Source organism: Candidatus Nanopelagicales bacterium, assembly GCA_041393815.1.
GTDB lineage: Bacteria > Actinomycetota > Actinomycetes > S36-B12 > JAWKJK01 > JAWKJK01.
In genome coordinates, this window is record JAWKJK010000007.1 from 1 (window position 1) to 56,664 (window position 56,664).

Here is a 56,664-nt window from a genome sequence, read left to right on the forward strand (position 1 = left end):
GTCCTGGGTGCCGACGTCCTGGGCGCGCTGGCCCGCATCGCCAGCCGGGGGATGATCGTGGCCCGGGGCGAGGACGTCCGCGTGACCGCTACGCGCTAGGAGCTCGCGTCGACGGTGATCGGCCTACTGCGGGATCGGCTCCGGTCGCCACCGTTCTGCCACAGATCGACGGTTTGCCACAGGTGATCCGAGACGTCAGGCGGATCCTGGAGGTACCCTGCGAACGCGTTTTCGCAGGTCAGAGCCCCGGCCTGGGGGAGCCGATCAAGATCGAATCGACCCAGACGCACTCGTAATGCGTAGGTCGTCGGTTCGATTCCGACAGGCGGCTCCACGTTCCCCGGGTCCGGGGGTCGGCGGGAACCTCGAGCGGCAATCGACATTCCTCGTCACCACGGACCCCAGGTCCAACGGCCCGCGTCGCCGGCTGCGCTCCGGAGGAGAATGCCGGGGGAGGCTCCGCATGGGGGGTGCCGGTCGAACCATCCTGGTGGTGATTGTCGCGGCCAGCCTGACAGGCTGTGCCGGAGGGACGGGCAGTGATGTCGTCGGGGCTCCACCCGACGATGCCACCGCGGTCGTGGGAGCCTCGACCTGCACGCTCACCGACGTCAGTGACGACGTCGTCGACGATGTCCGGGTCATCGTCGAGCGGTTCGAGTGCGAGGACACGATGTCCGACCCCCGAGTGACCGGGACCGAGACGTTGCTCAGCACGTCGCGGATCGAGCCGGGAGCGGACGCTGGCACCTGGAGCGCCCCGGACGCCGTGCTGACGACGGACGGCGGAACGTGGCGCGGGTGGGCGCAGGGCGTGGTCGACCTGACCGGGGTGCTCCCCTTCGCGGAGGGTGTCACCCCGTTCAACTACGGCGAGGCGCACTACGTGGGCGAGGGCGCATACCAGGGACTGGAGTACCACGTGTACGTCAGTGGATCGAACTCCGAGCTTGGCGTAGCGGGATGGATCACGTCGACCAACTGACGGCGCCGTCGGTATCGCGGGGCGTCTCCACGAGTTCCTCGTACGTCAGGAGCTGCTCGGCGGCGGTGCGACGTAGTCGAGGTCGAGCGTGTCGGTCTGGTCGCCCCAGGTGAGGGTCAGTCGCCAGCACCCCGGCTGGGGGAGGTCGAGGGTGCCGGGTCCCGGTCCTTCGGGTCGCTCGCGAAACACGACGTCCCCGGTCCCCGACAGGCGCGCCTCGATGCGCAGGGGTGTTGGTCCGGTCAGGGGCTCCCGTGGGACGAGGAGCACCTTGTTCTGCGGCGCGGGGTCCTGCGACGCCACCAGCGGCTGGCTGAAGGGGACGGCGACGATGCGGCCGGCATGACCGACGGCCCGGGGGACCTGGGCCCCGTCGCTGAAGCCGGTCATCGCCCACTCCGGCAGCGCCCCGACCCGGACGTCACTGCGGCAGTCCTCGGTGGCCGTCGGTTCCGAGCACCCGGCCAGACTGATCGCCACGGCCGCCGCGGTGACTCCGAGGAGCAGGGCCCGGCGACGCACGGCGTCACGCCAGACGGCACCGGTCCGCCGGCGGACCCGCGGGAAGCGCGCAGTTGTGAGCCGAGCGGTCGTCTCCCGGGCCGTACGTCGCGCGGAAGCGACTCGTCGGCTCACGTCTGCACCGAGGACCAGCCGGCGGCGTGCAGGCGCTCGAAGGCGTCGAGCAGCAGGTCGAGGGTGAACTCGAACTCCGACTGCTCGTCGCACGCGCCGGTCGGGTTGCGGGTGGCGGCGTCGAGGGCGATGGCCGTGACGTACGGGAAGGCCTGGGCCAGCTGCTGCATCACCTCGGGCGGGGGAGGCGCTTCCTCGCCGCCCGCCGCCGGTGAGGAGAACGCCTCCGGGCTGAACCCCCAGATCCGGTGGCCCAGGGCGTGCATCGCGTGGTGGGTGAGGTCCACCGAGAAGCCCGCGTCGATGAGGTCCCCGGCGAGGGTGTCCATGTGACGCAGCACGCTCGGCGTGCGGCGCGTCGCGCCCTCGATGGCGGGTCGCAACCACGGGTGGACGAGCAGGGCCTGCCGGGCGGCCAGGATCCGGGCCCGGACGGTGTCCCGCCAGTCCGTCCCCAGCGGCGGTGCTGCGTACCCGTCGATGACCGCGTCGAGCATCCCGGCGACCAGGTCGTCCTTGTCGGCGACGTGCTTGTACAGCGCCATCGGCACCACGCCGAGTCGCCCCGCCAACGCCCGCATGCTCACCGCGTCCAGGCCCTGCTCGTCGGCCAGCGCGACCGCCTCGGCGACGACCCGCGTGCGGTCCAGGGGCGTGCGGCGAGGAGAGCCAGCGGGCACGGCGGGCCTCCCCGGGGCTTGACGAGGTGTACAGCGTACGCCTAGCGTGCCCGGACACGGAGGTGTACGCCGTACACCTGATCCCGGGAGGACGCCATGACCCACGACCGCAAGCTCGCCCTCGTCGCCGGAGTGCTCTACCTGGCCACCTTCGTGACCTCGATGCCCGCCCTGGCGCTGAAGACGCCGTTCCTCGATTCCGGTGCGCATCCTCTGTGGGCGGCTTGGGGGTCGGTCCTCGAGGTGCTGCTGGCCGCTGCCTGCGTGGGCACTGCTGTCGTGCTCTACCCGGTCACCCGCCGCGGCAGCGAGCCGCTCGGGCTGGCGTTCGTGGCCTCGCGCACGATCGAGGCCGCTCTGATCCTGGTAGGGGTGCTGGCCGTGCTGTCGCTGCTGTCCCTGAGGAACGACGCCGTGGCGACAGCGACCGCGTCGGCCGCGCTCACCGAACTGCACACGTACGCGTTCCTGCTCGGTCCGGCGGTGATGTCGGCGACCAACGCCCTGCTGCTGGGCACGATGCTGTATCGCACCCGGCTCGTCCCGCGGGTGATCCCGGCGGTGGGCCTGGTCGGCGGGCCGCTCCTGCTGGTCTCGTCGGCCGGCGTCATGCTGGGCGCCTGGACCCAGATGACCGCGATCGGCACGGTCGCCGCGCTGCCCGTCGCGGCGTGGGAGTTCGCGCTCGGGATCTGGCTGGTGGCCAAGGGGTTTCGACCGGAGGCACTCGCGGCGCTGCCGTCACCGGTTCTCAGTCCAACTGCCGCGGCGTCGGGACCCGCGGTGCCCGAGCTCGACTCGGTCGTCGCCAGCTGACGTCAGCCGCAGCCGCAGGCTCCGCCGCAGCAGCCGCCGCCGGAGCCGCCCGGGGCCGGCTGCGGGCCGGGCCGGGTCCCCACGCCGACCGCGGAGATGCCGAGCAGTCGGACGGTGTCGTCGTGCCCCTCGGGGCAGGCCGCGGGTACGCCGGACTCGGCCATCGGCCGGACCACCGTGAACGTGTCGCCGCAGGCGCGGCAGCGGAACTCGTACGTCGGCATGCGCCGAGGGTAGGCGTCACGTGCCCGCGTCGCCGAGTCGGCCGTCCGCCCCGTCCCACCGAGACCGCTGCTACCGGTGCCGATGTGGGCCCGGAAGCAACTGGTTTCGGCGAAGGGGGAAGGGGGCACGCCGGCACGCGCGGGCGCCCTAGCCTGAGCCCGTGTCCTCTCGTCTCGCGGCGATCCTCGCGCTGGCCGGTCTCCTCGGCGGGCTGGTCTGCATGGGCCTCGCCGCGGTCCAGGACTTCCCGTTCGGTCTGGTGGCCCTCGGCCTTCTCGTCGTGGCTGTCTGGGTGGCCTGGGAAGGGCTGATCCGCACCGGCACCACCCGGTACGTCGCATGGTCGGTCGCCGCGCTCCTCGTGGTGGGCGCCGTCGGCTCGATCCTCGTCAACGGGATCCACGTGGTGGGCCTGACCGGGATTGCTGTCCTCGTCGCCGCGGTCGTCGTCAGCAAGCGCGCCTTCACCGTCCACCGCCGGCTGTCGCCGGCCGCACCGCCCACCAGGGCCGTCGTCGTCTACAACGTGAAGTCCGGCGGCGGCAAGGCGGTGAGCAACAACCTGGCCGAGGAGGCCCGCGCGCGCGGCATCACCCCGCGGGAGTTCCAGCCGGGCGAGGACTGGGAGCAGGTCGTCCGCGACCTGGTGGCCGACGGCGCCGACGGGCTGATGGCGGCGGGTGGCGACGGCACCCAGGCGCTGGTCGCCACCATCGCCGCCGAGCACGACCTGCCGTTCGCCTGCATTCCCGCGGGCACCCGCAACCACTTCGCGCTCGACCTCGGCGTGGACCGGGAGGACGTCGTGGGAGCGCTGGACGCGTTCGTCAACGGCGGGGAGAAGCGGGTCGACCTGGCGGAAGTCGGCGGGCGGGTGTTCGTCAACAACGTCTCCCTCGGCCTGTACGCCGAGGCGGTGCAGCGCGAGGGTTACCGCGAGGCGAAGATCCGCACCATCCTCGGCACCGTCCCCGAGGTCCTCGGGCCCGGCGGCGACAGCCCGCAGGAGCTGCGGTGGACCGACCAGGACGGCGAACACCGCTCGTCGGCGGCCGTGATCCTGGTGTCCAACAACGTGTACCGGCTCGGCCGGATGATCGGGTCGGGCACCCGGCCGACGATGTCCGCCGGCGTCCTCGGGGTGGCGGTGATCGGCGGGGAGACGGACACCGGACGCCGGTCGCTGCTGGAGCAGTCGACCGCGCAGGAGTTCACCGTCGACTCCGACGGCGACATCCCGCTCGGGGTGGACGGCGAGGCGTTGCGGATGTCCGCGCCGGTCACCTTCCGGATCCGTCCGGCCGCGCTGCGGGTGCGGATCGCGCCGCAGCACCCCGGTGCCTCCCCGTCGGCCGCCCAGCCGACGAGCATCGGCGACGCCCTCCGACGGCTGGCCCGGGTCGCCGGCGGCGCCGATCCCGACTCCCTCGGCTAGGCAGACGTCGGCTCGGCCGACCGTCGAAGCGGGATGTCGAGCCGCTGGGCCAGGTCGCGGTACGAGATGCCGAACGTTTCGACCACCCCCGCCCCGGCCGGCCCCAGCTCGAAGACGGCCAGGTCGGTATACAGCCGGTGGACGCAGCGGACCCCGGTCAGCGGATAGGTGCACTCGCGCACCAGCTTCGGGCGCCCGTCCTTCGTGAACAGCGTCATCATCACGAACACCTGACGGGCCCCGATGGCGAGGTCCATGGCACCTCCGACCGCGGGTATGTCGTCGGGGTCCCCGGTGTGCCAGTTCGCCAGATCACCCGTCGCGGAGACCTGGTAGGCACCGAGGACGCATACGTCGAGGTGGCCGCCGCGCATCATCGCGAACGAGTCGGCGTGGTGGAAGTACGAGGCCCCGGCGAGCTCGGTCACCGGCTGCTTGCCGGCGTTGACCAGGTCCGGGTCGATCTGGTGATCCGCTGCGGCAGGGCCCATCCCGAGCATGCCGTTCTCGGTGTGCAGGACCACTCCGGCGTCCGGGTCGAGGTGGTCGGCGACCAGGGTGGGCTGCCCGATGCCGAGGTTCACGTACGACCCGGGCGGGATGTCGCGGGCGATGCGGGCGGCGATCTCGTCGCGGCTCAGCGGGCCCCGGTCGACGTTCTCGACCGTCGGTGGCGTCATGCCCGTGCCCCACCGTGGTCGGGGACCACGACGACGCGGTCGACGAAGATGCCCGGGGTCACCACGGTCTCGGAATCGATCGCACCGGCGTCGACCACCCGGTTGACCTGCGCGACCGAGGTGGTGGCGGCGGTGGCCATCACCGGCCCGAAGTTGCGGGCGGTCTTGCGGTACACCAGGTTCCCGGCCCGGTCGGCGGTGTGCGCCTTGATCAGGGCCACGTCCCCCCGGAGCGGGTACTCCAGGACGTAGCCGCGCCCGTCGATCACGCGGGACTCCTTGCCCTCCGCCAGCGGGGTGCCCACACCGGTGGGGCAGAAGAAGGCGCCGATGCCCGCACCGGCGGCCCGCAGTCGCTCGGCGAGGGTGCCCTGGGGGACGAGCTCGAGCTCGATCCGCCCGGCCCGGTAGAGGTCGTCGAACACCCACGAGTCGTGCTGGCGCGGGAACGAGCACACCACCTTGCGCACCCGGCCGCGGGCGAGCAGCACCGCGATCCCGGTGTCGGCGTTCCCGGCGTTGTTCGACACCACCGTGAGGTCCGTCGCCCCCTGCCGGACGAGCGCGTCGATCAGCTCGAACGGCATCCCGGCCGCTCCGAAGCCGCCGATGAGCACGGTCGCGCCGTCCTCGACGCCGGCGACCGCCTCGTCCACGGTGTCGCACACCCGTGTCGTCACGCGCGATCCGCCGCCTCGTTCTCGAGCACGACCGCGAGCCCCTGGCCGACGCCGATGCAGATGGCTGCCACGCCCCAGCGGCCGCCGGAGTCCCGCAGGCGGTGCGCGAGCGTCCCCAGGATGCGACCGCCGGAGGCGCCCAGGGGGTGGCCGATGGCGATGGCGCCGCCCCACGCGTTGACGATGTCCGGGTCGATCGGCCAGGCGTCGAGGCAGGCGATCACCTGGACGGCGAACGCCTCGTTCAGCTCCACCGCGGACACGTCCGCCCAGCGGATGCCGGCTCGGGCGAGGGCCCGCTCGGCCGCCTCGACCGGCGCGATGCCGAACTGCTGCGGCGCCACGGCCGCGACGCCGCGCCCGGCGATCCGTGCCAGCGGGGCCAGCCCGAGGCGCCCGGCCGCGGACCCGGTGCCGAGCAGTACCGCCGAGGCCCCGTCGTTGAGCGGCGAGGCGTTGCCGGCCGTGATGGTCCCGTCGGCGCGGAAGACGGGCCGCAGCGCGGCCAGGGCCTCCGTCGTGCTGTCGTCGCGGATGGTCTCGTCGCGTGCCAGCTCCACGCCGGGCACGGGGACGACGAGGTCGTCGTACCGGCCCTCGGCCCAGGCCTGCGCGGCACGCCGATGGGACTCGGCGGCCACCCGGTCCTGGCGCTCCCGAGGGATCGCCAGGCTCTCGGCCAGCTGCTCGTTGGCCTCGCCCAGCGAGACCGTCCACTCCTTCGGCATCCGCTGGTTGACCAGGCGCCAGCCGAGCGTCGTCGACACCGCGGTCACATCCCCCGCCGGGAACCCCCGGGCGGGCTTCGGCAGCACCCAGGGGGCCCGGGTCATCGACTCCACCCCGCCGGCGACGGCGATCTCCGCGTCCCCCGACTCGAGCAGGCGGGACGCGGTCATGGCGGCGTCCAGGGACGAGCCGCACAGCCGGTTCACGGTCGTCGCCGGCACCGACACCGGCAGGCCGGCGAGCAGCACCGCCATCCGGCCCACGTTGCGGTTGTCCTCACCCGCCCCGTTCGCGTTGCCCCACACCACGTCCCCGATGTCCGCCGGGTCGAGGTCGGGTGCCGTGGCCAGGACACCGGTCAGCGCGGTCGCGGCCAGGTCGTCCGGGCGTACCCCCGCCAGGGCGCCGCCGAGCCGTCCGAAGGGGGTGCGCGTGGCGGCATAGACGTACGCGGAGGGCGCGGTGGTCACGAGCCGAGAGTAGGGGCGCTTGCCCACGCACCGGGTCGGCACGTCGTCGTTCCGTGTACGGGAACGAAGCGCCGCGACTCGGCCGGTCGCTGCCATGGTCGCAGCGGTCGCCGGTCAGGTCCGGCGGACCGACGACAGGCAGGTACGCCGATGCCCCAGCTGCGGGTGGTCCCGGAGGACGTCACCGTCGAGATGCTCGACGGCGAGACGGTCCTCGAGTGCCTCTACCGCCACGGCTACGCGTACCGGGTCGGCTGCCGCCGCGGCGGCTGCGGCGTCTGCAAGGTGGACCTCCTCGAGGGTGCGGTCGACTACTCGCGCCCCGTCGCGGACAAGGTCCTGCCCGCCGAGGAGCGCGCGGCCGGCACCTGCCTGTCCTGCCGTGCGGTGGCGCTCGGCGACCTGACGATCTCGCTGCGGGAGGACGTCCTGCGGCAGGTCAACCCCCTGATGGCCCTGTTCGCGAGTGCGCGCGGGGACTCGAACCAGGCCGTCGGAGGACGGCAGTAACGGAGGCGGTGCCGCGATGGGCGTCATGCGAATGGGCTACATGCACGTGCGGGTGACCGACCTGGCCGAGGCCAAGGAGCACTACGCGAACACGGTCGGCCTGTACCCGACCTTGGAGCAGGACGGCCGCGTCTACTTCAAGGGCTGGGACGAGTGGGACCACCACTCGGTCGTGATCGAGGAGGGCGGGGTCGGCTACGTCAAGTGCGGCTTCAAGTGCGAGACGCCGGACGACATCGCCGACATCGAGCGCCGGACCCTCGCGTACGGCTACCCGGTCGAGCGGATGACGGCGGGGGAGAACCCCGAGGTCGGTGACGGCATCCGGGTGACGCTGCCCAGTGGGCACCAGATCGAGTTCTACAGCCACATGACCCCGTGGGGCCTCGAGGTGGGCACCCACAACCCCGACGCGTTCCCCCGCCACATGGTCGGCATCGGCGCACCTCGCCTGGATCACGCGCTGCTGTGGGTCAACGACCCCGAGGGCATCGAGCGCTTCTTCATCGACTGCGTCGGGATGTACCCCACCGAGCGGGTCCGCACCAGCCTGGACGACGACGCGCACACGATCGCCACGTGGCTGACGGTCGGCGAGTCCAACCACGACATCGCCCTGCTCGAGGCGCCGGAGAACAAGATCCACCACTTCGCGTTCGAGATGCGGGGGTGGGACGACATCCTCAAGGCCGCCGACATCTTCGCCATGGACGGCACCCCGATCGACATCGGTCCGACGCGGCACGGGATCACGCGGGGCACGACGATCTACTTCTTCGATCCCTCCGGGAACCGGAACGAGACGTTCGCGGGCGGGTACCGCTGCTTCCGCGACCGCCCGGTCGTCACCTGGACGCCGGACCAGCTGGGGAAGGCGATCTTCTACCACGCCCGCGAGCTGAACGAGCGGTTCCTCACCGTCGCTACCTGACGGCCGGTCGCCTCCGCCGCGACGGCTTCCCGCATCCCGCGGGCGGGCCGAGCCGCAGAAGTGAGCCGAACGGTTGCTACCCGGCCCCGAGCCGCCCCGGTAGCGACCGTTCGGCTCACATCTATGCGGGTGGGGGGTCACGCGGATGCAGGGCGGGCCAGGACGAGGTCGACGGCCAGTCCCCACATGGTGAGCGGGCGCTGCTCGACCACCGTGAAGCCGTTGCGGCTCAGCCACCCCGAGGCATCGATCGGCCGGCAGTCCACGAACGACGGGAACCGGTCGTGCGCCCAGGCGTACAGCCGCTCCATCCCCGTGCTGCCGCCGTGGCTGGACATGCAGGCCACGCACAGCCGACCGCCGGGCTTCAGCACCCGGTGAACCTCCCCGAGCACCCGGGGGATCTCCTCGTCGCCGAACAGCTCCAGGGCGAAGCTCATGAACACCGCGTCGAACGACGCGTCGGCGTACGGCATCGCGGCCGCATCGCCCTGGCGGATGTCGACCAGGTCCGCGACGCCGTGCTTCTCGGCCCGCTTCGTCGCCTCGGCCACCATGCCGTCGGAGATGTCGATCCCGTACACCCGGCCGGATGGTCCGACCAGCTCGGCCAGCGCGACCAGGACCTGGCCGGCCCCGAACCCCGGCTCCAGGATGTGCTCGCCCGGCTGCGGCTTCAGCAGACCGTCGATCGCGTCCTCGACGAACCGTCGCTCGCTGCTGTCGGACAGCCAGCCGTAGACCTTGCTCATCCGGTCGTAGCTGGCCCGGGCGGTCTGCCCCTGGGTCCGGTCGACGTCCTCGGCCATCGGTGTCCTCGCGTGTCGCCACGCCGGAGGTACCGGCGTGTCGTGGTGGTCGTGCGTGCTGTGCCGCAGCCGTACGAACTGACGGTCCGGGATCGCTCCGCAGGCGTCAAGAGGAACGCCCGTGGGCGGGGCTGGAGTCCCGGACTGGTGACGGGTGTCGCTGCACTGTCCGACGCCACTAGAGTCGCCGGGGCGCGCCTGTCGGTACCGGCCCGCGCCTGGTCCCAAGGAGGCGACAGTGAGGGTCGGTTACGTCGTGCTGTACGTGGAGGACGCCGCGGCCTGCCGCGCCTTCTGGGTGGATCAGGTCGGGATGGTCGAGCGCCGCAGGGACGAGGTCGGCGGGTTCAGTGTGGTCGAGGTCGGTTTCGCCGACCAGGACTTCTCCTTCGAGTTGGTGCCGCTGGCGCTCATGAAGGACAACCCCGACGGCCTGGACCTGGCGACACCGTCGGTCGCATTCCGGGTCGCGGACCTCGACGTCGTGCACGATGCGCTGGTGGAGCGCGGGGTGCAGACGACGGCCGTGGGCGAGCACTCAGGCCGTCCCAGCTTCGCATTCGCGGACAACGAAGGCCGCTGGTTCGCCGTCACTCGCTGAACCGAACCCGGAGCGCCGTCCGGCACGGTCAGCCAGGGTGCGCTGGCCGGCCACCGTCACGTCCGACGGCCCGGCACGGCACGACGCCGATCGGTGTCGCCGGCTACGCGGTCGACGTCGTCTTCCGCCCGCGCCGGGCCGACCCGCCCGCCCGCGCGGCGAGTGCCAGCTCGCGCACCCGGGCGATGTCCTCGTCGCTGTAGACGCCGTTGACCCCGGAGATCGCGGCCAGCTTCATGCCGTGCTTGAGGCCGAGGCGGTAGATCTCCTTGACCTTCTCCCACTCGATGTTGCGGCCCACGGTGAAGGTCTCGTAGCGGCCCTCCAGCGCGAGCACGACCGTCTCGGCCAGGCACGCGTAGGCCACGCCCTTCGGCAGCCCGATGTTGCGCATGTGCACCTCGCCCGGCAGCTCGATCTCGCCGGACTCGATGACGAGCACGTCGGGCCGCTTCGCCACGTCCTCCGCGGACAGGTCCAGCGGCCGCGCCACGTCGGTGATCACGCAGCCGGGCTTGACCTCCATGATGTCCAGGACCCGCTTCCCGGCCCCGGAGGTCGCGGTCACGATCAGGTCCATGTGGCGCAGATGACCGTTCGGCGTGGCCGCGATGTGGATCTCGGCCCGGGGGTTCTCCCGCTCGATGTCGTGCTTGAGCGCCAACAGCTTCGCCGTCTCCGGTGACACCAGCCACAGCTCGTCGCTGGCCAGTGCCAGCAGCCGGGCGCACACCGACCCGATCGCGCCCGTGGCGCCCACCACCATCGCGGTGCCGCGGATCCGGCCGCGATCGTCGATGTCGGCGATACCGAGGCGCTCCAGCGCGTCGTGCGCGGCCCACAGGGCACCCGACGCGCTGTAGGAGTTGCCGGTCGTGATCGGCAGCGGTGCCTGCTTCGCCACCGTCACCCCCGCGTCACCGACCACCTTGGTGAACGCGCCGAGCCCCATCACCTGGGCGCCGAGCTTGCGGGCGGTGTCGGCGGCCTGCAGCAGCCGGGCGTAGGTGAACTCCGGGCTGTGCGCCATCAGCTCCTTCGGCGTCCCGCCCACCGTGATCAGCCAGCCCTCGGCCTCCGCGCCGGTCGGCGACTTGATCCCGGTCACGTGGCTGTAGACGAAGGGCGGCGCGTACGCCATCGCCTTCTCCACCGCGTCCATCACCGGCGACGGCGCCACCTTCGAGATCGTGCCGAGCGGCTCGACCTGGGCGAAGAACTTCTGCGAGAGCGGGTGGATGACGAAGGCGAACCGGCTCTTGCGCTTGGGTCCGTTGGGGTAGAGCAGCCGTGGCTCGAGCCCGGCCGCCACGATCATGTCGAGCAGGTCGTCGTTGGTGAGCTTCCCGCCGTGCGAGGCCAGCGCCATCATCATCGCCTCGAGCACAGCCGACCCGACCGTGACGCCGTCAAAGGGCTGCGGCGTGGTGTCCAGCACCATGTCGACGCCCCGGCTGCCCAGCTCGGCCAGCCGCTCGTCGGAGATCGCCGACGACACCAGCGTCTTCCCCGCCAGGTCCTCCAGGCCGAAGCCGATGAGCTCGTCGTACGTGGCCACCACGACGTCCGCGTCCCGCGCGGCCCGGCGCGCCATCGCGTTGCTGAGCCGGGTACCGGGTGCCTTGACCTTCTCCTGCACCACGCCGGGCAGGCGGCGCACGGGCCACAGCGCGGCTTGAGCGCCCAGGCCCAGGATCGGGTTCCACTCCAGCTTGGCGGGGACGTCGAACCGCAGCAGCGGGTCCGCGAACTCCAGGTTGGGGGTGTAGTCGCGCAGCAGTCGGGTGGTGCGGTCGTGGTTCAGGCCGCCGAGGACGACGGTGCGCGCGTTGTTGAAGAACCCGGGCAGCTCCGTCTGCACGTGCCGGATCGCCCACTCCTGCAGGACGTCGTGCAGGGTGTGCCCGTCGGTGACCGGGCTGACCCGGGCCGCGGCCATCACGTGCTCGATGGCGGCCAGCTCACCGTCGTACAGCCCGGCCGCGCGGGCCTCTCGGATACCGGTGACGGCGATCGCGTCCGCACGGCCGTCCCACTCCCGGACCAGCTCGGTGGCCGCGTCCACGTCACCGTCGGTGCCCAGTCGGATGATCCGGAAGTCGTTCTCCAGGAACCGCACCCGGGCGTCGTAGTCCCGGTCCGACCCGGCCAGGCTGACGTTCACCACGGTCGAGGGCTTGCTGCGCGACATCGGCTCTCCCTGAGTCACTTCTCTGCGTCGTACGGATGCGTCGTTCCTTGGGTCCCGGCTAGGCCATGGCGGCCGAGTCGATCTCCGGGTGCTCGATCATGAAGTCCAGCAGCGTCCCCGCGTACGACTCGAACGGCGGGCAGCTCAGGCCGGTGCCCTCGAGGTCCGCGGTGGTGTGCTCGGTGCCGTACGTCGTGGGGGAGGCGAAGTAGTCCAGCGACTCCGCGGGGATCCCCAGCAGCCACTCCAGGCCGGGGACCGAGTCGACCACGGTCCGGGTCAGTCCCAGTGGCAGCGGCGCCCACACGACCCGCTTCCCCAGGTGGCGCGCGAACGTGTCGACGAGGTGGCGCACGGTCGGCGGGTTGGGGTCGGTCAGCGCGTAGGTGCGGCCCAGCGAGCGGTCCAGGACCGACAACTCGTCCATCGCCCGGATGACGAAGTCGCGCGGGACCACCGACACCCGCACCTCGTCGATGCCGCCCACCGCCGGCACCAGCGCCACCGGGCCCTTCTGCCGGCGCAGGAACGCCGCCAGGAAGTACGGGCCGTCGTACTTCTGCGTCTCCCCGGTCTCGGAGTCGCCGACCACGATGCCGGGGCGGTAGACCGTGGCGGGCAAGCCCTCCGCCATCGCGGCCCGCACCAGCACCTCGGCCTCGTACTTGGTCGACTCGTAGTGGTTGAGGAACTCCTGCCCCTCCGCCAGGTCGTCCTCGCCGAACTCGCCCTCGTAGCGGCCGCTGACGTAGCAGGTGCTCACGTACTGCAGCCGCTCCAGCCCCGGGCAGGTGGCGCAGTAGTCCAGGACCACGGCGGTGCCGTCGACGTTGACCCGCTGCGCGATCTCCGCGGGGACGGACAGGTCGTAGACCGCGGCGAGGTGCCACACCTCGGTGACGTCGGCCGCGAGCTCCTCGCCGTCGCTGCCCAGGCCCAGGCCCGGGACGGTGATGTCCCCGACCAGCAGCGCCACCCGGCCGCGCACGTGCGGGTGCTCCGCCTCGATCTCCCGCAGCCGCTGCTCGGCCGCGGGGAGGTAGCGGTCCTGCACGACGCAGACCGCGTCCACGCCCTCGCGCCGGGCCAGCAGGCGCGGCAGCAGGGCGGAGCCGAGGAACCCGGGGAACCCCGTCATCAGCAGCGTGGGCACGCGCATCGCCTTCCCGTGCTCGACGGCCGGTGGCGACCCGCAGTGCACGACGGGAGGCGCCGCCGGCCGTGGTGGACGTCGACGTCGGACACGGTAGCGGCGGGCCGGACGCCCGGGATCGGGTCCGAGGCCCCTTCCGGGAGACCGAACGGCCCGATCCGTCGCCCGTGGCGGGGCGGGATCGGGCCGTCCGTGAGTCCGGGGCGAGCGCGCCGCCGATCACCGTGCCGTCGGTATCACTCCGGCTGTGCCGTCCAGCGCAGGTAGGACTTGATCTCCTCGACCTCGCCGAAGGTCTCGCGGGCCTCGTCGGTCGACATCTTCGGCGAGACGATCACGCGATCACCGGGGGTCCAGTCCACCGGCGTCGAGATCGGGAACCGGTCGGTGAGCTGGAGGGCGTCGATGACGCGGACGATCTCGTCGAAGTTGCGCCCGACCGACTTGGGGTAGGTCAGCGTGAGCCGGACCTTGTTCGCCGGGTCGATGATGAAGACCGAGCGCACCGTGTCGGTGTCGCCCTCCTCCGGGTGGATCATGTCGTAGAGGCTCGAGACGACCCGGTCGGGGTCGGCGATGATCGGGAAGTTCAGGTCGGTTCCGCCGACCTCGCCGATGTCGGGAGCCCAGCCGCGGTGGTCCTCGATCGGGTCGACCGAGACCGCGATCGCCTTGACCCCGCGGGCGTCGAACTCGCTCTTGAGCGCCGCGGTCCGGCCCAGCTCGGTGGTGCACACCGGCGTGTAGTCCGCGGGATGGCTGAACAGGACGGCCCAGGAGCCGTCCTTCCACTGGTGGAAGTCGATCTCGCCGTCGGTCGTCTCGGCGGTGAAGTTGGGGACGATGTCCCCGAGGCGCAGGCCCATGGGTGCTCTCCTGAGGTGCGGTCATCCGGAGTCCCGAACCTACCGGGAGTGCGGCAGGTGGGCCATCGCGCGGACTACCGTCGCCGCCGTGGACCTCTCGGCGCTGCCGCTGGTCGCGGTGCTGCGCTGGGACCTGGCGGTACGGGCACTGCTCGCCGTCCTACTGCCGGCCCTCATCGGCCTGGCGGTGCCGTGGCTCACGCACGCGGCGGTCCTCGCCGCGGTGGTCGCCGCGCTGGTGTCGCTGTCCAGCCTGGGGCCCGATCTGGGACAGCCGCGGTGGACCGCGCTGGCGGTCGTCGCCACCCCGGTGGCCGTGACGCTGGGAGCGTGGCTGGCCCCGACGGCGGGCGGCGGAGTGCTGCTGGTGCTCCTGCTCTTCGTGGTCCAAGGGGCGCTGACGCAGGCGGGTCTCGTCGGCCAGCTCGCCTGGTTCCCCGTCTCGTCCGCGGGCCTGGTGGCGGCGGCGCTGTCCCCGGGTCGCGCCAGCCTGCTCGCCGTGGCGGCGGCTGCGGCCGCCGGCGCGGCCTGGGCCGGGCTGCTCGTGCTCCTGGTGCCCCGGGTGGTGCGGGTCCCGCGGCTCGCCCTCCCCGAGGGGGCGCTCGCGGTGGACACCCCCCGGCTCCGGCGGATGGTGATGCGGCCGCACTGGCGGGACTGGACGTTCCCGCTGCTGCTGGGCGGCCTGTCGCGTGCGTCCTCGCGCTGGCGGTGGCAGGGGCGCTGGTGCTGCTGCGCAACGGCATGCTGTCCAAGGCGCTGCTCACGCCGCTGCCCGTGGTCTTCGCGGCTCGCGCCGCCGAGGGACCCGGCTCGGGGGCCCTGGGGCTACGGCTGGTCGAGTTCCTCGTCGGTGCCGGTGTCGGACTCGCGGCTGCGGTCGCCTCGGAATGGCTCGTGCAGCGGCTCGAACGGGATCGAGCGGGGGCAGGTGCCGCGCAGAACACCGCTCCGGCGGCCTGATCCTGCGGTCGCGGTCGCGGGTGGATCCCGGTTGCGGGCGTCGAACCAGTCCGGTTGACTCCGGCCACGCGGCTCACGGTGACCCGCGCACCGAGGAGGGCCCATGGACTGGAGCATCGGCAACCTGATCTGGATCGTCCTCGGTGGTGCGCTGATCGGCGTCCTCGCGGTCCTGATCGTGCCCGGCAAGCAGAACCTGCGCTGGTGGGCCGTCGTCATCGCCGGGATCGTCGGGATGCTCGTCGGCGACTGGCTGGCCGGCCTGCTCGGCGTCCAGGAGACGGCCGGGTTCGACTGGATCAGGCACGCCCTCCAGATCGTGGTTGCGGTTGTCGCAGTGGGCGGCACCGCCGCGGTGTTCGGCAGGCGCAGCAGCGTCTGAGCCCAGCCGACCGCGCCCGCGACGGCGCGCCCGTACGGCAGCATGGGACCCGTGCTGCGCTGCGACCTGCTCACCGGGACCGTGGCGATCGAGGTCGACCAGACCGGCAAGCCGGTGCCCACGGTCGTCCGGCAGCTGCCGGAGGGCCCCGCCGCCTGCCCGCTGTGCGGCATCGCCCGGCGTGACCTCGCCGGCGAGAATCCTTCGGCCGCTGGCGACGTGCTGCGGGCCGAGCTGGGGCCGCCCGGACGGGCGTACGCCGTCGACAACCGCTGGAAGCTGCTCGACGCGCCGCCGGACGGACGCGGCGCCCTGCCCGCCGCGCGCGGCGAGGAGGCCGACGGCGCCGGCACCGTGGAGCTCGTGCTGACCCCCGAGCACGCCACCTCGCTGGACGGGCTCGACCCCGCCGACGCGACCGCGCTGGTGACGCTGCTGCTGCGGCGGCAGGCGGACCTGTCCGAGCAGTACGGCTCGGCGCTGGCGTTCCTCAGCGTCGGAGTCCAGGCCGGCTCCTCGCTGCCGCACCTGCACGGCCAGGTTGCCGGCTTCTCCTGGCAGCCGCCCACCGGCGAGCCGGACCAGCCGGACTGCCCGGTCTGCCGCGACCTGCGGCGAGCCCGCGAGGCCGACCGGATCGTGGACGAGCGGGACGGCTGGACGCTGTACGTGCCGTGGGGGCCGGCGACCAGCGGCGAGCTGCGGGTGGCGCTGCACCCGGCGCCGGGGGAGCCGGGGTGCCAGGCCCGACCGTGGGAGCCCAGCCCCGAGGAGATGGGGCCGCTGTTCGCCGCGGCCCTCGTCGATGCACTGGTGCGGCTGGAGTCGTTGGGCTACCACTGGCCGTACCAGATCGTGTGGCACCCCGAACCGCACCCGCACGCGCACCTGCTGCCACGGCTCGACCTGGGCCTGATCTACCCCCGGTTCATCGGCGTCATGCCGGTGACGTTCGACCACACCTCGTACGCGCGCCGTCTCGCCGCCGCGCGGTCCGTGCGCTGACGGCGATCCCGCGGGCACAGCGAACGCCCAGCAGATCCACAGCGACTTCACAGCCGCCGAGCGGCCCCGGGGCGCCCGGACCGGCGGAGACTCGACGGGAGGGACCTCGCCCTCGGACTCTCGGGAGGAGGCCGGAATGGACCCGTCCGTGCTCGCCGTGTCGTTGGAGCAGCCCGCCACCTACCTGCACTGGGGCTGGGTGCAGATCTCGGTGCCCAACCTGGTCGTCATCCTCGTGATGCTGCTGCTGTTCGCCCTCGCGGTCCTCCTGCCGTTCCCCCAGGACAGGGGGCAGCGATGACCACCACCGACCCCCGCCCGCGCGCCGCGGACGCCGCCCCCGACGACGCCCCGCCGACCCCGACGTGGACCGGCCGGGTGCGTCGGAGGTGGATGGCGACGCTGCCCCCCGACCGGCTGCTGCCGGACCGCCAGCCGTCCTACGTCGCCTCGTGGATCTACGTCTTCGGCGTCGCCACGATCGCGGCGCTCCTGGTGATCCTGGTGTCCGGGCTCGTGCTGGCCTTCGCCGGTCCGGCCTGGTACCACACGTCGTCCCTCGGGCTGTTCACCAACAGCGTGCACTTCTGGAGCGTGCAGCTGTTCTTCGCCTTCATGGTCGTCCACCTCTGGGGCAAGTTCTGGATGGCCGCATGGCGCGGGCGTCGCGCGCTGACCTGGATCACCGGTGTCGTGGCGTTCCTCGTGTCGATCGCGACCGCCTTCACCGGCTATCTCATCCAGACCAACTTCGACTCCCAGTGGATCTCCTTCGAGGGCAAGGACGGTCTGAACGCCGTCGGGATCGGGGCGTTCTTCAACGTCACCAACCTCGGCCAGATGCTGCTGATCCATGCCTGCCTGCTGCCGTTCGTCGTCGGGGCGATCGCGGTGTGGCACGTCCTGCTGGTCCGACGTCGCGGCGTGGTCCCTCCCCTCGAGGCGGTCCCCCCACGTAGCGGCACCGACGGACCGAGTGACCGGGAGGAGGTGGCATGAGCGCGCTGGCACACGACCAGGTCGATGTCGCCGCGCAGGAGTGGCGCGGTCCCTGGCGGCGGTACGACATCGTCAAGGAGGGCGTCGTCGCGGTGGTCATCGTCAGCGTGCTGACGGTGGTCCTCGCGGGACTGTTCTCCTCCCCGGACCCCCCGGCCCTGACCTTCCGGGGCTGGGCGACCAGCAACCCGACCAACTTCTACGCCACGACGGTGTCCGAGCTCGCGGGCACCAGCGAGTCCGCCGGCTACGGGCCGCCGTACAACACCAACGGCGACGGGATCGCCCTCGGGCCACTGGCTCCGCAGCGGTGGTTCGGAGTCACCCACCCGGTGGACCCCGCGAACGACTTCGTCATCACCCCGCTCAGCAGCCAGCAGCAGCCGGACGCGGTGGCCTCGGCGCTGAGCGCGTGGCAGTCCGCCGGCCCGGACCAGCAGGCGGCGTGGGCCACGGCCTACGACGACGCGCTGCAGTCCACCGCGGACGACTCCGGCGCCGTCGACCCGAACGCGGTACCCGCCGGGGACTACGGACCGGTTCCCGCGCTGGCCAAGGGCCTGACGGACATGGCCTCGTCGGGCGCTCTGGACGGCGTCCTCATGGCCCGCGGCGGGGCGTACCAGACCGACTACACCGTGCCGATCTTGTTCCTCGGCGACGGGTCGTACCTGGATGACGCCGCGACGGCGGCGAACCTGCAGGGCAACACCTGGGGGATGATGAACGAGACCGGCAGCTTCCCCGGCCAGGCGTGGCTGTGGGGGTACTCGCTGTGGTACCAGCTGCCGCAGTTCAACTCCGACAACCCCGACGACTTCCTCACCACCAACGCCGACGCGATCATCTTCTCCATCATGGCGGCGCTCTCGCTCGGGCTGATGTTCCTGCCGTTCATTCCCGGCCTGCGCTCGATCCCTCGGTGGATCCCCGTGCACCGGCTGATCTGGAGGAACTACTACCGCCAGCAACGCGCTGGCTGACAGCGCGGTCCGTACGCTGCCGAACATGACGGACGACCTGGCTGCCCGCGTCGACGACTACGAGGCCGCGACGCGGCACGCGCTGGAGGTGCTCGGAGGAGTCGCACCCGACGACCTGGACCGGCGGCACCCGGACGGCTGGTCGGCCCGGCAGGTCGCGCACCACCTCGCGGACAGCGAGACCCAGTCGCACACGCGGCTGCGCCGCCTGCTGGCCGAGCCGCCGGGGTCGGTCATCCAGGGGTACGACGAGGCCGCGTGGGCGCGCAGCCCGCTGCTCGGGTACGCGGACCTGCCGGTGGCGGAGCCGCTCGCGGTGCTCGCGGCCGTCCGGGCGTCGTCGCTGGCGCTGCTGCGCCGGTTGTCCCCGGAGGACCTGTCCCGGTACGGGATGCACACGGAGTCCGGTCGCTACACGGTCGACGACTGGCTGCGCATCTACGCCGCGCACCCGGTCGAGCACGCCGACCAGGCCGCCCGGGCGCTGCGCGGGCTGGCCTGACCCCGCGGTCGTCCGGCTCACATCCGGGCTGGCTCAAGTCCGCGTCGCGGTCCTGCCGATGACGTCCCTGCGGCACCCGTACGGGAACGTCTCTCGGAGGCGGGCATGGACGACCGGATCTCGACCAGCGAGCCCAGCTTCACCTGCACGGCGGTGCGGCATCACCCTGGGGGGACCCTGGTGGCTGTGGCGAACGTCTCCTCGCTCGTCAGGCTGGCCGAGACCGCGGGGGCGGAGGTTGTGTCGACCTACGGCACGAGCTGCTGCCGCCGGGACACCGAGGCCGTCCACGAGCTGCTGGGCCTGCCGCTGCTGGACGACCGCGCGGTGGTACCGCTGACGCTCCTGCGGCAGCTGCAGGTCACGTTCGCCGACGCTGCGGCGTGCTCACCCGACCGGAACCTGGGGCGCCGCTTCGCCGCGGCCGCCCTGCTGGTGGACCAGGTCGTGGATCGGGCCGCCCGCGCCTGACGGTTCCTCCCGGCCGCGCGTGACGACGGACACACTCGGTTTGGCGGGTGGTTGAAGCGGTGACAACCACGGTGACCGCCACGCGACCCGCGTGAGCAGCGGTCCACCGACGAGAAGGAGCTGGTCACCGTGATCGGCGAACGGCTGAGGAGCCGCCTCCCGCACCCCCGCACCGAGAGCCCGGACCCGTTCGAGGCCACGCTGCGGATGTGGGACGACCTGCGGGCCGGTGCGACGACGCAGGCCGAGCGCGAGGAGATCGACGCGGTCTTCTCCCGCCAGGTCCCCTGATCCACCCTCGCTAGGCTCACGACCGGCCCCGCGCCACCCGGCGCGGGGCCGGTCTCGTCGTGAGGGGGCCGCGGGCGGATGGACCTGGCCACGGTGTCGGCGGCCGGCTGGGTCGCGCTGGCCCTGGGTGCGGTGCTGGTCGGGTTCTCCAAGACCGCGGTCGCCGGCGTCGGACTGCTGGCCGTGGCCACGTACGCCACCGTCCTGCCGGCCCGCGAGTCGACCGGCGTCCTGCTGCTCCTGCTCCTGGTGGGCGACCTGGTGGCGATCCGGGCGTACCGACGGCACGTCGACTGGGCCATCCTGATCCGGCTGATCCCCTCCGTCGCGGTGGGGATCGTCGTCGGGGTCGTGTTCGTCGGCCGGGTCGACGACACGCTGATGCGACGCACCATCGGCGGGGTGCTCCTGCTGCTCGTCGCCGTGCACCTGGTGCGCAAGTGGCTGGCCCGGCGCCGGACCCGTCGGGAGGCCGCGTCGGCGGGCGCAGGAGGGCCGGCGCCCGAGGAGGAGCCGGTCGAGCCCGGCGCGCCCCGCCGCGTCGTCACGGCCGGCGCGGGTGTCCTGGCCGGCTTCACCAGCATGGTGGCCAACGCCGGCGGCGGCGTGATGACCGTGTACCTGCTCGGCGCCGGGCTGCGCGTGATGGCGTTCCTCGGCACGGTGGCCTGGTTCTTCTTCGTCGTGAACCTCACCAAGGTGCCGTTCAGCATCGCGCTGGGCCTCATCTCGTCCCAGACCCTGGTCCTGCTCGTGCTGATGGCCCCCGCCGTCCTAGTGGGCGCCTTCGTCGGCCGGCGGGTGGTCCGCCACCTCGACGCGACGACGTTCGAATGGCTGGTCCTCGGCTTCACCGTCCTGGCCGCCCTCAACCTGCTCCGATGAGCCGGGAGATCGCGTACGCGTACCGGGCCTGCTCGGCTCGTGACTGCGCGAGGATGCGCCGGTGACCGCCGACGCGTTCGCGGGGACCCCGGACTCCGCCAAGACGTTCTTCGGGCAGCCGCGCGGCCTGGCCACGCTGTTCATGACCGAGATGTGGGAGCGCTTCTCCTTCTACGGGATGCGCGCCCTGCTCGTCCTCTACCTCACCGCGCCGCAGACCCAGGGCTACCCGCCCGGCCCGGGCCTGGGCTTCAGCGACGGTGACGCCGCGGCCATCTACGGCTCGTACAACGCCCTGGTCTACGTCCTCCCGCTCGCCGGCGGCTGGCTGGCGGACAAGATCTGGGGGGCCCGCCGTTCGGTCCTGGCCGGCGGCATCATCATCGCGGCCGGGCACTTCAGCATGGCGCTGCCCGCGGAGACGATGTTCTGGCTGGGCCTGCTGCTCATCGCCGGCGGGACGGGGCTGCTCAAGCCGAACATCTCCGCCATTGTCGGGCACCTCTACACCCCCGACGACACCCGCCGCGACGCCGGCTTCTCGATCTTCTACATGGGCATCAACCTCGGGGCCTTCCTCGCCCCGCTCGTGACCGGGTACCTGCAGATCAACTACGGGTGGCACTGGGGCTTCGCGGCGGCCGGCATCGGGATGTGCCTGGGCCTGGTCCAGTACGTCCTCGGCCGGAAGAACCTCGGTGATGCCGGGATGAAGCCGTCGGCGAAGGCCACGCCGGCCGAGCTGCGCAAGGCAGGCCGGATCGCTCTCATCTCCACCGCGGTCGTCGCCGCCGTGGCGGTCGTCGACGCGGTCCTCTTCGGCTGGGACGCGGCCGACGTCACGACGATGCTGACGGTCATCATCCTGGTGCTGCCGGTGATCTACTTCGTCCGGCTGATGCGGGCCCCGATGACGCCGGTGGAGCGTTCGCGGGTGAAGGCTTTCGCGGCCCTGTTCCTCGCCGCGGTGGTGTTCTGGGGAATCTACGACCAGGCCGGCAGCACGCTGTCGGTGTTCACCCAGCAGTGGATCGACCGGGACGTGTTCGGGTTCGAGGTGCCGACCGCCTGGTTCCAGTCGATCAACCCGATCTTCATCATCATGTTCGCGCCGGTCTTCGCGTGGATCTGGATGAAGCTGGCGAACCGGGCGCCGTCGCTGCCGCTGAAGTTCGCGATCGCGATGGTCGGCATCGGGCTGTCGTTCCTCATCATGCTGCCGCCGGCGGCCGCCGCCGACAACGGGCAGCAGTCCTCCGCGCTGTGGATCGTGACCGTCTACCTCATCCAGACCTGGGCCGAGCTGCTGCTGTCGCCGACCGGGCTGTCGGCCACCACCGAGCTGGCGCCCGCCGGGTACGGCAGCCAGATGCTGGCGCTGTGGTTCCTCGCGGTGGCGGTCGGTGACTCGATCGCCGGACAGGTGCTGCGGGCGCTGGACGATGCGGCGTACACGACGATCTTCGCGGTCTTCGGGATCGCGGCGGTGCTGGTGTCGCTGGTGATGTTCGCGCTGATCCGGCCCATCCGCCGCCTGATGTCCGGCATCCACTGACGCCTCCCCGGGCCCTGCAGCCCCCGCGCCCGGATCCCGTCCTCCCCCGCCCCCCGCGACGGAATGAGTCCGGGCGTTGCTTACGGCCCGGAACTGGCCCGGTAAGCGACGCCGGGACTCATTCGGCCGAGGTGGGGGGTGGCGGGTCGGAGTGCAGGCCGGGGTCCGGGGGACCGCTGCGGGCCCCGGTGAACGTCACCACCAGGCGGTCCCGCTCCGGCGAGCACGCGTAGACCCCCGCCCGGGTCGACCCCTCCACCCGGAACGGCGCGAGCCGGATCGTCCGCCACGGGTCCCCGGCCGCCCGCGCCCGCAGGGTCACCGCACCCTGCGCCCACGAGGCCCGGACCGTGACGACGCGGCCGGACCACTCCGGCACCGGGGCGAGCGACCAGTCCGACTCCCCGTGGGTGACGACCGCCCCGACATGGGGGACCCCGTCGGTGATCTCGACCCCCGCCTTCAGCCACGTCTGCGCGTCGGTCCGCAGCATCAGCCCGGCCTGGTCGTACAGGTGCGCGAAGTCGACCCGCAGGTCCACCTCCAGGGACCCTGACCCGGCGATCCCGGTCAGCAGTGCGTGCCCGGTGTCCCGGGTGAAGCCGTAGTAGGTGTCGCGCCAGAAGTCGCTGCCGCGCACCGTGGTCACCCGCAGCTCGTCCCCGTCGGCGCGCGCGTCGACGGGCGGGTTCAGCCACTCCCCGGCGTCCATCCAGCTCACGGTCGACCTCCTCGCGGGGCGCGGTCCCCGTCGACGTCCGATCCTGGCAAGGTCAGCCCGCGTCCGGGTCCGGAACGCCGACCGGGATGACGTAGTACGGCCGTTCGCCCTCGCCCAGCGCCAGGACGGCGGCCAGCGCGTCGTCGTCGAAGGCCCCGATCGTCACCGCGCCGAGCCCGAGCCCGGTGGCCTGCAGCAGCAGGTTCTGCGCCGCGTGGCCGACCTCGAGCAGGACGTAGCGCTCGGCCCGTTCACCGTACTTCTCCGCGGTCCGCGCGACGACTCCGGTCAGCACGAACGCGGCTGGGGCGTCCGCGACCGCGTCCTGGCCCACCGCCCTCGCGAGCGCCTGCTGAGCGCCGGACAGGCGCCAGGCCTGCGCCCGGTGCCCATCGGGGAGGTAGTGCAGTACCTCGTCACCGGCGACCACGTACGCCTCCAGCGGATAGATGCCGCCGGCCGAGGGCGCGGTACGGCCGCCCCAGTCCGCGGTGATGCCCTGCGCCGCCCAGAGCAGCTGCGCCACCTGGGCGCCCGTCAGCGGGGTGTCCGCGTACGACCGGACCGAGCGACGCTCGGTGAGCGCGTCGGTCAGGGGGACGTCGCCGTCGACGTCGGGGCCCGGGAGGGACCGGGTGACGGCCGAGGCCCGCGCGGTCGCCGCGGCGTCGACGTCCACCGCGGGGGCCGTCGTGCACGCGGCCAGCACCGCCGCGGCGAGCAGGACGGCTGCCGCGTACGGGAGCCTCACCCGACGGCGCACCCCACCATCGTGCGTGGCCGCCCGCGGTCAGCACAGGGTCCGGCGTCCCTGCGTTTCCGTCGGTGGTGCCGCGCGGGGGACACTGGCGGCGACGACGAGCGGGGAGCGCACGTGTACACCTGGATCTGGGAGCGGCTACCGGGCTCGACCCCCGTGCGCGCCGCGCTCGCCGGGCTGATCGCCCTCGCCGCGATCGCCCTGCTGGTCCTGGTCGTGTTCCCCCTCGTCCGGCCCGGTGACGGCTCGTTCGTCGACGGCAACGACCCCGCGGGCGCCGACCCCGAGCAGGTGGTCGAGCCCGATGGCGTCCGCCGCACCCCGGTGGCCACGACGCCGCCGGCGGGGCCGACGCCGGTGATCCCCGAGGACACCTCGGTCCCTCAGCAGTAGCGGGGGGTCAGCAGGTGTCGCTGCCGGAGTCGAGCACCTCGCCGTCGATCGAGACGTACTCCCAGTCGTACGAGCCGTCCTTGAGCGTCAGCTGGAGCACGCCGTGGGTGTCGAAGTTGACGTAGTCGCTGTCGACCGGGGTGAGCTTCTGCCGCCACGGGGCGTCGCCGACCTGCGGGTGGTAGTGGATCTGGCCCCCGGTCCCCACGACGAACTGGCGCGGCCCGGTGAGGTCGTTGCGGCCCTTCTCGTCCAGCCGCGGGAACCGCTCGTAGTCGGCCTCGTGGCCCGACAGCACCGCCGCCACTCGATGTCCCATCAGCGTCCTCCACAGCGCGAGCGTGCGCTGGTCCGGACCCATGATCCCGTTGGAGAACCGGGGGTGGTGCCAGTACGCCACGGTGCACATGCCCTCGTGCGCGGCCAGGTCCTCGGCCAGCCACTGCTGCTGCGGTGACCCCTCGCCGCAGCCGCCGACGACCGTGGTGCAGTTGGAGTTGAGCACGACGAAGTGCCAGGGGCCCTTGTCGTACGACCAGTACCCGCGCTCCTCACCGGCGTAGTCGCCGAAGTACGACCGGAACGTGTTGGCCTGGTAGACCTTGTACTCCTGGTTGCCCAGCGCCGGCCTGGTGATCTCCCGCAGCCGGCCCCAGGTCGGCCCGTACACCTCGTCGTAGCCGGCGGTGGTCGGCAGCTCGTACTGGTAGTCGCCGAGCCCGAGGAACAGGTCCGGCTCCAGCGACACGGCGAGGTCGGACACGTCGGCCTGCCGGCACCAGTCCTCGGTGCCCCGGCCGTCGTTGTACTCCGGGTCGGTGGGGTCGCAGGCCATGTCGCCGACCGCGACGACGCGGATCTCGGCGGGCTCCTCGCTGCGGCAAGAGCGCAGGAGCAGCAGCGCGGCGAGCACCAGCAGGACGCCGAGGACGATGGCGACGACGGTGCGGCCCCGTCGCGACGGCGGCGCCGCATGCCGCCCGGCGCTCTGCGCCGGGGCCGCCGGGGCCGCGCCCGGGCTCGGGTCGGTCACGAGGCCACCTCCTGCCCGCTTCGACGTGCAGAGCGAGATGGTCGTTTCCGGCCGGGAATCAGCCGAGATAGCGACCTTCTGACTCTGTCCGTGCCGGTGGGGAGTCCGCGGGCGCGGCGACGGGCGCGGCGGCGGCGCCACCAGGCCGCGAACAGCATCCACGCGCAGGCCAGGAACACCGCGACCGGCAGCAGCAGCAGCGCGTAGCGCGCCAGCCGGGCCGGGGCGTACACCATCGACCCGTCGGTGGCCCCCGCCGGCAGCGTCCAGCCGTTGGCCCAGCCCTGCACCATGAGGTGTTCGGGCTTCTCCGCGCCCGCGGGCAGCCCCTGCAGCTGCCAGCCGGGCGCGTACGTCTCGGCCAGCGTCAGCACCGACGGGTCCGGGCCGTCCACCTGGACCGGGTAGCGGGTCGGGTTCTCCTTGCGCCACTCCACCGTGGGCGCGGAGTCGACCGGTCCCTCGCGGATCAGGACCACATTGCTCGTCGACGCGACGGGAGTGAGCCGCACGTCGCGGTACTCGACGACCGACTGCTCCTTCTCCTCCAGGTCGCGCAGCCCGTAGAGGTACAGCCGGGTCTCCACCGCGTCCGGGTTCGGCTGCACCAGCAGCTGGTACGGCTGCCATTCCTCGGTCCACACCTGCGCCGGGATGGACTGGCAGCGGTCCGGGCCGCGCAGGAACAGGCACACCTTGGGGTTGCGCAGCGCCTCGCTGCGCGCCTCGTACGACATCTCGTACAGCGAGGTGTCGCCCATCTTCGGCGCGGTCGCCCCGACGCACGCCATGTGCACCCGAGCGCCCATCCGGTACGCCGGCTGGGGCTCGTCCTCCAGCACCTCCGCGAACAGCCCCGCCTGTTCCGGTGTCAGGTCGTCGTAGCGGAAGCAGTCCTGCAGGTCCTCGAACGGCGCGAGGATGCTGCCGCTCAGACCGCCGGTGACCGACAGCGTGTGCGTCCCGGCATCCAGCGTCACCCGGGTCTCCGGCACCTCCGGCGGGTAGACCGTGGTCTCCAGCACCGGGTCCAGCGCCTCGATGCGCAGGTCGCGGTACTCCGTCACCGTCCGCGGCAGCAGCCGCTGCCCGACGTCGGAGTGCAGGATGACCTGCATGCCCTCGGCGACGTCGTCGAGGGTCACCACCATCTCGTACGGGGTCCACTCGTCGCTGAGCACCGGCCGCGCCGCGAGCTCGCACCCGTCGGTGCCGACCTGCCACACGCAGATCTGCGGCCGCTTGCCCTCCAGCGAGCGGTACTCCAGCCGGATCCGGTACGTGCGGCCCGGCGCCGCGTCGCGCAGGACCACGCGCGTGCAGGCGGCATGGTCCTTGGCGGACAGCGTCACGACGATGCCCTCGAGGGTCTGCGTCAGGTCGCGGCGCAGCTGCAGCTCGCTGGCCGGCCGCGGCTCGTAGTTGTTGCAGTCGTAGACCTCCGAGAACTCCGTGGGGTCCGCCGGCTGGTCCGACGGGGCCCACGCCGTCAGCGGCGTGGCCGAGCCGATCACCAGGCTCGGCGGGGTGTCGCGCCCCCAGCCGTCCAGCGACGCCGTGCGGGTGCCGGCGGTCACGGCCACCACGTCGGTGGTCGGGACGGGCAGCTCCAGCGGCGGTCGCTTCGACACGACGTCACCGTCGATGCGCACCCGGGTCGGGTCGCTGAGCACCAGCGACGAGGTGGCCTCGTCCACGGTGGGGACCAGCGGCGGCGCGGTCCGGGACCGCTGGCCCAGCCGGTACGTGCCACCCTCGAGGGAGACCTCCTCGACCGGATCCCCCTCCGCCACAGCGGGAACCGGCCAGAACACGACATCCGAGGACACCTTGGGCGAGTCGTCGACGATGCGCGGTCCGGCGACCGGCTTGGGCGCGTCCTGGGCCAGGATCGCCTCGTCGGTGGGCATGGTGCCGATGACGCCGGCCCCGGCGTCCGGCTGGTAGGGCGTGTCCACCAGACGGCCGTACGTGCGCACCGTCGGGCTGGAGCCGTCGCCGACGTACCAGAGGTCGAGGCTGCCGGAGTACTCCTGCGTCATGCCCGGGACCTGGCTCAGCGCGGCGCCGAGGATCCGGTCGTCGGCGAAGGACCGGCCGGGCAGCCCGCGGACGAGGTCGTGCCGCACGATGACGCGGGACACCTGCATCGCGTCGAGCAGCCTCGGCACTGGCGCGAAGTCGCCGGACAGCAGCGCGGCCTCGACCGCGCGCACGTTGGAGTTGAAGCCGGGGACGTCGCCGAAGTAGCCGTCCGGCTTGGGCTGCACGACCGGATGTCGCAGCAGCAGGTTGGCGATGCTGTCGACGCCGAAGAAGCCCCAGGTCGTGGGCATCTGGTAGTAGTCGTCGAGCGGCAGGACCAGGACCTTGCCGGGGCGCGGGTCGCTGTCGATCCGCTCCGCCATCTCCCACCAGAAGTCCGGCACCCGTACGTGTGCGGACGGCTGCTGCGGGCGCTCGTCGGGCATGACGGTGCCGTTGTAGAGGGGGAACGGGTACGCCACCACGCCGACGACCGCGGCCAGCCCGGCGCCCAGGGAGATCCGCGACCACAGCGTGCGCCGCTCCCGGGCCCGCGCGACGAGCCCCTCCACGAACATGCCGATGAGCACGGCGAAGAACAGGATCAGCAGCTGGCCGAGCTTGCTCATCGGCTCGCGGAACAGCCAGAACCCGGGTGCGTGCAGGTACAGCCAGAGGTTGATCTGCTCCAGCGGCGGCATCAGGCCCTTCGCCAGGAACACGAACACGCTGGCCATGGCGGCGAGCACCAGCGCCACCCGACGGTTGCGGCGCAGCGCCAGCACGGGTGCCAGCAGCACGACGGTCGGCAGCAGGTAGCGGATCCAGATCCAGTACGGCTGGTCGAGAGATTCCGCGAACGGCAGGTACTGCGGTCGGAACCAGGCCCAGTTCGCGACCATCGTCAGGATGTTGGGGACGATGTTGTTGATCTGCGCCCAGGTCCAGTTGGTCGGGTCGGTGAAGTCGGCGTTGGCGACCGCGCCGCCGCCGCCGGTGAACCCCTGCGCCAGCGGGAGCAGCCACCACACGTTGAGCAGCAGCACCCACGGCGTGGCCTTGACGAACCACCACAGCAGCCGTCCCAGCGGCCGCCAGCCGAGGGCGAGCAGGGTGAGGACGGTGGTGCCCCCGACGGCCCAGGCGTACGCCAACACCAGCATCGGCGGGTTGAAGCCGAGGAACGACGTGGGTATGAGGACGAAGCCGGCGACCGGCGCGGGGATCCGCCGGCCCTGGGCCACGCGGATGGCCACGCCGGTCATCAGCGCGATCGTGCCGACGCTGATGATGTTCAGCGGGTTGGGCAGCCGGGTGAGGAAGAACCCGTTGAGGACGCCGAACGTGCCGGCGGCGATGATGCCGAGCTCGGACCGGACGAAGGCGCCGGCGGTGAACGCGGTCCCGAAGCCGACCAGGCCGTAGATGATGGTGTACCAGGACCACTGAGCGACGTACTCGTCGAATCCGAGCGCCTTCCAGAAGTCGATCAGCCAGAACTCCGCGCCGCGCGCGACGTTGTACGCCGCCGAGCCGGCGCCGGTGACCGAGTGGTTCCACGACCACACCGCCTCGGGCGCCCACCCGCGTCGGATGAACGGGCCCATGTCACCGGTGGAGATGAAGGTCCCGGTGCGGAACCACGTGCTGACCACGAACGAGGAGATGACGAGCACGATCAGGTACGGCCGGTTGACGCGGGCCCAGCCCAGGACGCCCCGCCAGGCCCGCGCCAGCAGACCGGGCCGCACCAGTGCGCGGCCCGCGGTCGTTGCGGAAGCGTTCACGGTGCTGTCCGGCGTAGCGTGCGGCTGTGTCCACCACGACAGTACGGCGCCGGGTGGCCGGAAGGTCGGCCACGCGCGCGCAGGTCCTCGACGCGTTGACGACCGCGCTGGACGGGGCCCGGGCGAGATGGGGCTGGCAGGGCGCCTCGGGTGCGCGGGACCGCTGGCTGGACGCGACCGACGCCAGCGACCTCGACGTCTGGTGTGACGCGACCTCGCGGGTCGCTGTCGACGCCGCGCTCGACGCCTGGCCGTCCGCCCGGGTGGCCGACGCGCGCGATCCCCGACGGCTGCAGCACGTCAGCCGCGCCGTGGAGACCGAGCACGGGCTTGCGGTGGTGGACACCACGTTCGGCGACCTGCGCGTGGGGCCGGTGCTGCTGCTGCCCGGCGACGAGGTACGGGCGACCGAGGGCCCCGCTCCGGTGCTCACCGGTGTCGCCGCCGCCGCCGACCTGCTGGTCCGGCCGCTGCTGCGCGGCCGCATCCCGGAGGAGTCGCGGGTCGACGAGGCCCGTCGGGCCTGGGCCGACGCGCCCGCCGGGGCGCGGGCCGACGCCACGGCGCTGTGGGCGCGCGAGCTGGGGGTCGGCCTGTCGACGCAGGTCGTGTCGGTTCTCGACGGCGCCCCGCCCCCCGGCGGCCTGGCCTCGTCCGCCCGCAAGCACCTGCTGCGTCGCACCGTGGCCCCGTCGGGCCTGCGGGCGGCCTGGGTGCAGCGGCACTCGGTGCTCCCCGCCGGCCGTGCCGCGGGACCGCTCGGGCTGCGCACTCGCGGCGTCGTGGTGGTCCTGGTCGGCACCGACGGGGCCGGCAAGTCCACCGTCGCCGACGGGCTGGCGGACCGGCTGCGCGCGTGCGGCTTCGAGGTCCGGACGGCCTACTTCGGCATGGCCCGCGGCAACCTGCCCGGCGTTGGCCTGGCCCGCAAGCTGCTCGGCATCGCCGCGGCCGGCGACGGCGCCGAGGACGTCGCCGCGGAGCAGCCGGAGTCGGCGCCCGTCGCGCGGGTCGAGCCGGTCGAACCGGTCGCGCCGGTCGCGGCCGAGCCGAGCAACCCGGTCGACCCCACGAGTGACCCCAGGGACCCGCGGGCCGGGCTGGCCCACCCGGGGATCCGCCGGCTGGCGGCGTGGTACTACGCGGCCGAGTACGCCTGGCGGTACGCCCGGACCGTGGCACCGGGAGTCCGCCGGCGCGCGGTCGTGATCTGCGACCGGTACGTGTACGACCTGCGCGAGTCCCCGTGGCCGGGGTCGCCCGCCTCGGTGGTGGTCGAGGCCGTCGTCCCGGCCCCGGACGTGCTGGTGCTCCCGGACGCCCCGATCGAGCAGATCCACGCCCGCAAGCCGGAGCGGCCGCTGGCCGAGCAGGCCGCGCAGCAGGGCCGGTTCCGCGCCCTGCTCGCATCCCGGCCGGCCCGGGTCGCCGAGGTGGTCGTGGACACCTCCGGCGCCGACGACGACGGTGTCGCCGACCTGGTCACCGCGGTCGTCACCGCGGCGCACCGACCGCGCCGCGCGGGCCGGGCCTGACCCGGGTCGGGAGGCGGGGTGGTGCGACTGCGGCTGCGGCCGTCGGTCCGGCTGGCCGCCGAGTCGGCGCTGCTCGGCCTGGTCGTCGGCCTGCTGGTCGTGGCGCCGTGGACCCGGGGTGGCTACCTGCTGCTGCTGGACTGGGTCAGCGGGCCGAGCCAGACGCTCAACCCCGGCGTCTACGGGCTCGAGGGCGGCGCGCTGGACGTGCTGCCCTGGCGCATCGGCGTCCAGGTGCTGCGCGCCGTCGTGGGCACGGCGGCGACCGCGTGGCTCGTCGTGCTCGCGTTCTTCCCGCTCGCGGCCGCGGGAGCGTCGCAGCTGGCCGGGGGCGGGCGCTGGCGCCGGCACTCGGCCGCCCTGCTCATGGTGTGCAACCCGTTCGTCGTGGACCGGGTGCACGCCGGCCACGTGGCGTTCCTGCTCGGCGTGGCACTGCTGCCGTGGCTGATGCGATCGGCGGTGCACGCCCGCCAGCAGGAGCGCTGGGTCGCCGTGCGCCCGGCAGGCTGGTACGCGCTCGGGATGGCGCTGGACGCGCACGTCTTCTGGCTCGGGGGCGCCGTCCTGCTGGCCGTCGCCCTGCTGCCGCGACCCACCTGGCGCGACCTCGTCCGCACCATGCAGGTCGGGCTGGCCGCCGGCCTGGTCTACGCGTACGGCGCCGCCGTCTGGCTCGCCGGCATCCGGACCATCCGGGTGACGCAGGCCGACCTCGACGCGTACGCCACGGTCAGCGGGCCCGGTGGCCTGCTCACCACACTGCTGTCGCTGCACGGCTTCTGGCGCGACTTCGACGACCAGGCCCGCACCGCGCTGCCCGGCCTGGTGCTGCTGGTGGCGCTGGTCGCCCTGCTGGTCCTGGTCGCGGTCGGCCTGGCCCGGCTGGTTGCGGTCCAGTCCGTCGTCGGGCTCCCCCTCGTCGCGCTGGCCCTGCTGGGGATCGTGCTGGCCTCCGGGGTGGCCGGGCCGCTGGCCCCGGCCTACCGGTGGGCCTTCGAGCACGTCCCGCTCTTCGAGGCCATGCGCGAGCAGCAGAAGTGGCTGTCGCTCACGGTCATCGCCTTCGCGGTCGGGTTCGGCGTCGCGGTGGAGTGGCTGGCCGCGCTCACCCCGACGCTGGTCACCCGGCTGCGCAAGCAGCGCCGCCGGGTCGCCCGCGACCCCGCACCGACCGGGGCCGAGCGCGCCCTCGCCGCGCTGCTGGCCGGGGTCGCGCTGCTCGTTCCCGCCGCGAGCGCCCCGGCGCTGCTGTGGGGGCTGGGCGGGACGATCGCGGTGAGCACGTACCCGTTCGGCTGGTACGAGTCCGACGCGCGGATGGGCAACGGGGACGAGCTCGTGATCTTCCTGCCCTGGCACGGCTACCAGCCGTTCGACTTCACCGACGGCCGCAGCGTCGCGACCCCCGCGGAGGCGTTCTTCCGGCGCCCGGTCATCACCAGCGACTCGGTGGAGCTGAAGGGGCTGCGCACCGACTCGGTGTCGCTGCGGATGGCGTACCTCGACCGGCTCGTCGCGGAGGGCGGCGGGGGCACGTCGTTCGGCCGGATGGTCGCACCGCTGGGCGTCCGCTACGTCGCGCTGTCGACCCAGCGGGAGGCCGACCGCTACACCTGGCTCGACGACCAGTCCGACCTGGAGCTGGTGTTCGAGTCCGACTCGATGCGGCTGTACGAGGTCCTGCCCTCCGGCACCGGCCGGGTGGTCTCCTCGCGGACCGTGCCCGGGGTCGACCGCGCACTCGTGCTGGCCGCGGAGGACGAGCTCGGTACTGAGGCGGTGGTCACCGAGGGGACGGACGACGGGACGCTGCCGTCCTCGGCGTCCGGGGAGCTGGTGCGTGACGCCGCGACCCGGTGGATCGTGCGGCCCGGCACTGCGGGCTGGGTCGTGGTGCCGGAGGAGTGGTCCCCCGGCTGGCAGGTGGACGGGTCGTCCGGCGTCCCCACCGTCGCGGGCACGGTGGCGGTCCGCGCGGGCGGCGACGAGACCGTCGTGGAGTACGCGCCCTGGCGCTGGATGCGGCTGGGCGCCGCCGTGTCGCTGCTGACGCTGGTCGTGCTGGTCGTGGTGGGTCTGCTGGAGCACCGCTCCGAGGTGCGGGTGCTGCTGCGGCGACGTCACGCTCGCGCGCCGGGGGACACCCCCGACGACGTCGACATGGTCGCGCGGTCGTAGGCGGCCGCGGTCACCTCCGCGGCGCGGTCCCAGCCGAACCGCTCCCGCGTGGCCGCCGGCCCGGCCTCCGCGAACCGATCCCACTCGTCCCGGTCGGTGAGCAGCCGGGTGATGGCGGCCGCTAGCGCCGTCGCGTCGGCCGGGGGCACGGCCAGCCCGTCCACGCCGGGCCGCATGACCGCGCGCACGCAGGCGACCGGTGTCGACACGACCGGGAGCCCGACGCTCATCGCCTCGGCCACCGCCATCGCGGGGGGCGAGGTGACGTAGTCGAACTTGAACGGCCATGCGCCGACCTGCGCGGCGGCGAGCTCCGCGAGCAGGTCGGGCACCGGCTCGGTGACGACCTCCAGGGCGTCACCCAGGCCGCTGGCCCCGCTGCGCTCGAGGATGCTGGGCAGCTCCGGCCGGGGGATGAGCAGCAGCCGCAGCCGGACGCTCGGCACCTGCCGCAGCACCTGGGGGAAGGCCGACAGCAGGGTGTCCACGCCGCGGACCGTCTCGGCCCGGCCGCCGAACACGACCACCGGGTGGTCTGCGTCGAAGTGGGCCCGGCGGTCGTCCTGCGGCGCGCCGGAGGGCAGCCGCAGCACCGGAGCGGCACCCGCACCGCGCCCCAGCGCCGGGCCGAGCCGCTCGAGCACCCGCGGGTCAGGACTCAGTACGGTGCTCGCCCCGGCGCGGCGCAGCGCGGACCGCACCATCCCCGGGGTCAGCACCGTGGTTGCGACGACCCGCGGCTGCAGCACGTTGGACGCGCGCATCTCCGCGATCCCCGAGCGCTTCCACGCCAACGGGGCAGGCAGGGTCGGCCAGGCGTACAGCGTCGTCACCAGCGGGTGCCGGCGCAGGTCGGTCGCCAGCGCGAGGAACGGGCCCAGCGCGCCGGCGTGCAGGTGCACCACGTCGGGTCGGATCCGTTGCAGCGCAGTAGCGAGCGGCTCACGCACCTGCAGCGGGAAGGTGCCCATCGGACCGCCGAGCTCGACGACCTCGTCGAAGGGCTCGGCGCCGTCGTGGGCCCGCGACGTCACCAGGACGTGCCGCCCGGGGATCCGGCGTGCCGCCTCGGTGACGGTCCGGCCCATCGCCTCCTTGGCGGAGAACTCGGCGATGACGTGAGCGACGACGCGATCCCGACCCGGGTGGGACTGACTCATGGGTCAGCTGCCTGCCTTGACCCGCTTGCGCTCGTCGCGCATGCCCATGACCAGCCCCGCACCCTCGACGCCCTTGAGCACGAACATCCCGCCGGCGTGCATCGGGTCGCGGAGGAGTGCCTTGGGCTCACTGAACAGCGCGGTGCGGGCGAGCTTGCGCTGGCCCGCACCTTGGTGGGTGCGCAGGTACTCGCCGATCCAGCGGCCGTAGTAGCGCTTCTTGGCGAAGGTGTTGCGCAGCTTGATGGTGCCTTCGTCGTGCCAGATGTACGACGGCACCCGCGCGATCGAGGTGCCGGTCGCGCGGGTCCGGTCGGACAGGTCCCAGTCCTCGGCCGCGGTGAGGGTCTCGTCCCAGCCGCCGACCTGCTCGATCAGCTCGCGCCGGAACGCCCGTGGCGCCTCCACCGCGTCGTCGCCCACGTACAGGCTCTTCTCCAGGACCCGGCACTGGGCGAAGAAGCCCTCGCCGAAGGACCGCTCCGGGATGATGATCGCGCCCACCTCGGGCCGGGCGGCGAAGACCTCGACGATGTCGCGGGCGACCGTGGGCTCGAAGGTCATGTCGGAGTCGACGAACACGACGACGTCGCCGGTCGACAGCGCCGTGCCGCGGTTGCGCTGGGCGCTGCGCTCGGGCCCGAAGGTCTCGACCACGTGTGCGTACTGCTGCGCGATCTCCAGGGTGTCGTCGTCGGACTTGTTGTCGACGACGATGACCTCCACGTCCTCGTGGGTCTGCCCCCGAAGCGACGCCAGGCACGAGGCCAGCGTGCGGGCCGAGTTCTTGGTGGGTACGACGAAGCTGATCTTCATGGCTGGGTCTCCGCGTCGGTGGTGGTGGTGTCCGGCTCGACGCGCAGGGCGAGCAGACCGAAGAAGGTGGCGGCGGCGCCGAGGGCACCGGCAACCAGGATGGCCGAGTAGGCGTCGCCCACCCGGCCGAGGGCGTGCAGGATCCCGGCGGCGAAGGCCAGGAACGCGGCGGTGACGAACAGGGACCGCCAGACCACCGAGCCGACGTGGCCGGCCCAGTCCAGCGGCTTCGTCACGATCCGCAGGACGCTGCGTACGACGCCGCGCACCCGGTCCACGGCCGAGCGGATCGGCGTGCGCTCGGCCCTATGCCGGCCCACGGAGCACTCCCCGGTGCCGCCGCGGGGTCGGGACCACCGCGTGCTGGTCCACGGCCTCGAGCACCTCGGCGGCCACCACGTCCCACGAGTGGGCGCCGCCGTACGGCATCGGCGCCGGCGGGTTCTTCATCCACTCCGGGAGGACGGCGGGGATCCAGTGGGCGAGCGCCAGCGGGTCCTGCGGGACGAGCACGCCGTTCGCAGCCCGGGTGGAGTCGCGCAGCCCGGGGGCGTCGTACGAGATCGTCGGGGTGCCGACCGCGGCGGCCTCGCTGACGACCAGCCCCCAGCCCTCGCGGATGCTGGTGGCCACGTGGGCGTGGGCCCGGGCCATGAGCTCGATCTTGGTCTCCTCGTCCACCCGGCCGAGGTACTCCACGCCGTCGGGGGCGTTCGCGCGCAGCTTCTCCAGGTCAGGGCCGCCGCCGATCATCCAGACCTTGAGGTCGGGCATCTGCTGGCGGGCGATGCTCACGGCCTCCGCGACGTCCTGTGGGCGCTTGTACGGGACCATCCGCGCGCAGAACACCAGGGTGGGGGTGGACTCCTTGACGACGTTCGGGGGCACGGCCGGGGGCTCGAAGCCCTCGGGGACGACGGTGACGTCCTCGACGCCGAACCGGTTGAGGGCGGCCTTGGTGGAGTCGGAGACCGCGATGACCGGGGAGCCGGCGTAGCGCCCGACCCAGCGGGGCTCGAACCAGTAGCGACCGGCGACCGAGACGGGGAACGGCGCGTTGTAGCGCCAGATCTCCTCGGCGGTCTGGTGGAAGAAGCCGATGACGCGCGCGCCGTCGTCGACCCACTCGTGGGCGAAGAACGGCACGGTGTTGGTGGTGTCGATGACCACGTCGAACCTGCCGCGGCCGTGGCGCTGCCACCACTTGCGGGCCTCGCCGTAGACGCCCAGGCGGCTGCCGCGGCGTACGACGTGGTAGCCGTTGACGTCCTCGTCGGCGGGCGCACCCTCGACCGCGGCGGCGACCAGCGTGACGTCGTGGCCCTGGGCGGCCCAGCGCGCGAGCACCTGCTCGGTGTAGACCTCCGCGCCGCCCGACGCGGGGTGCGCCAGGTCCCTCCAGTTGATCATGCAGATGCGCATGGCAGTCCCGCCTTCGATCGAGGATGTCCGTCGCATCGCGGTCGGACTCCCCGGCCCAGGGTCGATCGGTTCCGATCGCGACTCCATGATGCTCGCCGCGCGACCTCAAGTCCTGCTCAAGCCGGCGGCAAGACCCGGCGTGGGTCGGGCCGGTCGTCCGGCCGGGAACGGGTGCAGGCCCGGAGCGGCGGGAGATGCTGCTCCGGGCCTGCGGGCCGGGCGACGACGCGACGGCATCGGCGTCCGGCGGTCCCCGACGGGGCCGCGCCGGGGAGGTCGCGGGCGGGGCGGCAGGAGAAGGTGCGTCCGCCCCGCGCTGAGCAGCCTCGGGCCTCGGGCTCAAGCCGGGATCAAGGGCAGCTGGCGCCCGGCTCAGGTTGGGGAGGTGCTGGTGGTGCCGGGCTCAGGTTCGGCAGGTGCGGGTGGTGCTCGGTCCCGACCGCACTCGCGCCACCGGCATCACCGGGCCCGCCCGCCTCGTCCGTCCCTGCGGGTGGAACGTCTGACCGTCCGGACTGCGTCCGGACGTGGTCAGACGTTCCACCAGGGGTGTCGTGGGTGTCGCGCGTGTGCGGGGTAGTCAGCGGGCCCGGCGACGGGTGCTGCCGGCGCGCGAGGACCGGGCTGCGCGCGGGGCGGCGTGCCGTCCGCGGGGGAGGGGCACGCCGCGGCGCATCGCCCGCCACCAGGCGCCGCCCTCCCACACCACCATGACCAGCAGCGTGGGGACCAGCGCCATCAGCGAGCCGCGGGCCACCGCCGACGCGTCGCCGTGCGACCGGGCGATCAGGGCGATCTCCAGCGCGGCCCCGAGCCAGGGCACGACCACCGCGAGCGACTTGCGGGCGAGGGAGGCGTACGTCAGCACCGAGACGATCGACGTCAGCGCGGCGATCACGGCCAGCAGCCGCACCAGGCCGGCCGCGTCGGCGAAGTTGCCGCCGTACAGCAGCTTCAGCAGCAGGCCGGGCACGGCGGCGACGACCAGGCCGCCGAGGATGGCCAGCCCGCTGACCACGACGAAGGCGGTGCGCAGGGCGCCGGCATTGCGCTCCAGCCGCCAGCCGGAGACCAGCCGCGGGTAGTAGACGCTCATCGCCGCGGCCGGCAGCGCGAGCACCACCTTGCCGATGGTGGCGGCGGCGACGTACGCCCCCGTCTCGGCGTCCGGCAGGTAGTGCCGGGCCAGCAGCAGGTCCACGGTGGAGAACAGGAACAGGCCGGTCACCGCGAACCCGGCGGCGGCCACGGTCCGCAGGTCCAGCGCGGCGGCGCCGGGCACCAGGCCGGAGCGGCGGTGGATCGGGACGAGGGCGACCACCAGGGCGACGACCTCGCCGGCCAGCGTGCCGACCAGCGCACCGGTGACGCCGAACGGGATGACCAGGGCCAGGCCGAAGGCCAGGCGACCGGCGGTCCCGAGCAGGAAGGTCCAGGCGACCGGGGTCACCTGGCGGTCGCCGAGCAGCAGGCCACGGGCGACGGCCAGCGCGACGGAGACGGCGACGAACGGCGCCAGCACCGCGGCGTCGACCGCGCTGGCCAGCCGGAAGTAGTCCTGGATCAGCGGAGTCGCCGCCAGCACCGCGAAGCCGGCCAGCACCGACCACAGCGCCGTCCCGCGCAGGGTCCGGCGCACCGAGTCGTCGTCCCAGCCGTGCGAGGACACCAGCGAGCTGGCGGCCGCCTGCAGCGCCGTCAGCGGCACGGACAGCAGCACCATGATCGCCAGCACGGCGCCGAGCGCGCCGTAGTCGCCCGGCGGGAGGATCCGACCGACCACCGCGTGGAAGCCGAAGTTGGCTGCGTTCTGCACCACCACCGACAGCAGCAGCGGGGCCGCCAGCGCCGCCCAGATCCGCCCGGCCAGCCCGGCCCTGCGGGGCGGAGTGGTGTTCTCCTCGGCGCTCGGGACCCTGTCGCGGCCCGGCGCTTGCGCCGGGCCGCTCGCGGGCGCCAACCCCGACGTCTGCGCAGCGGCGGCGTGGGTGTCCACGGGAGCGGCCTGGTCCGGCGACGGGGCCGTGAGGGTGGCGGGCACGGTGCCATTGAGCGGGGACAACCTCAAGCCCGGCTCAAGTCCTCGTCCTGATGTGGCCAAGGCGCCGCCTCCGGGCTGGGTTCGCGGCCGTCGCGGGCCAATACTCGCAGTGTGACCTCGATGAAGCGCGCTCGCCGGACGACCGGACGCCATGCCGCCGACGGCTCCGTGGCCCCTGCCGCGGCGCCGCAGGCCGCCCCCCAGCGGCGCTCCGTCGTCGGGACGTGGACCCGCCGCATCGTCCAGGTGGCCCTCCCGGTCGCGGCCGTGGGCGTGGTCCTGGTCGCGGTCCCCGCCGCCAACGCGGAGGGCCCCGGCTACGGCGGGGGCGCGGACAAGCTGAACGTCTCCTGGGAGGCGGGCGCCGCCGACAGCGGCAGCGCTGCCGGCTCGAGCACCCCGGCCCTCCCGAGCACGGGCGGGGGCGCGGCCAAGGGGGCGGCCAACGGCGCCGCCGCCGCGGGCGTCCCCACCCGGACGGACGAGGGCCTGGCGCTGGTCGTGGACGGGGTCGGGTTCCGCGGCCTGTCGGAGGTCTCGGTGCGCGTCGGGAGCGACGAGCCCTTCACCACGCGGGTCGACGACAGCGGCACGCTCGACGTCGGCGTCCCCCTCTCCCAGTCGGAGACCGCGAAGTCCGGGACCAGCGTGGTCGCGACCGGTCGGTCCCCGTCCGGCACCTCGATGACCCTGGTCGGCTCCATCCCGCCCCGCCCGGCCGGCGTGGGCCCGGTGGACCTGGTGCCGTGGGTCGCCGCCGCCGTCGCGATCGGGCTGGCCGGCTCGTGGCTGGTGTCCCGGCTGTCCCCGCGCCGGGTCCGTACGGAACGATGAGCACCGTGACGGGAGCTGTCGACTGGAGCGTGCTGCGCGACCTGACCGAGCAGATGGGCGACGAGGACATCGCCGCCATGGTGCTCGACGCCTACCGCGGCGAGATCCCCGGCCGCCGCGCGGCGCTGGAGTCGGCCCTGACGTCCACGCCGGAGGAGCTGCGCGACGCGGTCCACGCGCTGAAGGCCTCCAGCCTCACCGTCGGCGCGCTTCGGCTGGGGGAGCTGTGCCGGCAGTCCGAGGCCCTGGTCGTCTCCGGGGACCTCGAGGCCGCGCGTGACTACGGCAGCCAGGCGCTGGCCGAGCTCGACCTGGTGTCCGCGGACCTCGAGGCCGGTCCGCCGGCCTGAGCCCGCTCGCGCGCCGCTTCGGGATCCGCCCTACGACGGGTCGAACCGGTAGCCCACGCCGCGGATCGTCTTCAGGTGGCGGGGCGAGGACGCCTTCTCACCCAGCTTGCGGCGCAGGTTGCCGACGTGGACGTCGATGACGTGGTCGTCACCGAACCAGGAGTCACCCCAGACCCGTTCCAGCAGCTGCTCGCGGGTGAACGTCTGCCGCGGCGCGCCGGTGAGCAGGTCGAGGATGTCGAACTCGATCCGGGTCAGTTCCACCACCGCGCCGTCGAGGGTCACCTCGCGGGCGTTGGGGTCGACCACGACGTCGCCGAAGTCGCGTAGGTCCGGGGCGGCCGCGACCCGGGGCCGGCGGCGCAGGGCCTTGATCCGGGCGGCGAACTCGCGCGGGCTGAACGGCTTGGTCACGTAGTCGTCGGCCCCGACCGTCAGGCCGAGCACCTTGTCGATCTCCTCGTCGCGCGCGGTCAGCATGAGTACGTACGTGTCGCTGAACTCGCGGATCGACCGGCACACCTCGAAGCCGTCGATGTCGGGCAGCGACACGTCGAGGATCACCAGCTCCGGCCGCTGGCTGCGGGCCAGCGAGACGCCGCGCTCGCCGGTCGCCGCGACCAGCACCGCGAAGCCCTCGCGCTCCAGCAGCCGCTGCACCATCGCGACGAACTCGGGGGAGTCCTCGACCAGCAGCGCGGTCGGTTTCGGCACCTCACCACCTCCGCACAGTCGATCGCCGGAACGTCCCCCTACGCCCGCCGGACGCCATTCCACACTGTGCCACCGCGGGACCGTCGGAGGCGCACGGGACCCGCTGTCAGTCCCGCCGCCAGCGCCCGCCACTGGGGTTCGGGTCGCGCTCGTGGCGCAGGCGGGCCAGCGCCCGGTCGGCCCCGAGCAGGTCGGACAGCGAGAGCGGCCGGGGCGGCTCCCCGGGGGACCCGGCGGACAGCTTGGTGGCGGCGGCGAGCAGCAGCTGGGCGGTGGCCAGGGCGTCGCCCAGCGCGTGGTGGGCCCGATGCGGTGGCAGGCCGAACCAGGCGACCGCCTCCTCCAGCGGTACGTAGTCCGCGCGCACCGGCTGCCCCGCCGCCGCCATGCACCAGCGGGTGAGCAGGTCGGTGTCGACGACCTGCCGCGGTGCCCGGATCCCGTTCTGGCGCAGCCAGCCCAGCAGGAAGGAACGCTCCACCCAGGCGACGTGCGCGACCAGGACGCGCCCCCGATCGCCGCGCCCACCCGCCGCGCCGCCTCCGCGGGGTCCAGGCCGGACCGCGCCTCCACCGGCCGGATCCCGTGCACGACGACCGAGGCGGGCTCGGGGTCCCTGACCGGCCGGACGGACTCGTAGGTCGCGCCCGCCAGCCGGATCCGCGCGCCGTCGACGGGGACCACCCCGACCGAGAGCACCTCGTGCCGGCGCGGGTCCAGGCCGGTCGTCTCGACGTCCACCACCGCGTACGCGGCCTCCCGCCAGGGGTCGGGCGGCTCACCGCCACCGCCCGCCCAGGCGGTTCTCGACGCCGCGCTGCACCCGCCGGACCCCGCGGAAGGTGTCCCGCAGGTAGCGGCGGGTCAGGGTGCTCAGCGTGTCCGGGTCGAGGTGGTCGTCCGGGGTGGCGCCGTCGCGCCGCCGGGCCAGCTGGTGGTCCCAGCGCAGGTCGGTGAGGAAGTCCACCGCATCGAGCAGGCTGCGCTCCTCGTCGGGCTCCAGCAGGCCGGCCCGCCCCGCCGCGGCGAGCCGCTCCGCGGTGCCGAGCCGATCCGACCCGGCGGCCGCGCCGAGCGCGCGGGCCAGCCCGACGACCGGCACCAGCCCGTCCCGCTTGAGATCCAGCGTGCCGCGGTGGGCGCCGGCGTGGTCCACGACCAGCCCGCGTCCGAACCCGGCGGGCGGGTGCGCGGCGACAGCGGCCCGCAGCATGGAGTGCTGGACGAGCGGCCGGGCGAGGGCGGCGTCGAGGTCTGCCCGCAGCGCCTCCCACGGGCCGTCGCCCCACACCGGGCGCGCGTCGGTGAGCGCGGCGAGGTAGATGTCGCCGCCGTCGAGGGCGGGGTCCGCCGCCCAGCCGGACAGCGCGTCGGACCAGGCGTCGGCCGGGTGGGCGAACCGCTGGTCGTCCGCCGCGACGCCGTGTCGATCGACTCGGAAGCCGTTCTCCCGCAGCGGATCCAGGATGCGTGCCGCCAGGTCGTGCATCCATCGGGCGACGCGGTCATCGTCCACCGGCGCCCACCAGACCAGGGCGCTGTCCAGATCGGAGTCCGGTGCCGGCTCCCGCCGGCCGATGCTCCCGCACAGCAGCCAGGTCACCGGAGCCGGCGCCGGCCCCCGCTCACGCAGGTCCAGCTGCAGCAGACGCCGCACCAGCGTCTCGACGAGCACCGCGTAGGTATGGCTGACCCGTACCGCGGACAGGCCCTCCTCGTGGGCCATGGCCGCCACGTCCAGCACCCGCCCCGCCAGCGCGAGCACCTGGCCTGACCCGGTGGCTCGCGCAAGCGCGCGCCGCAGCCGCAGCGGCTCGCTGGCCCGCGCCGCGAGCAGGTCCACGTCCTCGACGACCCCGAGCACGGCTCCCGCCGGGCCCAGCACGGGGAGGTGCCGGACCCCGTGGTCGAGCATGACCAGCAGGGCGTCGTCGGGGTCCGCGGTCTCGTGCACGACGTGCAGAGGGGCGGACATCGCCACGGCGACCGGCTCCAGCGGGTCGCGGTCGGCGGCGACCACCCGTACTCGCAGGTCGTGGTCGGTGAGGATCCCCGCCGGCCCGGTCCCGTCCGTGACCACGGCGGCGGACGCGTCCGCGTCGCGCATCCGGCGGACCGCGTCGACGAGCGGGGTGTCGGGCGCGACCACCGGCACCGGCCGGGCCAGTGCCGCCAGGACCGGTCGGGACGCCGGGACGCGCCGGGGGGCAGGTCCCGTCACGCGTGGCGAGCGGAGCGTGCCCGGGTCGCCGGATCCCGCAGCCGACCCCTCCGGCGCGCGGGCCGGGTGGACCAGGTAGACCAGCAGGTCCTCCGCGGCCACCGCCTCCGCGCGCGGGCCCAGGCCAGCCACCACGTCGGCGGCCTCGAGCACCTCGCCGGCGGACAGCAGGTCCAGCGTGCGCCCGTCGTCGCGTACGGCGAGCACCCCGCTGCGCACGACCAGCACCGGGCCGGTCGGGTCCATCGGGGCGGGCAGCACGACGGCGCCGTCGGCGAAGTACGCGACCTCGGTCCGCGCGGCCAGCCGTCGCAGCTCCGCGTCGTCGAGCCCCGCGTACGGCGGCGCAGCGCGCAGGCCCTCCAGGACCTCACCCAGGCCGTCCCGGCCGCCCCCGGACACGTCGGGTCTCAGCGACGTCCGGGCCGGGCGCGCAGCACGGTGCGCGGCAGCTCCGGTGCGGGCAGCGGGGGCTCCGGGTCGCCGACGACCGTGCCGAACCGCCCGGCGTGCCAGTCGTCGCGGAACGTGACGATCTCGTCGTGGCTGCGGCCGACGAAGTTCCACCACATCAGCAGCTCCTCGCCCAGCGGCTCACCCCCGAACAGCAGCAGCGTCGCCCCGCGGGCCGAGGCCAGCGACACCTCGCGCCGGCCCGGGTCGAGCACCAGCAGCGCGCCGAACCCCACCTCGACGTCATCGACCCGCACCGACCCGTCGGCCGCGAGCACGGCGTGCTCGTACGCGGGATCCAGCGGCAGCCGGCCTGCGGCACCGGCGGGCAGGCGTACCTCGACGGCCAGCATCGGCGAGTACGTCCGCGCCGGGGACCGGACCGAGTCCACCTCACCCATGACCACGGTGGCCTCGAACGCACCCAGGGTCAGCCGCGGCAGGTCGGCGTGGTGCTCGAAGTGCGGGTCGGTGTGCCGGCTGGAGTCCGGCAGCGCGACCCACAGCTGGACCCCGAACAGCCGACCGGGGGAGCCGTCGGGGTCGAGGGTGCCGGGGTCGACCGAGTACTCCGAGTGCGCGATCCCCGCGCCGGCCGTCATCAGGTTGAGCTCGCGGGGGCGGACCCGCTGCACCGATCCGACGGTGTCGCGGTGGTCCACCTCTCCCTCGAGCAGCCAGGTGACCGTCTGCAGCCCGGTGTGCGGGTGCGGGGGGACCTTCATCACCGGCTCCGGCCCGGGGCCAGCTGCCGACCACTCGACGGAGCCCAGCGGCCCGAAGTGGTCGCAGAAGCACCAGGGCCCGACGGTCCGCACGTCCCGGTGCGGCAGGGTGCGGCGGACCAGCATCCCGCGCGGGCCGCCGAGCGGCACCTCGCGCGGCCCGAGCGCGAGCGGGTCCGGAGAGGGTGCGCTCACGGCCGCGGACCCCCCAGCGGCTCGGCCATCCACCGGTGCGTGGGCACGGCCCCGGCCAGTGGTGGAGGGGCCACCAGGGCGACCGGTGCCGGCATCGGCTCCTGGGCGCAGGTGGTGAGCAGGAAGTCGCCGTGGCGGCACCACCACCCGGGAAAGTCCGCGCCGCCGTCGCGGTCGCGCACCGACAGCGGCCGCCAGCCGTCCGCGTCCGCGGCCGACGCCGGGTCCAGCGTCACCTCGACGGAGTGGGTGGACCGGCGCAGCCCCGTCCGCAGCACCTTCAGCGCGCTCTCCTTCGCCGACCAGACCAGGTTCGCGCGCAGCGCGTGCTCCTCGGGGCCGGACGCCCCGGAGACCAGGTCCTGCTCGGCCGGCGTGAGCCAGTCGCGGACGAACCCCTCGCTGCGCGCCTCGACCAGCTCCAGGTCGCAGCCCACCTCGACCTGCGACGGCGAGACCAGGCACACCGCCCAGTCGGCCCGGTCGGTCAGCGAGAGCCGGCGGTCCCACGGCTCGTCGCGCACGTACGCGTGCGGGGCGCCGTCGGCGGCGTGCCGGATCTCCACCTCGTCCGGGCGGGTGCCGTCGGCCAGGGATCCGGCCACGGCGGTCTTCGCGGCCCAGCGCGCCATCAGGAACTCGTCCCGCCGCTTGGCGAACCGCATGGTCTGCGCCCGGCGTCGCTCCAGCGGGCCGAGCCAGTCCCATCCGGGCGGCGTCGCGTCACCTCCGGAGGAGTGCCAGTGCGGCGGCTTCACCGCACCAGTCTGCCGTGCGCGGCAGACTGCGGCCATGTCTCTGGATGCCACCCGACTGACGCTGGCCGACTACCGCGCCTCGGTCGAGGTCGACGCGCAGCGGCTGCGGGACGCCGCGGAGGGCCACCTCGAGCTGCCGGTGCCCACCTGCCCGGGGTGGTCGATGGCCGACCTCGTCGCGCACGTGGGAGCGGTGTACGACCACAAGCGGGCCGCGGTCGAGCTGGGTCGGCGGCCGGAGGACGGCGAGTGGCAGCGCGGTCCGGCCGAGGGCGAGCCGGTGCTGGACTGGTGCGACCGGATGCGCGCGGGCATGGCCGCAGCGGTGTACGGCGGCGACAGTTCGGCGCCGGCCTGGACGTTCTGGCCGGCGGAGCAGACCGTGGGGTTCTGGCAGCGCCGGATGGCGCAGGAGACCGTCGTGCACCGGGTTGATGCCGAGCTGGCCCGCGAGGCGGCGGGCGGGCCGCCGCCGGCGCCGATCGGTCCTCGGCTGGCCGCGGACGGCGTCGACGAGGTGCTGGGCTGGCTGGCCTGGCCCTGGGACGAGGACCCGCGGCCGGAGGCCGCCGGGCGGACCGTGCGGGTCGACGGCCGGCTGCACGCCTGGCGGGTGCTGCTGGAGGACACGTCCGTGACCGTGGTCGGCGTGGGGGTCGCGGCGGCGGCCGGCGGCGTGGGCTCGAATCGCCCGGACGAGGCCGACGACGCGTACGTCCGCGGAGCGCCGGCGGACCTGCTGCTGCACCTGTGGGGCCGGCCGGTGCCCGACGGTGCCGTGGTCGAGGGCGGCGATCCCATCGCGCTGACGGTGCTGAAGCACCGCCTCGCCGCGGTCAGCGGCTGAGGCCGGGCGCTCGATCGGACCGCGCCGGACTCGGCCGCGCCGGACCTATCCGGCCAGGGCCGGCACCCCGGTCGCGTACAGGGCCCGGCGCACGCAGGTCGCGCCGTCCGCGACCTCCAGCACCACCCGCTCGCGGGACCCGTCCGGTGCGCGGGCCAGCACCCGGCCCGCGCACCCGATCGGGCCGGGGCGCCACCACACCAGCAGGCCGTCGACGGTCCACCCGAGCAGGACGTCGACGGGCGGCCGGGTGAACCGGCTGAGGATGCGCCCGGTGGTCGCGTCGAGCTCGTGCCACACGACCCGCTCCCCGGGGAGCACCACGCGGGAGCCGTCCGGGGACGCCGCCCACCCCCGGTCCCAGGACCACCGCATGCGGTGCCAGGGGCTGGAGACCGCCAGCGGCCCGGTGACCTCGCCCGTATTCAGGTCCACCGTGCCCACGCCGCCGTCGCCGGCGACGACGATCCGTCGTCCGTCGTCGGAGAACGACGCGCCGACCGGCGAGCCGAATCCGGTGAGGGCCACCGCTCGTCGCACCTGCCCGTCCCGGTCCAGCACGGTGAGGTCGGCGCGGGTCGCGGTGGCCACGGTGACAACCGCGACGAGTCCGCCGTCGGCGGAGACGGCGACGGTCCGCTCCCGGTCGGGCTCGCCCGGGAGGGGCAGGGCCCGTTCCCCGCCGTCGGTACGGGCGAGCTCCACCCCGCTCGACCCGGCCGACGCCAGCAGGCGGCCGTCGGCGGACAGCGCTGCCGACAGGGCCGCGGGCAGGTAGGCCGGCCGGTCGGTCGACGGGTCGGCCGGCGGGCCGGCCGAGGGGACGGGCGGTGTGGTCGCGTCCAGCCGCACCACCCAGCCCTGCGGGGTCACCGCCCAGGTCGCGCCGCGGCCGTCGGCCAGCAGCAGCCGTGCGGCGTCGGCGGGCCCGGCGGGAGCCTTGTCCAGTTCCACCAGGGGGACGCGTGCCGGCGCGCCATCTCCGTCGGGGGGCGGCCGGTCGGTGAGGGCGCGGGCACCGAGGACGGCGGCAGCGGCGAGGACCGCGAGGGCGACCGCGGCCCGGGTCAGCCGACGGCGGCCGGGTGAGGGTGGCGGGGGGTCGTACCCCTCGAGCACCTCCGCCCCGGCGAGCACGGTGACCCCGGTCGCGTCATCCGTGCGGGGTGAGCCGGAACATCCGCGGCGTCAGCGTGCCGCGGCGATCGAGGTAGTTCGCGTAGCCGGGATAGACCGCCTTGAACGACTCCCAGTGGTGCGCCCACTCGTCGGGGTCCTCGATCTGGAGCGCGGTGACGTCGAGACGGACCGGCCCGACCTCCAGCGCGGCCTCCGGGTGGGCCCGCAGGTTCGCGGTCCAGCCGGGGTGCTTGGGCTGCCCGAAGTTGGTGCCCACCAGCAGGAAGTCGTCGCCGTCGCGGAGGAACACCAGCGGCGAGGTGCGCGGCTGCCCGGACTTCGCACCGGTGGTGTGCAGCAGCAGGAACGGCAGGCCGTACACCTTGGCGATCACGCCGCCGTCGGCGATGTGCGCGATCTTGGGGTCGACGATCGGCCCGACCCGGCGGTAGACGGCGGCGAAGCCACGGGTGCGGCCCAGCCTGCGGACCAGCCGGGTGAGCGGCCCGGGGCGGATGCTCTCCTCCCACTGCCGCACCTGGTCCAGGCGCTCCTCGAGGGCGGCCGACCGCCCGGTACCGGTGTCCTCCTGCGTCATGCGCACAGTCTGCCCCTGCCGAAGGCCCCGCGGCGAGACGCCCTCGCCACTCGGCAACCCGCCCCGGGCGGGGCGGCCCGGCGGGGGCGTTCCGGGTGGGGCGTGCCGGGCGGGCGTAGCGTTGCTGGGTGACCGAGCAGCAGGCCTACGACGTGGTCGAGGCCGTCGGCGGGTACGAGTTGCGCCGCTACCCGCGGCACCTGGTCGCCGAGACCGGGATCGACGCGTCCTTCGAGTCCGCGGGGACGCGGGCGTTCCGCGCCCTGGTGGGCTACCTCGGTGGGGGCAACGCCACCGGCGACCGGTTGGCGATGACCGCCCCGGTCCTGCAGGAGCCGGCCCCGTCCGGTCCGGCGTACACGGTGGCGTTCGTGCTGCCGGCGTCGACGGCGCAGGCGGGCGCACCGCAGCCGACCGACCCCCGGGTGCGGGTCCGCGAGGTGGGCGAGGAGTGGGCGCTGGTCGCGCGGTACTCCGGTCGCTGGTCCCGGGGGTCCTACGAGCGGCACGAGGAGGCGCTGCGGGCGGCCGCCGACAGGCGGGGGCTGACGGTCGCCGGACCGGCCCGGTGGGCCCGGTTCGACCCGCCGTGGACGCCGTGGTTCCTGCGCCGCAACGAGGTGATCCTCCCCGTTCGTGTGCCGGCGGACGCGGCGCCGGGTGGTTCACTGGAGTCGTGACCGGGTCGTGCCGATGAAGGAGGCGTGTCGATGAGACGCGCTGCCCGGGCGGCGACGGCACTGCTCGCGCTGGTCGCGACCGGGCTGCCTGCCGGCGCCACGGTGGTGGCGGCCGACGAGGGCCAGCCCCAGGACAGCGCCACCGCGATGGCGAACGCGCAGGCGCTGCGGCTGGAGATCGAGTCGCTGCAGGCGCGGGTCGAGCTCGCGGTGGGCCGCTACGCGGCGGCGCGCGAGGCCCTCGACGGCTCGGTCCAGGCCGAGCTGATGGAGGCCCGGCGCATCGACGCGCTGGACCGGGCGGTGGCCGCCGAGCGGGCCCGCTCGGTCCGGGCGGTCCGCTCGCTGTACATGATCGGCGGCCCCGGCGGCCTCTACGCCGCCGTCCTGGACAGCCGGTCCCTGTCCTCCCTGCTGGACGGGGTGGCCGCCGTCTCCGCCTTCGTGCAGGGCTCCCTGACCGCGTCGCGTGCCGCCGACGACCTGGCCGCGGAGGCGGACGAGGCCCGCGACCGGCTCGACGGCACGGCGCTGACCTCGCAGACGCGTGCCCGGGTCGCTGCCGAGGCGCAGGCGGCCGCGGCCGAGGCCCAGGCCCTGGAGACCGAGCTCGAGGCCAAGCTGGCCGGCGCCGACGCCACCGTCCAGCGGCTGCTCGCGGAGGAGGCGGCGCGGCGCGAGGCCGAGCAGCGGGCCGCGTGGGAGGCGGCGGCGCGCGCAGCCGAGTCCGCGCCGAACGGCCGCTACCTGGGCGGTCCCAAGCTCTCCGGCCTGGAGCTGGTCAACGTGCTGCAGCGGGCCGGCTTCGCCGGTGAGGCGCTGCGGGTGGCGTGGGCGGTGGTCATGCGGGAGTCCGGCGGCTACCCCGGCGCCATCGGGCCCTACAACACCAACGGCTCGCGCGACCACGGCCTGTTCCAGCTCAACGACATCCACCTCGGCCGCTACATCGACCCGGCGGCCGTCAACGACCCGCTGGCCAACGCGCGCGCGGCATACGTGATGAGTCGCGGCGGCACCGACTGGTCGCACTGGGGCCTGGGCGACCGCGGCTGGGCCGGCCACCTGATGCGGGACATCCCCGCAGTGCACGCGCGGCTGTACGAGATCTGGCGGCAGTGGTACGACCGCTTCCCCACGGGCTGACGGCGGCGTAGCGTCCCGGGGAACCGCACCCGTTCCCCGGAAAGGGGCTCACCCATGCGCTATCCCGACGGCCTGTTCGGCTGGGTCGACCTGGTCACGACCGATGTGGCCGCGGCGAAGGAGTTCTACGGGGGGCTGTTCGGCTGGGTCTACGACGACATCCCGACCCCGATGGGCCCGGTCTACACGATGTGCCTCAAGGGCGAGGACACGGTCGCCGGCATCGGGCCGCTGCCTCCGGACATGGCGGCGTCGGGCGTCCCCTCGATGTGGAACTCCTACGTCCTGGTGTCCGACCTCGACGCGACCCTCGCGCGGGCCGGGGACGCGGGGGGCGCGGTCGTGATGCCGGCGATGCAGGTCATGACGCAGGGCCGGATGGCGATGGTGGCCGACCCCAGCGGCGCGGCCGTCGGAGTGTGGGAGCCACAGGACCACCAGGGCGCGGACCTGTTCAACAAGCCGGGCTCGCTGACGTGGAACGAGCTGCAGTCCCGCGACCTGGCCGCCGCGACCCCGTTCTACGCCGCCACCTTCGGCTGGCGGTGGGACGACTCGATGGGCGACGGCTACCTGGTCGGCCACGTCGACGCGAAGGAGGGCGACGACACCAGCAACTGCGGCGCGATGGCGACGCCACCCAACGTCCCCGCGGAGGTGCCCAGCCTGTGGCTGGCGTACTTCGCGGTCGAGGACTGCGCGACGTCGGTGGCGACGGCGGAGGGCCTGGGCGCGCAGGTGTTCCTGCCGCCGATGCAGATGGGCCCCGGCACGTTCGCGGGCCTGACGGACCCGACCGGTGCCGCCGTGATGGTGGGCTCCTTCCCGGCTGCGTAGCCGGGGCCGGTGCGCCCGGACGGCCGGCCGCGCGTCAGGGGAGCGGGCGGCCGTTCGGCTTCACCAGCAGCCACAGGCCGCCGAACTCGCGGACGTCGTGGCACAGGGCGACCCGCGGGCGGTCGTGCTCGTAGTAGTAGAGCGGGTGCCCGCGGTAGGTGACCTGCAGGCGGCCGTCGGACCGCTTGGTCGTGCCGAGCAGCCGGGCGCTGACGCCGGTCCCCGCCCGCGGCTTGCCCTTCGCGTACGTCACGGGCCAGGCCTGCGCGCAGTCGCCGTAGCAGCGCGAGGTACTGCCGCGGTCGCGGGTGAACAGGTACAGCGGCATCCCGCGGCCGTCGGTGAGAACGGTGCCGTACGAGCCGACCCTGGTCGCGCGGATGACGATGCCCCGGGTCGCTGCGGGCACGGCGGTCCGCGCCGTGGACGCGACCGCGACCGTGGCGGGCCGGTGGCCGTCGGGGACGGGCGCGGCCGTCCCGGGGGTGGCGAGGCCGAGGGTGAGGGCGGTTGCGCCGCCGAGGACAAGGGCACTGCGGAGGATGGGCACCCGGGCAGTCTGGGCGGGCGAGTGGGCCCGGCACCAGGCCGAGCGCGGCCCCGTCAGCGGTCCGTAAGGGTTGCGGACGGAGACCGAGGTGTGGCGGTGCTGTGCTCCCTGACTCCCCGGTCAGGACGACAGCAGTTCGGCCAGCGTGCGCAGGCCCTGTCGGCCGTCGACGAGCCCCGCCATCATGAACTGCGGCCAGCGCGAGCTGTCGACGAAGTGCCGCGTCAGTCCGGAGCCGTGCACGGTCGCGTACGGCACCGGCTCCAGGAGCACGGTCGGGCAGTTGCGGTGCAGCCGGTCCAGGTTGTCGCGCGAGTGCTGCAGGTGGTTGGCGGTGCGCACCTGCGACTCGATGCCGAGCAGGCTGAACGCCTCGTCCTGCCAGCCGTGCCGCTCCTCGCCGGTGAGCCCGGTGGGCCAGAAGCAGTTCACCGCGAGCGCGGCGTCCGGCGGCGGCTCCAGCTCCAGCAGCGGGCGTACCGGGAACACGTCGACGACGCCGCCGTCGCAGTACCAGCCGTCGTCCAGCGGCACCGGCGCGAAGAACAGCGGCAGCGCGATGGACACCCGGATCGCCCGCGCCACCGTGAGCTCCGGGAAGGTTCGCGGACCGAGGAACACCAGCCGGTTCTCCTCGACCTGCCACGCGGGGGAGTAGCAGGGCACCTCGAGGTCGCCCAGCGTGATGTCGCCGAGCCAGTCCAGCAGCGCCGCCTCGATCGCCTCGCCGCGCACGATCCCGCCGAAGCCGCGCCCGAGCGTGGGCACCAGCGTCGCCAGCCGGCGCCAGTCGGGGTCCACGTAGTCGCCGGGGTGCAGGCGGAGCAGGAAGTCGGCGACCTCGTCGGCGGGCACCCCGGCCGCCCACGGGAAGCCGAAGAGGGCCGAGCCGGAGCACACCGACAGCGCCGCGGGCCGCAGACCGGCCTCCTCGAAGGCGCGCAGCACGCCCAGCAGGCTGGCCATCGCGCCGCTGCCGCCGGTGGCCGAGACGGAGACCCGGCGACCGGCCAGTGCGGGCAGCGAGGTGGACACGTCCACCGGGAACGGCGACCCGCCCACCGGCCGCGGGTCGGTGGGCAGCGGCAGGACCGCACGCCGGGCGGAGTCCAGGTAGGCCAGGTCTCGGCGCAGGTCGGTCAGGGCGTTGCGGGTGCGGGTCGCGACCGAGACCGCCTTGCCGAGCCAGAAGATGTCCAGCGCCGGGTCGAGCACCATCAGCCACCCCCTCGCGTCCGCTCCGTGGCGAGCATCCGTGACCGCAGGGTGTCGTAGATCGGCTCGCCCCGCAGCAGGGTCGCCGTGAGCATCGCGGCGCCGCACGCCAATAGCAGCGGCACCACCTGGCTGGTGGAGCCGGTCATCTCGGCGATCAGCACGATCCCGGTGAAGGGTGCGCGCACCACGGCGGTGAAGAACGCGGCCATCCCGACGACGGCGAAGGCCACCGTGGCGTCCTGCTGCCCGGGTGCTACGGCCGTCACGAGTCCGCCGAGGAGCGCCCCGCCCGCGGCACCGACCACGAGTAGCGGCGCGAACAGTCCGCCGACCGTTCCCAGCGCGTACGACACCGGTCCCAGCACCCAGCGCACGGCCAGGATGCCGCCCAGCACCAGCAGCGGGATCCGCCCGTCGAGGATGCGCTGGTTCAGCGCGTCGCCACCGCCGACGAGCTCCGGGGAGAGCCAGGCCAGCAGCCCGACCGCGGCGCCGACGATGCCGGCCCTCAGCTCCACCGGCACGATCCGGGACCGGGCGAAGACGTCGATCGACGTCACCACGAACCGGTTGTACGCGACCCCGGCCACACCGAGGAGAACGCCCAGCAGCGCGAACAGCGGCAGGGTCGCCAGTGGCGCCTCGGGCAGCTCGGGCACGTCGAAGAGGACGAAGTCGCCGAGGATCGCGCGGTACGTGGCGATCGCGCACGCGGTGCCGACGAGGGTGGCGACGGCCAGCCGCAGCCGGAAGCTGCGCGACACCTCCTCGAACACGAAGACCGCGCCGCCCAGTGGGGCGTTGAAGGCGACCGCCAGCCCGGCACCGGCCATCGCTGCCTGCATGCTGCGCAGGTCGGGGTGGTCCATCCGGGTCCGGCGGGCCAGCTCGTCGCCGATGACCGCGCCCATCTGCACGCTGGGCCCCTCGCGGCCCAGGGCCAGCCCGGACCCGATCGCCAGGACACCGCCGACGAACTTGGCCGGGACCACCGACAGCGGGGCCGGCCCGACCTCGCCGCGCATCACCGCCTCGACCCGCTGCACGCCGCTCCCGGACGCGATCGGGGCGAACCTCACCACCAGGCGCGCCAGGGCCACCCCGGCGCCGCACGCCAGCACCGGGACGACCCAGCCCACCCACGGCCAGTGCCGGGCCCAGTCGACCATGGCCACCCGCGCGTCGTCGGCGGCCGCCAGGGTGATCTGGAAGGCGGTGCCCACCAGCCCGGTGAGGACGCCGCCGACGATGGCGACCGCGCCGAGCAGCAGGAGCGCGCGCGTGGTGATCCCCGGGTCGGTGAGGCCGGCCGGGCCGGGGACGGGGTCGCCGGGGAAGGGTCGCTCCGGGAACCGTCGCCGTCCCGGACCCGTGCCCATCGGGGCAGTCAACCAAAGGCCGGGGCGGGCGCGGGGGCACTAGCGTCGAGGCGGCGGACCAGTGGGCGAGGGTGGGAGGTGGGCACGGGTGTCGGACGTACGTCGCCGGGCCGCGTGGGGCTGGGGCTTCGCCGACGAGGCGCTGACGACCGAGCAGATCCGGGCGCTGGCCCCGGGCCTGCCGCAGCTGCTCGGGTTCGAGGGGCGGGACCCGGTGGACCCGGTCCCGCCGGAGGACGTCGTCCTCGACCCGCCGCGCCTCCCGCTCCCGGCCGGTGACCGGCTGGAACGGGTCTGCTCCACCGGCACCGCCGACCGGGTGGCACACGCGGGCGGCCAGGCCTACCCGGACCTCGTGCGCGCGCTGCACGGAGAGTTCCCGTACGCCCCCGACGTGGTCGCGCGGCCGGCCGACGAGACCGACCTGGCGGAGCTGCTGGCCTGGGCGGGCGATGTCGGCGCGGCGGTGGTCCCGTACGGCGGTGGCACCAGCGTCGTCGGCGGCGTGCGCCCGGTGGTGCCGGACGGCTACGCCGGGGTCGTCACCGTGGACCTGACCGGGATGGACCGGGTGCTGGAGGTGGACCCGGTCTCGCGCGCCGCGCGGATCCAGGCAGGTGCCACCGGGCCGGTGCTGGAGCGGCAGCTCGCCGAGCACGGGCTGACGCTCCGGTTCTTCCCCCAGTCGTTCGAGCTGTCCACCCTCGGCGGGTGGGTGGCGACCCGCGCCGGCGGGCACTTCGCGACCGGTCCCACCCACATCGACGACCTGGTCGAGAGCGTGCGGGCGCTGACCCCGGTCGGGGTGTGGGAGTCGCGGCGGCTGCCCGGCTCCGGCGCCGGGCCCAGCCCGGACCGGCTGCTGCTGGGCTCCGAAGGGGCCCTCGGCGTCGTGACCGAGGCGTGGGTGCGGGTCCGCCCCCGGCCGGGCGCGCGGGCCGGGCGGTCGATCCGCTTCGCGTCCTGGCCGGCGGCCGTGGACGCGGTGCGCGCCATCGCCCAGAGCGGCCTGCAGCCGGCGAACTGCCGGCTGCTGGACCCGCTGGAGGCGGCGCAGTCGGGTGCCGGTGACGGTCGGGACGCGGTGCTGGTCCTCGGTTTCGAGGCGCCTGAGCGGCCGGTCGACGCGGAGCTGCGCCAGGCGCTGGACCTGTGCGCGTCGTACGGCGGCCGGTGGTCCGACGATGCGAAGCCCTCGGGTGACGGGGGCGCCGACGCGGCCGGCACCTGGCGGGACGCGTTCTTGCGGATGCCGTACCTGCGCGACGGCCTGATCCGGCTCGGCGTGCTGGCGGACACCTTCGAGACCGCGGTCACGTGGGACGCCTTCCCCGACCTGCACGAGCGGGTGACCGCGGCGGTCCGCGACGCGCTGGGCGCGCCGTGCCGGGTGTCGGTGCGCTTCACCCACGTCTACCCCGACGGCCCCGCGCCGTACGTCACGGTGCTGGCGCCCACGGTGCCGGGCGAGGAGATCGCCCGGTGGTCGGCGATGAAGACGGCGGCAGGGGACGCCATCGCCGCGGCGGGCGGGACCATCACGCACCACCACGCGGTCGGCCGGGACCACCGGCGGTGGTACGACGGCCAGCGGCCCGACCCGTTCGCGGCCGCGTTGCGGGCCGCGAAGGCGGCGGTGGACCCCGGTGCGCTGCTCAACCCGGGCGTGCTGGTGGACCCGTGACGGGCGACGGCGGCGACGTTGGTGACGTCGTCCGCGACGACCGGGGTCTGCCGCTGGCGGTGGACCGGCCGGTGCGGCGCGTGGTGTCCCTGGTGCCGTCCCTCACCGAGACGGTGGCGCTGACCCGGCCGGACCTCCTGGTCGGCGCGACCCGCTGGTGCACCCACCCCGCGGGCCTGGACGTGGCTCGGGTCGGGGGGACCAAGAACCCGGACGTGGCCGCCGTCGTGGCGCTGGCCCCGGACGTCGTGCTCGTCAACGACGAGGAGAACCGGCGCGAGGACGTCGAGGCCCTGCGTGCGGCCGGGGTCGCCTGCTGGGTCACCGGGCCGCGGACGGTCGCCGCGGCGCTGGACTCGCTGAGTCGGCTGGTCCGCGGCGCGCTCGGGGTGGCCACCGAGCCGGGGTGGCTGACGGCGGCCCGGGCCGCGTGGGTGCCGCGGCCCGTCCCGGCCGGACCGGACGCGGTCGCGGCGCTGGAGCCGGCGGTCGTGCCGGTGTGGCGACGGCCGTGGGTCGTCGTCGGGTCCGACACGTTCGCCGGCGACGTGCTGCTGCGCCTGGGGGTGCGCAACCTGTATGACGACGCCGCCGAGCGGTACCCGCGGCCGTCGCTGGCCGAGCTGCGGTCCCGCGACGCGGCGCTCGTGGTCCTGCCGGACGAGCCGTACGTGTTCACCCCCGATGACGGTCCCGAGGCGTTCCCCGGGGTCCCCTGCGCCCTGGTGTCGGGCCGACACCTGACCTGGTACGGGCCGTCCCTGGCCGAGGCGCCACGGGTGCTGGCGGGACAACTGGCCCGGCGGACCCTTGGCCCTGCAACGCCCCCCGCGTCCGCGCCATAGTGGGGGGATCCGGGCTGCACCGCGGCCCCGTGGCCTCGTAGGGAGGTCGTCATGAACCGAACCCGACTCCCTGCCGTCCTGGCGACGGCGGCCCTCCTGATCGGGACGGCGGTGGTGTCCGGCGGCGGGGCGGTGGCGGCGCCCGCTCCCGAGCGGGCCGTGACCGTGGCCGCGGCGGCACCCGCGGCGGCGCCCGCCGCCACCCGGCAGAGCGCCAAGTGGTACTGGTCGGACGGCTACCGCTACCTCACCCGGACGTTCCGGGAGTGGAAGTACCCGACGCGCGCGAGCCTGCCCAAGCTGTACGTGAAGATGTCGTCGTCGTACCCCGCCCGCAAGGTGGTCCTGGAGTACTGGGACAACTCGGACAATCGGTGGGAGCGCGAGTCCTCGCAGTGGACGAACGGCAAGGGCATCGCGACGGTGCGCTTCGACCCGTACAACTGCACCGGGGCGGGCTACTGCGACGGGTTCTGGTACTACCGGCTGCGCATCCTGGCCGGCTCCGGCCAGGGTGAGCTGAAGTCGAACAAGTTCCGCATCACCTTCGTCGCGGCCTGACCCTCAGCACGGACCCGGTCCGGGGTCGGGTCGACCCGGCCCCGCACCGGTCCCGCGCGTACCGGTCTCTCCTTGTGGTGCCGGTTGCGCGAGTTACAGCTCGCGCAACCGGCACCACAACGAGAAGTAGCGCGGCGTAGAGGGTCGCTCCGGGGCGTCCCGGTTGCGCTGCGTGAACCCGACGCGAAGATGTCGTGTCGAGTTCATCTGCGGTTCATCTGTCGCCGGACCCCACGTTCACGTGGTGAAGGTCCTGTTCACCTCAGGTCCACAGACCCGTAGCGACGGCGTCATGGACGTGTCACTATCCGTGCGCAGTTGAGGGAGGTCTGGGGTGGATCTACTACTTCTCACGGTTATCGCCGTGGTGGCGCTCGCGCTGCTGTTCGACTTCACGAACGGGTTCCACGACGCGGCGAACTCGGTCGCCACCGTCGTGGCCACCCGCGCGCTGCCGGCCAAGTGGGCGCCCGGCTTCTCCGCGTTCTTCAACTTCGTGGCCTACTTCGTGGTGGGCACGGCCGTGGCCAACACGGTGGCGAAGACGGTGAAGGTGGAGTACGCCGGGGTCGCGGTGGCGTTCGCCGCGCTGTTCGCGGCGATCGCCTGGAACTACGTCACCTGGTTCGTCGGCATGCCCTCG

Annotated in this window: 59 protein-coding genes (1 of these 59 only partly in view); 30 read left to right on the forward strand and 29 right to left on the reverse strand. The window is 73.9% G+C overall.

The genetic code is table 11. From position 1 onward, the window contains the following. Window positions 1-580: 580 nt before the first annotated feature. Window positions 581-985 (forward strand): hypothetical protein, encoded by a 405-nt coding sequence (locus R2737_16320; GenBank protein MEZ5117827.1) that lies wholly within the window; start codon window positions 581-583, stop codon window positions 983-985. A gap of 45 nt (window positions 986-1,030) precedes the next feature. Here the strand turns inward: R2737_16320 and R2737_16325 are convergent, their stop codons facing one another. Together R2737_16325 and R2737_16330 are read right to left on the reverse strand one after the other, a co-directional pair. Further along, window positions 1,031-1,507, reverse strand: coding sequence for a hypothetical protein (locus R2737_16325; protein ID MEZ5117828.1), 477 nt, complete (start codon window positions 1,505-1,507; stop codon window positions 1,031-1,033). 110 nt (window positions 1,508-1,617) lie between these two features. After that, complete coding sequence (locus R2737_16330) at window positions 1,618-2,301, reverse strand: TetR/AcrR family transcriptional regulator C-terminal domain-containing protein (protein MEZ5117829.1); 684 nt, start codon at window positions 2,299-2,301, stop codon at window positions 1,618-1,620. Window positions 2,302-2,397: 96 nt separating this feature from the next. Between R2737_16330 and R2737_16335 the strand changes: the two genes are divergently transcribed. After that, on the forward strand, window positions 2,398-3,117 hold the full coding sequence (locus R2737_16335) for a DUF4386 domain-containing protein (GenBank protein MEZ5117830.1): 720 nt from the start codon (window positions 2,398-2,400) through the stop codon (window positions 3,115-3,117). Between the two features lie 2 nt (window positions 3,118-3,119). Here the strand turns inward: R2737_16335 and R2737_16340 are convergent, their stop codons facing one another. Further along, the gene (locus R2737_16340; protein MEZ5117831.1) at window positions 3,120-3,341 is read right to left on the reverse strand and encodes a zinc ribbon domain-containing protein; all 222 of its coding nucleotides are present in this window, start codon (window positions 3,339-3,341) and stop codon (window positions 3,120-3,122) included. A gap of 161 nt (window positions 3,342-3,502) precedes the next feature. Between R2737_16340 and R2737_16345 the strand changes: the two genes are divergently transcribed. Next, entirely contained in the window at window positions 3,503-4,777 is a 1,275-nt protein-coding gene (locus R2737_16345) for a diacylglycerol kinase family protein (protein ID MEZ5117832.1), read from the forward strand. On the opposite strand, the gene R2737_16350 is transcribed toward R2737_16345, so the two are convergent. The 3 genes from R2737_16350 to R2737_16360 are packed head-to-tail and all read right to left on the reverse strand — an operon-like array spanning window position 4,774 to window position 7,336. Further along, window positions 4,774-5,457 carry a 3-oxoacid CoA-transferase subunit B gene (locus tag R2737_16350; GenBank protein ID MEZ5117833.1) on the reverse strand — a complete coding sequence of 228 codons (684 nt, stop codon included), beginning with the start codon at window positions 5,455-5,457 and terminating at the stop codon, window positions 4,774-4,776. The genes R2737_16345 and R2737_16350 overlap by 4 nt on opposite strands. After that, the gene (locus tag R2737_16355) at window positions 5,454-6,137 is read right to left on the reverse strand and encodes a 3-oxoacid CoA-transferase subunit A (GenBank protein ID MEZ5117834.1); all 684 of its coding nucleotides are present in this window, start codon (window positions 6,135-6,137) and stop codon (window positions 5,454-5,456) included. The genes R2737_16350 and R2737_16355 overlap by 4 nt, the downstream gene beginning before the upstream one ends. Further along, window positions 6,134-7,336, reverse strand: coding sequence for a thiolase family protein (locus R2737_16360; protein MEZ5117835.1), 1,203 nt, complete (start codon window positions 7,334-7,336; stop codon window positions 6,134-6,136). The genes R2737_16355 and R2737_16360 overlap by 4 nt, the downstream gene beginning before the upstream one ends. A gap of 150 nt (window positions 7,337-7,486) precedes the next feature. Between R2737_16360 and R2737_16365 the strand changes: the two genes are divergently transcribed. Continuing rightward, window positions 7,487-7,846, forward strand: a complete 360-nt coding sequence (locus R2737_16365) for a 2Fe-2S iron-sulfur cluster-binding protein (protein MEZ5117836.1) — start codon at window positions 7,487-7,489, stop codon at window positions 7,844-7,846. Between the two features lie 16 nt (window positions 7,847-7,862). After that, window positions 7,863-8,777, forward strand: a complete 915-nt coding sequence (locus R2737_16370; GenBank protein MEZ5117837.1) for a catechol 2,3-dioxygenase — start codon at window positions 7,863-7,865, stop codon at window positions 8,775-8,777. Between the two features lie 137 nt (window positions 8,778-8,914). Here R2737_16370 and R2737_16375 read toward each other — a convergent pair whose 3' ends face one another. Then, window positions 8,915-9,586: a methyltransferase domain-containing protein gene (locus tag R2737_16375; protein MEZ5117838.1), complete on the reverse strand. Its 672-nt coding sequence runs from the start codon at window positions 9,584-9,586 to the stop codon at window positions 8,915-8,917. Between the two features lie 238 nt (window positions 9,587-9,824). Between R2737_16375 and R2737_16380 the strand changes: the two genes are divergently transcribed. Then, the gene (locus R2737_16380) at window positions 9,825-10,187 is read left to right on the forward strand and encodes a hypothetical protein (protein ID MEZ5117839.1); all 363 of its coding nucleotides are present in this window, start codon (window positions 9,825-9,827) and stop codon (window positions 10,185-10,187) included. A gap of 103 nt (window positions 10,188-10,290) precedes the next feature. On the opposite strand, the gene R2737_16385 is transcribed toward R2737_16380, so the two are convergent. The 3 genes from R2737_16385 to R2737_16395 all read right to left on the reverse strand — a co-directional run bounded on the left by R2737_16385 (window position 10,291) and on the right by R2737_16395 (window position 14,397). Next, window positions 10,291-12,378, reverse strand: a complete 2,088-nt coding sequence (locus tag R2737_16385; protein MEZ5117840.1) for a hypothetical protein — start codon at window positions 12,376-12,378, stop codon at window positions 10,291-10,293. A 58-nt stretch (window positions 12,379-12,436) separates the two neighbouring features. Continuing rightward, complete coding sequence (locus R2737_16390; GenBank protein MEZ5117841.1) at window positions 12,437-13,531, reverse strand: SDR family oxidoreductase; 1,095 nt, start codon at window positions 13,529-13,531, stop codon at window positions 12,437-12,439. 236 nt (window positions 13,532-13,767) lie between these two features. After that, the gene (locus R2737_16395; protein MEZ5117842.1) at window positions 13,768-14,397 is read right to left on the reverse strand and encodes a peroxiredoxin; all 630 of its coding nucleotides are present in this window, start codon (window positions 14,395-14,397) and stop codon (window positions 13,768-13,770) included. A gap of 88 nt (window positions 14,398-14,485) precedes the next feature. Between R2737_16395 and R2737_16400 the strand changes: the two genes are divergently transcribed. From R2737_16400 to R2737_16450, 11 genes are all read left to right on the forward strand, one after another. Beyond that, a complete protein-coding gene (locus R2737_16400; protein ID MEZ5117843.1) occupies window positions 14,486-15,418 on the forward strand; it encodes a hypothetical protein in 933 nt (310 codons plus the stop codon). Between the two features lie 45 nt (window positions 15,419-15,463). Then, complete coding sequence (locus R2737_16405) at window positions 15,464-15,742, forward strand: hypothetical protein (GenBank protein ID MEZ5117844.1); 279 nt, start codon at window positions 15,464-15,466, stop codon at window positions 15,740-15,742. Window positions 15,743-15,793: 51 nt separating this feature from the next. Beyond that, window positions 15,794-16,747: a hypothetical protein gene (locus R2737_16410; GenBank protein ID MEZ5117845.1), complete on the forward strand. Its 954-nt coding sequence runs from the start codon at window positions 15,794-15,796 to the stop codon at window positions 16,745-16,747. 136 nt (window positions 16,748-16,883) lie between these two features. Further along, complete coding sequence (locus R2737_16415; protein ID MEZ5117846.1) at window positions 16,884-17,048, forward strand: hypothetical protein; 165 nt, start codon at window positions 16,884-16,886, stop codon at window positions 17,046-17,048. Further along, complete coding sequence (locus R2737_16420) at window positions 17,045-17,746, forward strand: cytochrome b N-terminal domain-containing protein (GenBank protein MEZ5117847.1); 702 nt, start codon at window positions 17,045-17,047, stop codon at window positions 17,744-17,746. Before R2737_16415 ends, R2737_16420 begins: the two co-directional genes overlap by 4 nt. Beyond that, a complete protein-coding gene (locus R2737_16425) occupies window positions 17,743-18,729 on the forward strand; it encodes a hypothetical protein (GenBank protein ID MEZ5117848.1) in 987 nt (328 codons plus the stop codon). The genes R2737_16420 and R2737_16425 overlap by 4 nt, the downstream gene beginning before the upstream one ends. Window positions 18,730-18,754: 25 nt before the next feature. Then, window positions 18,755-19,231: a DinB family protein gene (locus R2737_16430; protein MEZ5117849.1), complete on the forward strand. Its 477-nt coding sequence runs from the start codon at window positions 18,755-18,757 to the stop codon at window positions 19,229-19,231. Between the two features lie 105 nt (window positions 19,232-19,336). Next, window positions 19,337-19,702, forward strand: coding sequence for a hypothetical protein (locus R2737_16435; GenBank protein ID MEZ5117850.1), 366 nt, complete (start codon window positions 19,337-19,339; stop codon window positions 19,700-19,702). A gap of 129 nt (window positions 19,703-19,831) precedes the next feature. Then, window positions 19,832-19,993 carry a hypothetical protein gene (locus R2737_16440; GenBank protein MEZ5117851.1) on the forward strand — a complete coding sequence of 54 codons (162 nt, stop codon included), beginning with the start codon at window positions 19,832-19,834 and terminating at the stop codon, window positions 19,991-19,993. A gap of 78 nt (window positions 19,994-20,071) precedes the next feature. Next, complete coding sequence (locus R2737_16445) at window positions 20,072-20,878, forward strand: sulfite exporter TauE/SafE family protein (GenBank protein ID MEZ5117852.1); 807 nt, start codon at window positions 20,072-20,074, stop codon at window positions 20,876-20,878. 61 nt (window positions 20,879-20,939) lie between these two features. Then, window positions 20,940-22,433, forward strand: a complete 1,494-nt coding sequence (locus R2737_16450; protein ID MEZ5117853.1) for a peptide MFS transporter — start codon at window positions 20,940-20,942, stop codon at window positions 22,431-22,433. Between the two features lie 118 nt (window positions 22,434-22,551). Here the strand turns inward: R2737_16450 and R2737_16455 are convergent, their stop codons facing one another. After that, window positions 22,552-23,145, reverse strand: a complete 594-nt coding sequence (locus R2737_16455) for a DUF1349 domain-containing protein (protein MEZ5117854.1) — start codon at window positions 23,143-23,145, stop codon at window positions 22,552-22,554. Between the two features lie 61 nt (window positions 23,146-23,206). Beyond that, window positions 23,207-23,917, reverse strand: coding sequence for a SagB/ThcOx family dehydrogenase (locus R2737_16460; GenBank protein MEZ5117855.1), 711 nt, complete (start codon window positions 23,915-23,917; stop codon window positions 23,207-23,209). A gap of 111 nt (window positions 23,918-24,028) precedes the next feature. Here R2737_16460 and R2737_16465 point away from each other — a divergent pair, with 111 nt between their 5' ends. Then, entirely contained in the window at window positions 24,029-24,307 is a 279-nt protein-coding gene (locus R2737_16465; protein MEZ5117856.1) for a hypothetical protein, read from the forward strand. 7 nt (window positions 24,308-24,314) lie between these two features. Here R2737_16465 and R2737_16470 read toward each other — a convergent pair whose 3' ends face one another. Beyond that, window positions 24,315-25,340 carry a metallophosphoesterase gene (locus R2737_16470; protein MEZ5117857.1) on the reverse strand — a complete coding sequence of 342 codons (1,026 nt, stop codon included), beginning with the start codon at window positions 25,338-25,340 and terminating at the stop codon, window positions 24,315-24,317. Next, complete coding sequence (locus tag R2737_16475) at window positions 25,337-29,152, reverse strand: hypothetical protein (protein MEZ5117858.1); 3,816 nt, start codon at window positions 29,150-29,152, stop codon at window positions 25,337-25,339. The genes R2737_16470 and R2737_16475 overlap by 4 nt, the downstream gene beginning before the upstream one ends. A 26-nt stretch (window positions 29,153-29,178) precedes the next feature. Between R2737_16475 and R2737_16480 the strand changes: the two genes are divergently transcribed. After that, window positions 29,179-30,687, forward strand: coding sequence for a hypothetical protein (locus R2737_16480; GenBank protein MEZ5117859.1), 1,509 nt, complete (start codon window positions 29,179-29,181; stop codon window positions 30,685-30,687). A 21-nt stretch (window positions 30,688-30,708) separates the two neighbouring features. After that, window positions 30,709-32,868, forward strand: coding sequence for a hypothetical protein (locus R2737_16485; GenBank protein MEZ5117860.1), 2,160 nt, complete (start codon window positions 30,709-30,711; stop codon window positions 32,866-32,868). Here R2737_16485 and R2737_16490 read toward each other — a convergent pair. The 5 genes from R2737_16490 to R2737_16510 all read right to left on the reverse strand — a co-directional run bounded on the left by R2737_16490 (window position 32,811) and on the right by R2737_16510 (window position 38,307). Further along, window positions 32,811-34,028 (reverse strand): glycosyltransferase family 4 protein, encoded by a 1,218-nt coding sequence (locus R2737_16490; protein MEZ5117861.1) that lies wholly within the window; start codon window positions 34,026-34,028, stop codon window positions 32,811-32,813. The two genes, R2737_16485 and R2737_16490, sit on opposite strands and share 58 nt — an antisense overlap. Before the next feature lie 3 nt (window positions 34,029-34,031). Next, window positions 34,032-34,844, reverse strand: a complete 813-nt coding sequence (locus R2737_16495) for a glycosyltransferase (GenBank protein MEZ5117862.1) — start codon at window positions 34,842-34,844, stop codon at window positions 34,032-34,034. Beyond that, on the reverse strand, window positions 34,841-35,164 hold the full coding sequence (locus R2737_16500) for a hypothetical protein (protein ID MEZ5117863.1): 324 nt from the start codon (window positions 35,162-35,164) through the stop codon (window positions 34,841-34,843). Before R2737_16500 ends, R2737_16495 begins: the two co-directional genes overlap by 4 nt. Then, on the reverse strand, window positions 35,151-36,266 hold the full coding sequence (locus R2737_16505) for a glycosyltransferase family 4 protein (protein ID MEZ5117864.1): 1,116 nt from the start codon (window positions 36,264-36,266) through the stop codon (window positions 35,151-35,153). Before R2737_16505 ends, R2737_16500 begins: the two co-directional genes overlap by 14 nt. 580 nt (window positions 36,267-36,846) lie before the next feature. Further along, window positions 36,847-38,307, reverse strand: coding sequence for an oligosaccharide flippase family protein (locus tag R2737_16510; protein ID MEZ5117865.1), 1,461 nt, complete (start codon window positions 38,305-38,307; stop codon window positions 36,847-36,849). A gap of 111 nt (window positions 38,308-38,418) precedes the next feature. Here R2737_16510 and R2737_16515 point away from each other — a divergent pair, with 111 nt between their 5' ends. Together R2737_16515 and R2737_16520 are read left to right on the forward strand one after the other, a co-directional pair. Continuing rightward, window positions 38,419-39,141: a hypothetical protein gene (locus R2737_16515; GenBank protein ID MEZ5117866.1), complete on the forward strand. Its 723-nt coding sequence runs from the start codon at window positions 38,419-38,421 to the stop codon at window positions 39,139-39,141. Between the two features lie 5 nt (window positions 39,142-39,146). Then, window positions 39,147-39,491, forward strand: coding sequence for an Hpt domain-containing protein (locus R2737_16520; protein MEZ5117867.1), 345 nt, complete (start codon window positions 39,147-39,149; stop codon window positions 39,489-39,491). 30 nt (window positions 39,492-39,521) lie between these two features. Here R2737_16520 and R2737_16525 read toward each other — a convergent pair whose 3' ends face one another. The 5 genes from R2737_16525 to R2737_16545 form a co-directional block, all read right to left on the reverse strand. After that, window positions 39,522-40,205: a response regulator transcription factor gene (locus R2737_16525; GenBank protein MEZ5117868.1), complete on the reverse strand. Its 684-nt coding sequence runs from the start codon at window positions 40,203-40,205 to the stop codon at window positions 39,522-39,524. A 106-nt stretch (window positions 40,206-40,311) separates the two neighbouring features. Next, window positions 40,312-40,686, reverse strand: coding sequence for a hypothetical protein (locus R2737_16530; protein ID MEZ5117869.1), 375 nt, complete (start codon window positions 40,684-40,686; stop codon window positions 40,312-40,314). A gap of 297 nt (window positions 40,687-40,983) precedes the next feature. Then, a complete protein-coding gene (locus R2737_16535) occupies window positions 40,984-42,828 on the reverse strand; it encodes a putative nucleotidyltransferase substrate binding domain-containing protein (protein ID MEZ5117870.1) in 1,845 nt (614 codons plus the stop codon). 8 nt (window positions 42,829-42,836) lie between these two features. Next, window positions 42,837-43,799 carry a pirin family protein gene (locus R2737_16540; GenBank protein ID MEZ5117871.1) on the reverse strand — a complete coding sequence of 321 codons (963 nt, stop codon included), beginning with the start codon at window positions 43,797-43,799 and terminating at the stop codon, window positions 42,837-42,839. Continuing rightward, window positions 43,796-44,557 carry a 4'-phosphopantetheinyl transferase superfamily protein gene (locus R2737_16545; protein MEZ5117872.1) on the reverse strand — a complete coding sequence of 254 codons (762 nt, stop codon included), beginning with the start codon at window positions 44,555-44,557 and terminating at the stop codon, window positions 43,796-43,798. The genes R2737_16540 and R2737_16545 overlap by 4 nt, the downstream gene beginning before the upstream one ends. Before the next feature lie 34 nt (window positions 44,558-44,591). Between R2737_16545 and R2737_16550 the strand changes: the two genes are divergently transcribed. Next, window positions 44,592-45,404, forward strand: coding sequence for a maleylpyruvate isomerase N-terminal domain-containing protein (locus R2737_16550; GenBank protein MEZ5117873.1), 813 nt, complete (start codon window positions 44,592-44,594; stop codon window positions 45,402-45,404). 45 nt (window positions 45,405-45,449) lie between these two features. On the opposite strand, the gene R2737_16555 is transcribed toward R2737_16550, so the two are convergent. Then, a complete protein-coding gene (locus tag R2737_16555) occupies window positions 45,450-46,541 on the reverse strand; it encodes a hypothetical protein (protein MEZ5117874.1) in 1,092 nt (363 codons plus the stop codon). 16 nt (window positions 46,542-46,557) lie between these two features. Further along, the gene (locus R2737_16560; GenBank protein MEZ5117875.1) at window positions 46,558-47,121 is read right to left on the reverse strand and encodes a nitroreductase/quinone reductase family protein; all 564 of its coding nucleotides are present in this window, start codon (window positions 47,119-47,121) and stop codon (window positions 46,558-46,560) included. A 128-nt stretch (window positions 47,122-47,249) separates the two neighbouring features. Between R2737_16560 and R2737_16565 the strand changes: the two genes are divergently transcribed. From R2737_16565 to R2737_16575, 3 genes are read left to right on the forward strand one after another with little or no spacing between them, the layout of a single operon-like run. Then, window positions 47,250-47,801, forward strand: coding sequence for a heme-binding protein (locus R2737_16565; protein ID MEZ5117876.1), 552 nt, complete (start codon window positions 47,250-47,252; stop codon window positions 47,799-47,801). Window positions 47,802-47,831: 30 nt separating this feature from the next. Then, window positions 47,832-48,947, forward strand: a complete 1,116-nt coding sequence (locus tag R2737_16570; GenBank protein ID MEZ5117877.1) for a hypothetical protein — start codon at window positions 47,832-47,834, stop codon at window positions 48,945-48,947. Window positions 48,948-49,001: 54 nt separating this feature from the next. Next, on the forward strand, window positions 49,002-49,784 hold the full coding sequence (locus R2737_16575) for a VOC family protein (GenBank protein MEZ5117878.1): 783 nt from the start codon (window positions 49,002-49,004) through the stop codon (window positions 49,782-49,784). Between the two features lie 34 nt (window positions 49,785-49,818). Here R2737_16575 and R2737_16580 read toward each other — a convergent pair whose 3' ends face one another. From R2737_16580 to R2737_16590, 3 genes are all read right to left on the reverse strand, one after another. Beyond that, window positions 49,819-50,334: a hypothetical protein gene (locus R2737_16580; GenBank protein MEZ5117879.1), complete on the reverse strand. Its 516-nt coding sequence runs from the start codon at window positions 50,332-50,334 to the stop codon at window positions 49,819-49,821. Between the two features lie 120 nt (window positions 50,335-50,454). Beyond that, on the reverse strand, window positions 50,455-51,552 hold the full coding sequence (locus R2737_16585; GenBank protein MEZ5117880.1) for a patatin-like phospholipase family protein: 1,098 nt from the start codon (window positions 51,550-51,552) through the stop codon (window positions 50,455-50,457). Then, window positions 51,552-52,931: a ClC family H(+)/Cl(-) exchange transporter gene (locus R2737_16590; protein ID MEZ5117881.1), complete on the reverse strand. Its 1,380-nt coding sequence runs from the start codon at window positions 52,929-52,931 to the stop codon at window positions 51,552-51,554. The genes R2737_16585 and R2737_16590 overlap by 1 nt, the downstream gene beginning before the upstream one ends. Window positions 52,932-53,019: 88 nt before the next feature. On the opposite strand from R2737_16590, the gene R2737_16595 reads away from it, so the two are divergent. From R2737_16595 to R2737_16610, 4 genes are all read left to right on the forward strand, one after another. After that, a complete protein-coding gene (locus R2737_16595) occupies window positions 53,020-54,615 on the forward strand; it encodes an FAD-binding oxidoreductase (GenBank protein ID MEZ5117882.1) in 1,596 nt (531 codons plus the stop codon). After that, entirely contained in the window at window positions 54,612-55,460 is an 849-nt protein-coding gene (locus R2737_16600; GenBank protein ID MEZ5117883.1) for a helical backbone metal receptor, read from the forward strand. Before R2737_16595 ends, R2737_16600 begins: the two co-directional genes overlap by 4 nt. Window positions 55,461-55,511: 51 nt before the next feature. Beyond that, window positions 55,512-56,021, forward strand: coding sequence for a hypothetical protein (locus tag R2737_16605; protein MEZ5117884.1), 510 nt, complete (start codon window positions 55,512-55,514; stop codon window positions 56,019-56,021). Window positions 56,022-56,385: 364 nt separating this feature from the next. Continuing rightward, window positions 56,386-56,664, forward strand: partial view of an inorganic phosphate transporter gene (locus R2737_16610; GenBank protein ID MEZ5117885.1) — the 5' portion only. 873 nt of this gene lie beyond the right edge of the window; only the first 279 of its 1,152 coding nucleotides appear in the window; its start codon is at window positions 56,386-56,388; its stop codon lies off the right edge, out of view.

Bases quoted from the DNA above. Each gene is read 5' to 3' on its own strand.
- R2737_16335 (MEZ5117830.1), top strand. From the start codon at position 2,398: ATGACCCACGACCGCAAGCTCGCCCTCGTCGCCGGAGTGCTCTACCTG.
- R2737_16340 (MEZ5117831.1), bottom strand. From the start codon at position 3,341: ATGCCGACGTACGAGTTCCGCTGCCGCGCCTGCGGCGACACGTTCACG.
- R2737_16350 (MEZ5117833.1), bottom strand. From the start codon at position 5,457: ATGACGCCACCGACGGTCGAGAACGTCGACCGGGGCCCGCTGAGCCGC.
- R2737_16365 (MEZ5117836.1), top strand. From the start codon at position 7,487: ATGCCCCAGCTGCGGGTGGTCCCGGAGGACGTCACCGTCGAGATGCTC.
- R2737_16370 (MEZ5117837.1), top strand. From the start codon at position 7,863: ATGGGCGTCATGCGAATGGGCTACATGCACGTGCGGGTGACCGACCTG.
- R2737_16375 (MEZ5117838.1), bottom strand. From the start codon at position 9,586: ATGGCCGAGGACGTCGACCGGACCCAGGGGCAGACCGCCCGGGCCAGC.
- R2737_16385 (MEZ5117840.1), bottom strand. From the start codon at position 12,378: ATGTCGCGCAGCAAGCCCTCGACCGTGGTGAACGTCAGCCTGGCCGGG.
- R2737_16395 (MEZ5117842.1), bottom strand. From the start codon at position 14,397: ATGGGCCTGCGCCTCGGGGACATCGTCCCCAACTTCACCGCCGAGACG.
- R2737_16405 (MEZ5117844.1), top strand. From the start codon at position 15,464: ATGGACTGGAGCATCGGCAACCTGATCTGGATCGTCCTCGGTGGTGCG.
- R2737_16415 (MEZ5117846.1), top strand. From the start codon at position 16,884: ATGGACCCGTCCGTGCTCGCCGTGTCGTTGGAGCAGCCCGCCACCTAC.
- R2737_16420 (MEZ5117847.1), top strand. From the start codon at position 17,045: ATGACCACCACCGACCCCCGCCCGCGCGCCGCGGACGCCGCCCCCGAC.
- R2737_16425 (MEZ5117848.1), top strand. From the start codon at position 17,743: ATGAGCGCGCTGGCACACGACCAGGTCGATGTCGCCGCGCAGGAGTGG.
- R2737_16430 (MEZ5117849.1), top strand. From the start codon at position 18,755: ATGACGGACGACCTGGCTGCCCGCGTCGACGACTACGAGGCCGCGACG.
- R2737_16435 (MEZ5117850.1), top strand. From the start codon at position 19,337: ATGGACGACCGGATCTCGACCAGCGAGCCCAGCTTCACCTGCACGGCG.
- R2737_16445 (MEZ5117852.1), top strand. From the start codon at position 20,072: ATGGACCTGGCCACGGTGTCGGCGGCCGGCTGGGTCGCGCTGGCCCTG.
- R2737_16455 (MEZ5117854.1), bottom strand. From the start codon at position 23,145: ATGGACGCCGGGGAGTGGCTGAACCCGCCCGTCGACGCGCGCGCCGAC.
- R2737_16490 (MEZ5117861.1), bottom strand. From the start codon at position 34,028: ATGAGTCAGTCCCACCCGGGTCGGGATCGCGTCGTCGCTCACGTCATC.
- R2737_16495 (MEZ5117862.1), bottom strand. From the start codon at position 34,844: ATGAAGATCAGCTTCGTCGTACCCACCAAGAACTCGGCCCGCACGCTG.
- R2737_16505 (MEZ5117864.1), bottom strand. From the start codon at position 36,266: ATGCGCATCTGCATGATCAACTGGAGGGACCTGGCGCACCCCGCGTCG.
- R2737_16550 (MEZ5117873.1), top strand. From the start codon at position 44,592: ATGTCTCTGGATGCCACCCGACTGACGCTGGCCGACTACCGCGCCTCG.
- R2737_16560 (MEZ5117875.1), bottom strand. From the start codon at position 47,121: ATGACGCAGGAGGACACCGGTACCGGGCGGTCGGCCGCCCTCGAGGAG.
- R2737_16570 (MEZ5117877.1), top strand. From the start codon at position 47,832: ATGAGACGCGCTGCCCGGGCGGCGACGGCACTGCTCGCGCTGGTCGCG.
- R2737_16575 (MEZ5117878.1), top strand. From the start codon at position 49,002: ATGCGCTATCCCGACGGCCTGTTCGGCTGGGTCGACCTGGTCACGACC.
- R2737_16585 (MEZ5117880.1), bottom strand. From the start codon at position 51,552: ATGGTGCTCGACCCGGCGCTGGACATCTTCTGGCTCGGCAAGGCGGTC.
- R2737_16590 (MEZ5117881.1), bottom strand. From the start codon at position 52,931: ATGGGCACGGGTCCGGGACGGCGACGGTTCCCGGAGCGACCCTTCCCC.
- R2737_16605 (MEZ5117884.1), top strand. From the start codon at position 55,512: ATGAACCGAACCCGACTCCCTGCCGTCCTGGCGACGGCGGCCCTCCTG.